Genomic DNA, 57,671 nt, shown 5'->3' with positions numbered 1-57,671 from the left:
TGCCGAGCGTCGGTTGTATGCTGGCGTTGGCGTTGTACGAGCCGCGCCAGATGTAGCTGCTGACGAAATCGGCTCCGACTTTGACCCGTACGCCTTTTTCCTGAGCCATTGCGCAGTCTGCGAGCAGCATTCCGGTCAGTACGGCAAATAAAACGATTGCGGTTTTAAATTTGTTTTTCATGGTCGATTTGTTTTAAAAGTCGGGTTGTTTTTAAATTGTTTTTAATTCGAATGGTTTGCCGGAAGTCTCACAGCGTGCCCGTTTCAGATGCGGCCGCCGGTTTCAGCCGGTCGAGGGCTACGTTCAGTTGCAGTACGTTTACCTTCTCGGTTCCGAAAAGACCCAGCCAGGGTTTTTGGATCGTCTGCCGGATCAGTTCCCTGACGGTCTGCTCGGAAAGTCCGCGGGCTTCGGCCACGCGCCGCGCCTGTACGTAGGCTCCGGCCGGGGAGATGTCCGGATCGAGTCCGCTGCCGCTGGCGGTGACCATCTCGGAAGGCACGTCCTGCCGCAGCAGGTACGGGTGAAAGGTCAGGAAGGTGTCGATGCGGGCTTTTACTTCATCGAGGTATTCGGGGTTGGTCGTAGCCTTGTTGCTGCCGCCCGAACCGCTCCCGTTGTACTCGACCGCCGAAGGACGGCCCCAGAAATAGGTCGCTTTTGTAAACGATTGTCCGACGTTTGCCGCTCCGACGATTCGGCCGTTTTCGGTAACGACGGCCGCCCGGCCGCCGTTCGGCCCGGCTATGCTGCCGACTCCCCACAGGATCAGGACGTAACCCACGCCCAGCAGCGCGCAGAACGCGAGCGTTATTTTGATGGATTTCCAGAATGTTTTCATGATTTTCTTTTTTACGGGTTAGAAAAATACGCTGATCAGCAGGTCGATCAGTTTGATTCCGACGAACGGGACGAGCACGCCGCCCAGGCCGTAGATGAACAGGTTGCGCCGCAGCAGCGCCGATGCGCCGATCGGTTTGTACCGCACGCCGCGCAGGGCCAGCGGAATCAGCAGCGGGATGATGACCGCGTTGAAGATTACGGCCGACAGGATCGCGCTTTGCGGCGAGTGCAGGTGCATGACGTTCAGCGCTTCGAGCGACGGGATCGAGGCGATGAACAGCGCCGGGACGATTGCGAAGTATTTGGCTACGTCGTTGGCGATGCTGAATGTCGTCAGCGTGCCGCGCGTCATCAGCAGTTGTTTGCCGATCTCGACGATCTCGATCAGTTTGGTCGGGTCGTTGTCCAGATCGACCATGTTGCCGGCTTCTTTGGCAGCCTGCGTGCCGCTGTTCATCGCTACGCCCACGTCGGCTTGCGCCAGCGCCGGCGCGTCGTTCGTGCCGTCGCCCATCATGGCGACCAGCTTGCCGCTCTGCTGCTCGCGGCGGATGTACTCCATTTTGTCTTCGGGTTTGGCTTCGGCGATGAAGTCGTCCACGCCGGCCTTTTCGGCGATGTATTTTGCCGTCAGCGGGTTGTCGCCGGTAACCATGACGGTCTTGACGCCCATCTTGCGCAGGCGTTCGAACCGTTCGCGGATGCCCGTCTTGATGATGTCCTGCAGTTCGATGACGCCGATCACCCGTTCGTTTTCCGATACGACCAGCGGCGTTCCGCCGTTTTCTGAGATCAGCGTGACGAGTTTCATGATTTCGTCGTCGAACCGATTTCCGGCCCCCTCGACGATCCGGCGGATCGATTCGAAAGCGCCTTTGCGGATTCGCCGGCCGTCGGCCAGGTCTACGCCGGAGCATTTCGTCTCGGCGGAGAAACGGATCATCCGCGCGCCGATCGTGCTCAGTTCGTGCACGCGGCGGCCCTGTTCGCGCCCCAGTTCGATGATCGATTTCCCCTCGGGCGTTTCGTCGGACAGCGACGAGTACATGCAGGCTTCGACGAACCGACCCATATCCATCTCCGGTGCCGGGTAGAATTTGGTCGCCTTGCGGTTGCCGATGGTGATGGTTCCCGTTTTGTCGAGCAGCAGCGTGTCGATGTCGCCGGCCGTTTCGACGGCCTTGCCCGATTTGGTGATGACGTTCGCACGCAGCGCCCGGTCCATTCCGGCGATCCCGATCGCCGACAGCAGTCCTCCGATCGTGGTCGGGATCAGGCAGACGAACAGCGAAATGAACGCGGCGATCGTGATGTTGGCCCCCACGTAGTCGGCGAAGGGTTTCAGCGTGGCGCAAACGATCACGAATACCAACGTGAACCCGGCCAGCAGGATCGTCAGCGCGATTTCGTTCGGCGTTTTCTGCCGCGAAGCGCCTTCGACGAGCGAAATCATTTTGTCCAGGAAACTTTCGCCCGGCATGGCGGTCACCCGGACGCGGATGCGGTCGGACAGCACTTTCGTACCGCCCGTGACGGAGCTTTTGTCGCCGCCGGCCTCGCGGATCACCGGCGCGCTTTCGCCGGTAATGGCGCTTTCGTCGATCGAGGCGAGCCCCTCGATGATCTCGCCGTCGGCCGGGACGATATCGCCCGCCTCACATTCGAAGATATCGTTTTTTTTCAGCGCGTTGCTGCTGACGATACGAACGGTATTGCCGTTGACCAGTTTGGCCGGGGTCTCCTCGCGCGTTTTGCGCAGCGAATCGGCCTGCGCTTTGCCGCGCGCTTCGGCGATCGCCTCTGCGAAATTGGCGAACAGCAGCGTAATGAACAGCACGACGAAGACGACGAGGTTGTATCCGAACGACCCCTGGGTCGTATCCCCCGAAATGAGGATGTAGAACAGCAGGACGAACATGACGGCCGTGACGATCTCGACGGTGAACATGATCGGGTTTTTAATCATCGTCCTCGGATCGAGTTTGCGTACCGATGCACCGAGACTCTCTTTGATGAGCTGTTTATCGAACAGCGAATTGGACTTATTCATGGTTTTCAATCGTTTATTTGCTTAAATAATCGGCGATCGGACCCAGTGCCTGCGCCGGGAAAAATGCCAGGGCGGCCACGATGACGATCACGGCGAAGGTCATCAGCGCGAAGGTTGCCGTATCGGTTTTCAGTGTTCCGGCGCTTTCGGGTATGTATTTTTTCGAAGCCAGCAGTCCGGCGATCGCCACTTGTCCGACGATCGGGAAGTAGCGGCCGAGGATCAACACGATCCCGCAGGTGATGTTCCAGAACGGCGTGTTGTCGCTGAGTCCCTCGAAACCGGAGCCGTTATTGGCTGCGCAAGAGGTATACTCGTAGAGCATTTCGCTGAATCCGTGAAACGACGGATTGTTGAGCCAAGCGCCGGCCAGTTCCGGATTTTGCGCCGCCAGGTGGGAGGCCAGCGCCGTGCCGACCAGGATAATCAATGGATGCATCAGTACGACCATCGTCGCGATCTTCATCTCCCGCGCTTCGATCTTCTTACCGAGGAATTCCGGCGTGCGGCCGACCATCAGCCCGCTGATAAAGACGGCGATGATGATGAAGGCGTAATAGTTCATAAAGCCGACGCCCACGCCGCCGAACCAGCAGTTGATCTGCATGTTCAGCATTTGCAGCATACCGCTTAGCGGGGTCTGGCTGTCGTGCATGCTGTTGACCGAGCCGTTCGACGTGACCGTCGTGGTCATGCCCCACATCGCCGATGCGGCCGACCCGATCCGGATCTCCTTGCCCTCCATGCTGCCCATATCCTGCCGGATCTCCATAGCTGCGATTTGTTTGCTGCCGCCCATCTCCTGGTCGACCGATACGGCGATCCCGACCACGTAGGCGAACAGCATCACGCCGAAGATGCTCCAGGCCAGCTTACGGCGTTTCAGGTAGAAACCCAGCGCGAAGACCATCGCCATCGGAATGATCAGGATCGACCAACATTCCAGAATATTCGTGAAAGCGTTCGGGTTTTCGAGCGGATGGGCCGAATTGACGCCGAAGTAGCCGCCGCCGTTCGTGCCGAGTTGTTTGATCGGGACGATCGCGGCGGTCGGGCCCTGGGAGATCGTCTGTTCGGTTCCTTCGAGGGTCGTCAGCGTTTGTTTGCCGTCGAAGGTCATCGGCGTGCCGTTCAGGATCAGCAGGATGCCGACCAGCAGCGACAGCGGCATCAGGATACGGGTCGTGCTTTTGACGAGGTAGACCCAGAAGTTTCCGATCGTCCGGGTCGTTTTCGCGGCCATCGCCCGGAAAACGCCGGCCAGCGCCGCCATGCCGCAGGCGGCTGTGATGAACTGGAACAGCATGATGACGAACAGTTGCGTGAAATAGGTCAGTCCGGTTTCGCCGCTGTAATGCTGCAGGTTGCAGTTCACCAGGAAGCTGATGCAGGTATTGAACGCCTGGTCGGGCGTTTGGCCCGGGTTGCCGTCCGGGTTCAGCGGCAGGACGCCTTGGACCACGAGCAGAATCATGCCCCACAGGAACCAGAACAGATTGACGGTCAGCAGGGCCCGGAGGAACTGTTTCCAGTTCATCTCTTCGTGGGGATTGATGCCGGAAAAACGGTAAATCCACCGTTCGACCGGAGCCATGAAGTCGAGCGGCGTTTTTTCTCCCTTATATACTTTTGCGATGTAGCGTCCGAGCGGGTAACTGAGCGCGATCAGCAGCGCCAGTTGCAAGACGACGCCTGAAATTTCCGTATTCATTTACTTTTAAGGATTGGTTTCGTTAAAATTGTTCGGGTCTGACCAAGACATACATCAGGTAGCCGAAGATCAGGATGCTGAGGATAAACAGTACTGTAAACATGGTCGTCGTTTTTAGATTTTGTCGAACAGGCCGATACATTTGAAGAAAAAGCAGAAGCAGAGGCCGCCTGCCGCACACAGTAACAGAAACATCAAAATTTCATTCATACTCGATTGATTTTAGTAATTCGTATTCGTGCCGTTTTAAAGCGAACCGGATGCCGTTTCTTTGAGCGTTGTATGTATTGTTTTGATATGTAGTTGTTTATGGTTAGGAGTCGTCCGGATGCGTATTAGAGAACCCTACCGAAATGAAAGGGTGCGCTTTCCAAAACGGAAGGATTTTCAGGGAAGCTGCGCACGTTCGCCGCCGTTCCCGGATGCGGAAAACGGTGTTTTGGCAGCAGGATTGCACCGTATTTGCAGGTCTTTCCGGAAACGGGCGTTCCGGCGTACCGGACAGGTGCCGGGAAACGATAGTATTTGATTAAATTATAATTATATAAAAATTATTGATTTGATTTATATTTAAATGCATATTATCTTTGTCTCAAGAAAAAAGAAAACGAATAACCATCTAAAAAATAAAAATTATGAAAACGTTGGATTATCTTCATCTCGAAGCCGGGGCTGCCGGTAAAGTAGTTGTATCGCTTCAGCAGTTGCTGGCCGATTTTCAGGTTCATTACATGAATCTCAGGGGTTTTCACTGGAACATCAAAGGACACGGATTTTTCGTGCTGCATACGAAGTTCGAGGAGCTGTACGACGATGCGGCCGAAAAAGTGGACCAGATCGCCGAACGTATCCTTCAGCTCGGCGGAGTGCCTTCGAATAAGTTCAGCGAGTATCTTAAAGTGGCGAAGATCGCCGAAGTGGATCATGTTTCCTGCGGCGGGGAGGCTCTCGAACACATACTCGACACTTACGGGTATCTGATCGGGGAGGAGCGCAAGGCGTTGTCGGTTGCTTCGCAGGCCGGAGACGAAGTGACGGTTTCCATGCTGACCGATTACCTGGCCGAACAGGAGAAAATGGTCTGGATGCTCACCGCATACGCTGCCGGCAAGTCTTCCTGCTCCGGGAAATAGTTTCCGGATCGACGAAATAAACAGCGGGACGGGAAATTCAGATTTCCCGTCCCGCTGTTTTTGGAAAGCCTCCGCCGTTCGATCCGGATCGAACGGCGGAGGATATTTTCAGGTATTTACAATCCGTATTCGTCGATTTTGCGGTAGAGCGTCGTAACGCCGATTCCCAGCAGGCGGGCCGTTTCGGTTTTGTTGCCGCCGGTGTAGCTGAGTATTTTGGCGATGTGCTGTTTTTCGATCGCGTCGAGCGAGGTCGGCGGAGCGTCGTTCCCGTCGGAGCCGTTCTCACGTTGGAATTCGATCGGCAGATCCCCCACGCGCAGCGTCGTGCCTTCGGCCATGATCATGCTGCGCTCGACGACGTTCCGCAGTTCGCGCACGTTACCGCGCCAGGCGTGCCGTTTCAGCAGGTCGAGATAACCGGGATCGACGGCGTCGATCTTTTTTCCCATTTTTCCGGCGAAAATACCGGCAAAATGGCGGACGTACTCGTCGATGTCGGAGGGCCGCTCCTGAAGCGACGGCAGCCGGATCTGGAAAACTGACAGCCGGTAGTAGAGGTCTTCGCGGAAATTGCCCGTCCGGATCTCTTCGGGCAGGTCGCGGTTCGTCGCGGCGATTACGCGCATATCGACCTTTCGCGGTTTGGTCTCCCCGATTTTCAGGAATTCGCCGCTTTCGAGTACTCGTAACAATTTGGCTTGCAGATCTATAGGCATCTCGCCGATTTCGTCGAGGAAGATCGTGCCGCCGTCGGCCTCCTCGAACAGTCCTTTTTTGTCTTTGGCGGCGCCGGTGAAGGCTCCGGCCCGGTGGCCGAACAGTTCGCTTTCGAGCAGATCTTTGGCGAATGCCGAGCAGTTGACCGCCACGAACGCTTTCCCCCTGCGGCCGCCTTCCCGGTGGATGGCCTGTGCGAAAACCTCTTTGCCGGTGCCCGTTTCGCCGGTGAGCAGTACCGAGGTGTCTGTGGCCGCGACCTTGCGGGCCAATTCAACGGCGTCTCGCATCGCTTTCGACGAGCCGATGACCGCCTCGAACGACGGAGCTGTTTCCGGCTGCCGTCCGGCGGCGGATTTCCGTTGCGCTTTGGCTTTTTCCATCGCGCGGCTCAGCAACGGGATGATCTTCGGATTGTCGTCGCCTTTGGTGATGTAGTCGAACGCGCCGTTCTTGATCGCCTGCACGCCGTCCGGAATGTTGCCGTAGGCGGTCAGCAGGATCACTTCGGCATCGGGCGCGATCGCCTTGATCCGGCCGACCAGGTCGACTCCGTTGCCGTCCGGCAGTTTGACGTCGCACAACACGACCTCGGGGCGCGTGCGTTCCAGTTGGCGGAGTCCCGCCGCACAGTTTTCGGCCTGAATCACTTCGTATCCTTCCAGGCCGATGATGCGCGCCAGCAGGCCGCGCAACTGCCGTTCGTCGTCGATGATAAGTACCTTGTCCATATGCCGGATCGGATTTATTTTTTCGCAAAGGTAAAAAAAAGGAGGAACTATTTTCCGGCCGGAATCCGTTGGCGCGCATTTAGAGTCGTTCGTTTTTGTTAATACGTTGATATGTAGTGTTATATGCTGAAATGAAATCCGGCGGGGCGATTCCGGAGGCTCCGGTATGTCCGGCGCTCGGGCTGCGATCCTCCGGATTCCGGTTGCCGGACCGCCGAAAAAAGTGGCCGTCACAGACTTAATAATTCGAAAAAACGCCGTACATTTACGAAATTTTTAGGTCGACTTTAAACATCTTTAACCTATGTCAGTAAACAAAGAAATCAAAAAAGTCATTGTGCTCGGCTCGGGAGCATTGAAAATCGGACAGGCGGGAGAATTCGATTACTCCGGTTCGCAGGCGTTGAAGGCGCTGAAAGCCGAAGGAATTTCAACGGTGTTGATCAACCCGAACATCGCTACGATCCAGACTTCGGACGGAGTCGCCGATCGGGTTTATTTCCTGCCCGTAACTCCTTATTTTGTCGAGGAGATTATCAAAAAAGAGCGTCCCGACGGCATTTTACTGGCATTCGGCGGACAGACGGCGCTGAACTGCGGAACGGAATTATTCCTCAGCGGCACGTTGGAGAAATACGGCGTGCAGGTGCTCGGAACGTCGGTCGAAGCGATCATGACGACCGAAGACCGCGACTTGTTCGTAAAGAAACTGAACCAGATCGAAGTCAAGACCCCGGTCAGCCAGGCTGTCGAAAGCATGGAGGCGGCCATCGAGGCGGCCAACCGGATCGGGTTCCCGGTGATGGTACGTTCGGCCTATGCGCTGGGCGGCCTGGGCAGCGGCATATGCAGCAACCTCGATGAGTTCAGGACGCTGTGCGAAAGCTCGTTCGCCTATTCGAAGCAAATACTGGTCGAGGAGTCGCTGAAGGGATGGAAGGAGATCGAATTCGAAGTGATCCGCGATAAGAACGACCACTGCTTCACGGTGGCCAGTATGGAGAACTTCGATCCGCTGGGAATCCACACCGGCGAGAGCATTGTGGTGGCCCCGACCTGTTCGCTGGACGACCAGGAACTGGCCTTGTTGCAGGAACTTTCCAAAAAGGTGATCCGCCACATCGGGATCGTCGGCGAATGCAATATCCAGTACGCGTTTAACTCCGAGACGGACGACTACCGCGTGATCGAGGTGAACGCCCGGCTGAGCCGTTCGTCGGCGCTGGCGTCGAAGGCTACGGGCTATCCGCTGGCGTTCGTGGCGGCCAAACTGGCCCTGGGCTATACGCTCGACCAGATCGGCGAGATGGGAACGCCGAATTCGGCTTACGTGGCCCCGTCGCTCGACTACCTGATCTGCAAAATCCCGCGTTGGGACCTGAGCAAGTTCGCCGGCGTTTCGCGCCAGATCGGATCGAGCATGAAGTCCGTCGGCGAGATCATGTCGATCGGCCAGTCGTTCGAGGAGATCATCCAGAAAGGACTGCGGATGATCGGGCAGGGGATGCACGGATTCGTCGGCAACCGCGACCTGGAATTCGGTAACCTCGAAGAAGAACTGTCGCATCCGACCGACCTGCGTATCTTCGCGATCGCCAAGGCGTTCGAAGAAGGTTATTCGATCGATCGGATCTACAACCTGACCAAGATCGACCCCTGGTTCCTCGGCAAACTGAAAAATATCCACGACTATTCGCTCGTGCTGAGCAAGTACGATAAGATCGAAGACGTGCCCGCGGCCGTACTGCAAGAAGCCAAGCGGCTCGGTTTTTCGGACTTCCAGATCGCCCGCTTCGTCGAAGACCCGGACGGCAATATCGAGAAGGAGTCGCTGCGCGTCCGCGCCGTCCGCAAGAAGAACAATGTGCTGCCGTCGGTCAAAAGGATCAATACGGTTGCTTCGGAAAATCCCGAGCTGACCAACTACCTCTATGTGACTTACGACGGGACGGAGCACCAGGTTCCTTATTTCAAGAATGAAAAATCGGTCGTCGTGCTCGGTTCGGGCGCTTACCGGATCGGCAGTTCGGTCGAGTTCGACTGGTGCTCGGTGAATGCCGTGCAGACGGCCCGCAAGCTGGGTTACAAGTCGATCATGATCAACTATAACCCCGAGACCGTTTCGACCGACTACGATATGTGCGACCGGCTCTATTTCGACGAACTGTCGTTCGAACGGGTGCTGGACGTACTCGACCTGGAGATGCCTAAAGGCGTGATCGTTTCGGTGGGCGGACAGATCCCGAACAACCTCGCGATCCGGCTGCACCGCCAGGATATTCCGGTGCTCGGCACGTCTCCGCTGTCGATCGACCGCGCTGAAAACCGCCACAAGTTCTCGAGTATGCTCGACCAGTTGGGCATCGACCAGCCGGCCTGGAAAGAGCTTTCGCACATGGATGAAGTGTACGACTTCGTCGGCAAGGTAGGCTATCCGGTGCTGGTGCGTCCGTCGTATGTGCTTTCGGGCGCGGCGATGAACGTATGCTACAACGCCGAGGAACTGGAGACGTTCCTGAAGCTGGCGGCCAAAGTGTCGAAAGAGTATCCGGTGGTCGTGTCGCAGTTCTTGCAGAACGCCAAGGAGATCGAATTCGACGCCGTGGCGCACAACGGCGAAGTGGTCGAATACGCGATTTCGGAACATGTCGAATTCGCCGGCGTCCACTCGGGGGACGCCACGCTGGTATTCCCGGCGCAGAAGATCTACTTCGAAACCGCCCGCCGCATCAAGAAGATCGGTCGCAAGATCGCCAAAGAGCTGAACATCAGCGGCCCGTTCAATATCCAGTTCCTTGCGAAGAACAACGACGTGAAGGTGATCGAATGTAACCTGCGCGCGTCGCGCAGCTTCCCGTTCGTGTCGAAGGTGCTGAAACGCAACTTCATCGAGACCGCGACGCGGATCATGCTCGACACTTCGTATGAAAAACCGGACAACACGAATTTCGATATCGACTGGATCGGCGTGAAGGCGTCGCAGTTCTCGTTCTCGCGGTTGCACAATGCCGACCCGGTGCTCGGCGTGGATATGTCGTCGACCGGCGAAGTGGGTTGCATCGGCGACGATTTCAGCGAAGCGCTGCTGACGTCGATGATTTCGGTCGGGTACAGTATTCCGAAAAAGGCCGTGATGGTCTCCTCGGGCGACACCCGTTCGAAGGTGGACTTGCTGGACGCCTGCAAGATGCTGCAGGACAACGGCTACGAGATCTATGCGACCGGCGGAACGGAGAAATTCCTCGCCGAGCACGGCGTGAAGGCCGCATGTGTGAGCTGGCCGGACGAAGGGAAGGCGGACAACGTGATCCATATGATTTCCGCGCATAAATTCGACCTGGTCATCAACATCCCGAAGAACCACTCGCACCGCGAGCTGACCAACGGCTACAAGATCCGCCGCGGCGCGATCGACCACAACATTCCGTTGATTACCAACGCCCGTCTCGCGAGCGCCTTCATCGAGGCTTTCTGCGAAATGAAGGAGAAGGATATTCAGATCAAGAGCTGGCAGGAATATAAGTTGTAATCCTTCCCCGTTTCCGTACCGAGACGTTTAAACGGGGGAATGCGGGGATTTCCTTTAGAATGGTGCAACAAGTCAATTACCGACTTGTTGCGCTTTTCTTTTTGTGATGAGGTAACGAATAGGCAGTAGTTCTGTTCTAAATTACAGTCGATATGCGGATGCAACGCATGTTCGGTTATCCCGGCGGATCATTCTTCCGAAAGGGAGAAGCGACCGGTCAATGCTCCTGGAAATAAAGGGTGCAGGCTTCCGGACGGTCGGTGTTGATGATGTCGATGCCGAGTTCGCGGAACGTTTCCCAGGCGTTGACGGTGTCCGGAGATCCCCAAAACCGGATAGGTTTCCCCGTTTTGTGGGACTTCGCCACCAGACTTTCGATTACCTGCCGGTCTTCGGCGGAGAGCGTGTCTGCACCCCCTTTCCATTTCGAGTAGCGGAAAAACGGCTCGCTGATGAAAGCCACCCGTTCGAGCTGCTGCGGCGTATAGTCCACGTCGATGAATCCGTCGAAAGAAATAAAGCGGGGATACTCCCCGAAAGCCTCAGGGTCGGGCCGACTGCCCGAGATCACGATCCTCACAGCGTACGGATTTACCGAAGGATCGAACACTTCGGGATGTCTTTTCAACTTGGCGATCAGCCGGTCAATGGTCGGGTGCAGTGGAGTTTTCAGGTCGATCATCAGCGTGAGCACCTGCTCCGAACCTCGCCAGGGGCGTCCTTCGTTTTGCCCGAATAAAAAGATCAGCGGTTCGAGATACATTTCATCGAGCGAAAGCGCCGAATCGAGTTCGTGAGGATCGTGCGCCACCAGCAAGCCATCGGAAGCAGGAGCCGCATAAATATCCGCCTCGATGGTATGCACCTGCTGGGAATAAGCGCGGTAAAAAGGAATATTTTTCTGGTAATCGTTGTGGGAATGGATAAGTACCGTTTGCTTCCCGGAATAAGACGAACATAAGAAGGCCATGAAAAATATCAGTCCTGCTCGACCGAAAAAAACGGAACGGGTATTCGAAAATTTGCGAAGCATAGGAGTCGTTTTGATAATTAATATATGGTTTACAAGAGCAAAGATAGAAATTAATAATATGCAATGCCGTGAAAAACAAGCGCAGGCCGTCTTTTTTCGTTTGCCGGAGAATGAAAATCACCGGTAGCTCCGGGGATCGGGAACGAATCGCTATCTTTGTGCCGAACGGCAGGGATATGGAAGAATTTATCAAAAAAATGCGGGAAGCGTACCCGGTTTCGGACGGTGCGTTGCAGTTGTTTCTGCGGCATACCGAGCGCGTCACGCTGCCGAAGGGACACCTGTTGATCCGGGACGGCGTGGTCGAAAAGTACAGCTATTTCATCGTGCGGGGATTCGCGCGCGGATTCCTGTATCGGGACGGGAAGGATGCGACGATCTGGTTCGCGACCGCCGGCATGTTGCTGTTGTCGATGAACGCCTACCTGTTTCGCTCGTCCGGATACGAGAACGTCGAACTGCTCGAAGAGTGCGACCTGCTGAAAATTTCGAACGAGACGCTCGACGGGCTTTTCGAGAAGGAGGTCGAACTGGCCAACTGGGGCCGGCGGATGTCCGACCGCATCATCCTGCGAATGGAACGGCTGTTCGTCGAGCGTTATTTCCTGACGGCGGCCGAACGTTACCGGCTGCTGGTCGAACGCGAGCCGGAAATTCTGCAAAAAGCTCCGTTGCGGGATATCGCCTCTTACCTCGGCATTTCGCAGGTTTCCCTGAGTCGGATCCGCGCCGGCGTACAATAGATTCCCCCGAAAGTTCGTTTTTAACATTTGTTAACCGGAAACGAAAATTTTTTACGGACTTTTGCGGCCTGTGAGATCAATCGGGTGATTCGTATGAAACAATTCAAAGGCATTCTGCTGGCGATGATCTCGTCGGCGACGTTCGGGATGATTCCGCTGTTCGCACTTCCTGTGATCCGCGGCGGCATGGGGGTCGATTCGGTGATGTTTTACCGCTTTGCGCTGTCGTCCGCGGTGGTCGGAGCCTATCTGCTGCTCCGGCGGGCGGACCTGCGCGTTACGCTCCGGGAATTCGGCGTGCTGTTCGGACTGGGGGCGCTGTACGCTTTCACGTCGCTGCTGCTGACGATCGCTTACCTGTATATTCCGAGCGGGGTCGCCACGACGATCCATTTCCTGTATCCGCTGCTGGTCGCCGCGATCATGGCGTTGTTTTTCAAAGACCGGATTTCGGTGTCCGTGATGGTCGCCGCGCTTGCGGCCGTCGCCGGCGTGTGGCTGCTTTCGGGCGGAACGGATGCCGCGGTCGGGATGAAGGGGCTGACACTGGCGCTCGCGACCGTAGCTACGTACGCCGTTTACATCGTCGGCGTCAACAAATCGTGCGTGCAGCATATGAAGGGACTCAAAATGGTGTTTTTCATCCTGCTTTCGGCAACGATAATTTTCGCCGGGAACCTGTTCGTAAAAGGGGAAATTCCCGAATCCATTCCGGACTGGTCGGCTGCCGTCCACCTGATTTTGTTGGCTCTGATTCCCACTTTGGTATCCGATTTGACGTTGGTGTTGGCCGTACAGCGGATCGGTTCGACGACGACCGCGATTCTCGGTTGTCTCGAACCGTTGACCGCCGTCGCGCTCGGGATTTTTTTCCTCGGCGAACGTTTCGTCGCGGAACAGTTCGCCGGCGTCGCGCTGATCGTGGCAGCGGTCGTGACGGTGATTCTCGGCGGCCGGCCGGGGCGGTTCTCCGTCCGGCGGCTGATTCCGGACTTTTTGTCGAATTTTTATAAAGCGAGGTGATATGATAAAACTGATTCGGATAACCGACGGACAGGACAGCCGTCTGGAACACTTGGTTCCCCTCTACGAAGAGGCGTTCTGCAGCAGCGAGCGGCGTACCGTCGGGCAGCTCCGGCGGATGATCGGCGCGACGCCTGCGATGCATTTCAATATGATCGAGTCGGACGGCGAGCTTTGCGGCCTGTTCGTCTACTGGGATATGGGCGAGTTTTACTACCTCGAACACCTGGCCGTGGCGCCGCATATGCGGAACCGTAAAATTGGACAGCAGGTGCTCGAGCACGTGGAGACCTCGCTGCCCGGAATCCGGCTGCTCGAAGTGGAGCCGGCCGAGGACGAGCTGACCGCCCGGCGCGTCGCTTTTTACCGGCGCAACGGCTACCGGATCGTCGATCGGAGCTACGTGCAGCCGTCCTACGAAAATTTCGGCGATGCCGCTCCGCTGTGGATCATGGGAAACGATACGCCCGAACGGTTGCCCGAATTTATAGAACGGATTAAAAAAGAGGTGTACCGCGACCCGCTGGCGCGCTGATCCTCCGATTCGCCGACCGGGCCAGATATCCCTACGTTATCCGGGCTCGTTTCTTTTTTCGCTGTCCGGGTCGCAGAAAGCCGTTCTTTTCGGTTGCGGGCATAAAAAAACGTCCTCCGGCAGAGGACGTTTTTAGGGTTATCGGCGAATCGCTTAGAATTTCCAGCCTACGGTCAGCGAGAATACGCGGTTGGTCATTTTGTTCAGTTCCTCGTTGCCGCCGCTAAAGTCTTCCTTGAATTCATCCGTCGCGATGTCGGTGACCGGGATATTGTAACGGGCGTCGATGACCAGACCTTGTTCGAACGTGTAGGAGATGCCTACCGGGATCGAGAAGTCGGTCGATTTGAAATAATGCTTCGTGTCTTCGGTATTCCAGGAGCCGCCGTCGACTTTTGCCCTGTATTTGCCGCTGAGCAGGAAGCCCGGCTGGATACCCGCTTTCAGCGCCAGTCCGTTGGTGACGTAGAAGTTGGCCAGGATCGGAATATTCAGGTAGTTCAGCCGGTTGTTGAATTTGAGTTTGTGTTCGGAGCCGAGCGCGCCTTGGGTGATTTCGGCGCTGGAACCCTGGCGCGAATACAAAACATCCAGCGAAACGGCGAACCATTTGGCCGCCCGGTATTCGGCGAAAGCGCCGATCACCAGCGCGGGTTTCGTGCCGGAGAGGTGATTGATGTCGTCGAGACCGTCGGGATGCAGGTCCGTAACGTTTATTCCGACTTTGGGTCCGAACGTGAAAGGTTTCTGAGCCGAAACGGCGCCGGCAGCGATCGCCGCTACGAGCAAAAAGACGATTTTTTTCATAAAGTTGTGTTTGAGTGGTTTGTAAAGTTTGTAAATAGCAGTTTAATAATGTCTGTCAGGGCCGGCGAACTATCGCAGTGCCTTGTGTTTTCTGTCCGGAGAAGTTCATTACGATACAAATTAAAAGGTTATTCGTGGAAATTCCAAAAATAAACCTCGTTGTCCGTGTAAATTAGCGTAACCGGCGGTACGGGTTTTGCGTTCGGTGGGATTCTTTGGATAGGCGTTTTCCCGGGGAGCGACGAGGGTATGCGTCTGAATATTTGGAATGGGAAAATATTTAATTACTTTTGTGGTTTCTTTCGGCGGATTCCGGTTGCCGTTTCCGTAAACGATCCGTATCGCGCCGCCGGACCGGTATTTTTCCCGTGGGAACGTCCGGATAAAAAGAGTGGAGGACGCTTTTAATGAATTACTAAATATTATTTCAAAGATGATGAAAACGAAATTGTTTACGGCCGTATTGGCCTGCCTGAGCGTTGCGATGCTTTTTTCCGGTTGTAAGGACGATAAGAACGATGATGCCGTTCACGCCTATGTCATGCGCGCGGCCATTACCGAAGCCGGCGATCTCGACGCGCTGACCGTCACGCTGATCAACAGCGAATTGGAGAGCATGTGCAATCAGGTCGGAACGAAGATTTTGACCGAATCGGAAGCCCGGGAGATGTTCGATCTGATGGTAAAACAGATCGAAAAATCTATGGAAAGTATTGATTTCGGCGATATTACCAAGCCGGTAGGCTTCACCGTTACGCTGAATTACCAGAACGACGGCAAAGTCGCTTTTTCCAAAACGTTTACGGTCGATCCTAAATAACGGCGGACGAAACGATCCGTGCTTCGGCGCGGCTACGGGGCAGCCTTCTGCCGGTGCGTTTATCGATCGATGCGTGCCGGAGGAAGGCTGTCCTGTCGTATCCGGAGGTGGCGTGTCTGTTTTTTATTCCGGCCGGATTGGTAGATTCCGTTTCAATCGCTATCTTTACAAAATTCGTCCGGGGAGACTGCCGGCGAACGATCCGAATCTGAAAATACGGAAGTTATGAGAATACGAAAAGGTGCTGTCGCGGTCGGGATACTGACGCTGGCCGGGATCACGCTTTGTTTCGGCGGAAGTCCGAAATGCGACGCGGCCGGCCGCGAAAGCCGCAGCGGGAAAAAACAACCGGCCGGGGTGGAAGTTCTCGGCGATCCGAAGTTCGAAAAGGGGCTGGCCGTATCGCCGCTGTGGCCCGAAATCGTGCAGCAGAACGGCGGGTTCGAAAAGACCAATACGGATACGATCCGTTTCGGACGGGGCGACGCCGATCCTGTCTGGCAAATGGCCCAGTGGGCCAGCAAGTACGATTTGGGCGGAACCGTTCCGGTCGAAGGGCGGGACGGCGTTACGTACGCCAATCCCGGCAAGAAGGTCACCCGCTTTGCCGACGGTACGCTGCTGCTCGACATTACGACGAGTACCGAATACGAAGCCCCGCGTACCGGCAGCGACGCGTGGCCGCACCTGCTGATCCAGCAGGATTTCGAGAACCGTCCGAACGTCGGCCGGATCAGCCGTCTCGATTTCACGATGGAGCTGCGGATCGTCCATTGCGACAAAAAGATGACCGATGCCGAATTCAACGAGAGCCTGCATACGGCCCAGTCGCCGTTCTATTTTTTTATGCGCAACGTGAATCCCGATTCGCCGGATTACCAACTCTCGCTGTGGGTCGGCGTCCCGTCGTTCGATTACCGTTACCCGCGGCTCGACTCCACGGAGTACGTGCAGTGGGATATCGGCACGGCGACTTATATTTACGCCATTCCGCCCCGCACGATCTGGGGGGACGTTTCTTTCCACGATTTGAAGTGGCATCGTGCCCGGCTCGACCTGTTGCCGCTGATCCGGCAGGGCGTTGCCGCGATGAAGGACAAAGGACAGTTTCTGCATACCGACCTCGACGATCTGGAACTGATGGGGATGAATTTCGGATGGGAAGTTCCCGGAACTTTCGATGCGGGGCTGATGGTGCGGAACCTGAGCGTCCGGGCCGTCGAATGACCTGATTTTAACGAATACGAGTGAAACGATGAAAAATACTTGTTACGGATTCGTGCTGGCGGCCGTGCTGGCGCTGTGTAGTGCGGCAGCGTACGGCGAGGCTCCCCGTTGGGAGACCCTCTCCGGAAAGTGGCAAACCGGAGCCTCCGGGATCGTTCCGGAAGCGGGGGAACAACCTTGCCTGCTGGTCGACCGCAGCGGCCTCTGGGATTGCGAATGGTTTAACCTGAGCGTGAACTTCAGGTTGTCGGACGTCTGTGCCGGCGCCGGGTTCGGCGTTGCGCTGCACATTGAAAACAAAGATGACTACCATTTACTGCGGATCACTCCCGCGGCGGGTTATACGGCTCTCCAGACGCTTCGCTGGCAGTACGGTAATTTCCGCATGTGGCAGGAGGCTCATTTTCCCGTTTTGCAGCCGGAGCGGGAGTATAATCTTTCCATCGTCCGGGCTCCGGTCGTCGACCGGGAGGACTGGCGGCCGTGGAAGATCGTCGTTACCGACAACGCCGACGGAACGGTGTTGCTCAAAATCGGAATCGAAAACCATATGCCGGCTTTCGGCCTGGGCGTTACCGGGCTCTATGCGGCGTGCGATGCGGTGACGTTCACGGATTACAGCCTGGATCGTCCCGTGCCCGAGAACCTGGCGGGGAACCTGCGGTTGCCGATGGTTTTCAGCGACGGGATGGTGCTGCAACGCGGACGCCGCGTTCCGGTCTGGGGCCGGGCCGCCGCCGGCGCGTCGGTCAGGCTGACTTTCGCGGGAAAAAGTTACAAGACGCGGGCCGACAGCGCAGGCGACTGGAAGATACTGCTCAGGCCGCTCGCGGCCGACACCGGGCTGGTGATGCGGGTCGTTTCGGGAAAGGATACCGCGACGCTCCGCGACGTGGCTGTGGGCGAGGTGTGGTTCGCTTCTGGACAGTCCAACATGGAGATGAAAGTGTGGGAGAGCAATGTGCCGATGGTTAGCGATCCGGATATCCGCCTGTTCGTCCCATTCCAGTGGTCGTCGCAGGAGCCGGTGTTTACGGCCGGAGGACGGTGGCAGAAGGCGGACTCGGAAGGCGTGCCGCGCTGGTCGGCGGTCTCCTACGCATTCGCGCAGGAACTGAAAGAGCGTCTGGGCGTGCCGGTCGGCGTCATCGGCGCTTATTTCGGCGGGACGGCCATCGAGAGTTGGATGCCGCGTTCCGAGTTGGTCGAAGATCCGGTTACCAAACCGATCCACGACCGCTTCGTGCAGTCGATCCATCAGCTCGAAAACGGCCTGCCGGTGGAGGAGCGTTTCCCGTGGTGCTGGGATGTGGCGGGGCAGCGGCATACGCCGGGAGATCTGTTCAACGGCATGGTCGCGCCGCTGATCCCGTACGGAATCAGCGGAATTCTGTGGTATCAGGGCGAATCCAGCGCATCCAAGGCCCGGCAGTACGGACATCTTTTCCCGATGCTGGTCGATTCCTGGCGCGAGCGGTGGGGCGATCCCGACCTGAAATTTTATTTCGTCCAACTGGCCGGCTACGACGGCCGGGAGTCGGGTTCGGAGATCGAATCCGCCTGGCCGCATTTACGGGACGTGCAGCGCCGCCTGCTCGACCGCAGGGAGAATACCGGTATGGTGGTAGCCTTTCATCTGGGCGATTCGCTCAATATTCACCCGCCTTATAAAAAGGAGGTGGGCGCCCGCCTGGCGAATCTGGCCTTGCACGACGTGTACGGCTTTAAAGATATCGTGCGTAGCAGTCCGCTGCTCGACGGGGTGGAATACCGGGACGGTGCGGCCGTGCTGACTTTCCGTGAGACCGCGGACGGACTTTCTTCGGGAGACGGCAAGCCGCTTTCCGGTTTTTCGGTCGCCGGCGAAGACCGGCGTTTCCACCCGGCTACGGCTACGGTCAATCCGGACGGGGTCGGCGTGACCGTCCGTTCGGAGGCGGTGCCGTCTCCGGTCGCCGTGCGTTACGGATGGGCTAACTTTACGCGGGAAGCGAACCTGGTCAACAGCGCGGGGCTACCCGCGGCGCCTTTCCGCACCGACGAATGGCCGCTGCCGACCGACGACGATTTGTAGGAGGCGCACCGACGATTCCGGTTCGTGGGATACGGACCCGGTGAGTCGGGTTTTCAAGCTATATTTCTGTTTCTGGCCGCTTTTATACCTGAGAAATTTTAGGTGTGGCAATTTTTATTACTTTTAACCGTTGGAATTTGGTAAACGGATACCCGGGTCCTTGCGGCCTGCAATTATGAAGAAGCGGCTGTGTATTTTATTTTTTCTCATCGGTTGGTTTCCATCGGTTTATGGACAGCGATCCGATAACGGCAATTACGTTCTGTTGCTGAATTCCGCTTCGTTCGGCGAAGCATGGTCGGATGTCCTGTACCGGTCGTTGGTGGAGGAGGTCAGACAACAAGGGGTGCGCGTCGATACCGAGGAGCTGCTCGTCCCGATGATGAAGACGCCCGAGGACGCCCGAGCCAAACGGGAGATGCTGCTCGCCAAATATCCCGTTCCGCCCCGGGCGGTCATCTATATCGGCGATCCCGGCTGGCTCGTTTGCCGTCCCCTGTTCGACAGGGAGTGGAAGGAGGTGCCGACGGTGATCTGCTATTCGCGCGATTCGATGCCTGCTTCGATCGAGGATTTGCTCGGCGGAAACCTCGACAGCCGTACGGCGGTGCCGGCTTCGGAGATTGCCGAAGGATATAACCTGACCATCCTCAAACAGCCCTCTTTTATCCGGGAAACGATCGAAATGATGCGGCAGTTGCAGCCCGGAATGAATACCGTGGCCCTGATTTCGGATCATCGCTACATCAGCCTCCGCATTCGGGAAGAGGTGCGGCAGACGGTAAAGAAATATTTCCCGGATCTGGCGTTCGAATCGCTCAGCACGCCGGAATTGACGACCGGACAGTTGCTCGATACGCTTTCGGGTTTCGACGATAAAAAAGGGATTATCTACTACTCCTGGTTCGTTACCCAGAACCGGCATGAATACCTGGACGATCACGTGCAGCGGGTGATCTTCGGGCTGGCCCACACGCCGATTTTTACGCTGACCGACCGGGATCACGAGGAGGGTAGCTTCGCGGGCGGATATTATATTCCGGCGATCGAGTTCAGTCGGGTGGCCAGCGCCGTTATCCGGGAAATTCTCGAAGGAAAGCCGGCCCGCGACATCTCCTGGCGAGACGGCGGCGCTCCGGCGGCTTACCTCGACTATCACCACCTCGTACACCAAGGGGTCGATCCGGCCCTGTTTCCGAAAGACGCCGTATATACGCAGGTTCCTCCGGGCTTTTTCCAGAAATACAAATTTCACTTGGTCGTTCTGGGAGCGCTGCTTTTGTTGCTGGTATCGGCGGTCGTGATGAGGTTGCGCTGGTTCATGCAGCGGCAGCGGCAGCAGAACCGCGAGTTCCAACTGCTCTCGCAATACAGGAAGCTGGTCGACAATATGCCGGTGATCTATCTGCGCAAGCGGATCGCCGGCGGATCGTCCGGTTCCGATTTCGAGTTTCTTGATGTGAATCCCGCCTTTGAGCAGGTATTCGGATGTACACGCCGGCAGATCCTGGGCAAACGGCTGAGCGAAGCGTTGTCCTGCCGCGACAAACTCTCCTGTCTGGCGGAGACCGAACAGACGGTTCATTCGTTCGTCGTAGACGGTGCGAAGGGGCTGCGCTATTACGACAAGCTGGTGTTCAGCAGCAGCGAAGCGGGGATTAAGGACGTATTTTGTATCGACCGTACCGAAGAGCACCTGGCCCTGGCGCGGATGGAACGGCACCGCGCCGAGCAGGAGGAGCTGAATGAAAAGTATAAACTGGTGCTGCAGGCGACCGGATTGACTCCCTGGACGTGGGACGTCGGGGGAGGGCTGGTCGACTGCGATCTCTCTTATACGTCCGGGATGGAGGATCATTCCGGCGAGCACTTGATCGTCTCGGACGAACAGTACTATGCGATGATCCATCCCGACGACCGGGAGCGGATGCGCGCCGCTTACGCCGACTTGCTGGCCGGCCGGAACGACATCCTGCAACAGGAGTACCGGGTGATCTACGTGCAGGGCGGCTACCAGTGGGCGAAGAGTTTCGCCGTCATCCGCGAGCGCGACGCTTCGGGGAGCCCGGTGCAACTGGTCGGCGCTTCGCTACAGATCGACGTGCAGAAACGACTCGAACAGGATCTGCGCGAGGCCAAAGAGAAAGCCGAAGAGTCGAATCGCTTGAAATCGGCTTTCCTGGCCAATATGAGCCACGAAATTCGGACGCCGCTGAATGCGATTGTCGGTTTTTCGAGCGTGCTGGCCGATACGGAGAACGAAGAGGAGAAACGGGGGTATATTTCGATCATCGAAAACAACAACGAACTGTTGCTCCAGTTGATCGGCGATATCCTCGACCTGTCTAAGATCGAGGCCGGAACGCTCGAATTCACCGAGTCGGACGTTGATCTGCGGGAAATGTTTTCCGGGATCGAACAGAGCATCCGGCTGCGGATTCCGGACGGTCATCCGGTGGATGTGCGGTTCGAAGAGCCGGAGAGCGATTACCGGATCCGCACCGACCCGAACCGGTTGATGCAGGTCGTGACCAATTTCATGACCAATGCGATCAAATTCACGGCCGAAGGAAACATCCGTTTCGGTTACCGGGATCGGAACGACGGGGAATTGTATTTCTATGTTTCGGATACCGGATGCGGAATTCCGCCGGAGAAGCAGCGGGACGTGTTCGGTCGCTTCGTCAAACTCGACGCGTTTGCCCAGGGGACGGGTCTCGGGCTTTCGATCTGCGAAACGATCGTTTCGAAGTTGGGCGGGCGGATCGGCGTCGAGTCCGTGCCGGACGAAGGTTCCACCTTCTGGTTTACACTGCCTCTCCGTCCCGTCGGCAAAGCGTTTTTATAACGGATTTGCACGGGGAAGCTTTTCGTCCCCCTCGGAAAACGCTACGGTTTTCTGCAAATAAAATCGGAACCGGGGAAAACCCGATTCCGATCCGTATGATCGCCGAAGCCCGGTCGAGGAGTCGTGCGATGCGCGTATGCCTACAGCCGCTTATCGTCTGCCGTATCCGCCTCCGCCGCGGTTGTAACCTCCGCCGCGATTATAGCCGTCGTTGCTTCTTTCGGTTTTCGGCCGGGCGATGTTCACACCGATGACTTTGCCTTCGAACTCCGTGTCGTTCAACGCTTCGATGGCCTTCTGGCCTTCGGCGTCATTGGGCATTTCGACAAAACCGAACCCGCGCGAGCGACCGGTTTCGCGATCCATGATGATGTTGGCGGAAGATACTTCTCCGTATTCCGCGAATAAATTCAGTAAACTGTCGTCTTTCGTAGCGAAGTTCAGGTGTGAAACGTAAATATTCATTTTTTCTGTTTTTGTGAGTGAATCGTATCGTTATTTTGTCAATGTGATGTTTATCGCATTCATGCCCCGTGCGCTCCGCTCCGTCTCGAAAGTAACGGTGTTGCCTTCCGAGATGCCCGCGGGCGCAGACGAAACATGGAAGAAATACTTCTCGCCGGACGTGAGATCCTTGATAAAGCCGTATCCCTTCCCTTCGTTGAAATGCTCGACCCGGCCTCTCTGTATCTCCGGTTCGGAGTCGTCTTTCTTGGGAACGGCAATGACGATGTCTTCCAGCTTGACCGCTTCTTTCTTGCGTTCTTCGGGCGGTACGTCGGTGAAATTGCCGTTCTCGTCCACATAAGCGATCATGTCGTCGAACGAACTGGTGCCGGTCGCCTGGCGTTCTTCCTTGCGTTTCTGCTTTTCGAGGCGTTTGGCCTGCTTTTTCTTTTCGTTTTCTCTTTTCCCAAATGATTGTGATCCTGCCATTAATATATTTTAAAGTTAATAAAACGATTAAGCGGTGTGACGCACTGTCGCCAGTTTTCTGCCGGTCAGTTTCTGAATGTCTTTTACCATTACCTGCTCGTCGCTGGTGCAAAACGTAAGGGCTCTTCCCGTATGTCCTGCGCGGCCGGTGCGCCCGATGCGGTGTACGTAGGTTTCGGCTACGTCGGGCAGATCGTAGTTGATTACCAGGTTGAGTTCATGGATGTCGATGCCCCGCGCAGCGATGTCGGTGGCCACCATGACTTTGATTTTTCCCGATTTGAAGTCGCTCAGGGCCCGTTGTCGCTGTCCTTGGGATTTGTTTCCGTGGATCGCTTCGCTCTGGATGCCGGCTTTCTTCAGGGTGCGCGAGATGTTGTCCGCGCCGTGTTTCGTCCGCGAAAATACCAGTACCGATTGGTCGGACTCTTTTTTCAGCACCGATATCAGCAGGCCTTTTTTCTCGGGTTTCTCGACGAAATAGACGCATTGGTCGACCGTATCGACCGTCGAGGAAACGGGAGTCACTTCCACCCGTACCGGATCGTGCAGGATAGACCCCGACAACGCGACGATATCCTTGGGCATCGTAGCCGAGAAAAAGAGCGTTTGACGTTTCGCCGGCAGCACTTTCAGCAGCCGCCTGATATCGGCGATGAATCCCATGTCGAGCATCCTGTCCGCCTCGTCCAGTACGAAATGCGTCAGGGCGTCTAACTTCACCTCTCCCTGTGCGATCAGGTCGAGCAACCGTCCGGGGGTGGCGATCAGGATATCCACGCCCTGCCGTAGTTTTTCCGTTTGCGGATTCTGCTTCACGCCGCCGAATATCGCCGTGTGTTTCAGACCGGTGTATTTGCCGTAATCGGTGAAGCAATCGCCGATCTGCAGGGCAAGCTCGCGCGTAGGAGTCAGAATCAGCGATCTGATTGCGCGGCACTCTTTTTTCCCGTGCGATCTTCCTCGCCGGTCGCGGCGGCTCGCGCCGGGCTCGATTACCGAAGATCGTTCGTCCCGGGCGCTGTCTTCCGACAGCATTTGCAGGATGGGAATGGCGAATGCCGCCGTTTTTCCCGTACCCGTCTGGGCGATTCCGAAAATATCTTTTCCCCGGAGGACAACCGGGATGGCCTGTTCCTGAATAGGGGTCGGCTCGTTATATCCTTTTTCGCAGACCGCTTTCAAGATCGGTTCTGCAATGTTCAGTTCGTTGAATGTCATACTAAATTCCGCATTCGCGGACGTTTTTAAAAGTTGATGCCGCTCAAAAGGCGGCTTTGGAAAGGAAGAAGTCCGTTTTCAGCTTTTCGACTACTTCCCTGACGCTCCTGATCTTGTCGGAAAGATAAGCGTTGCCGCCGGCAAAGGCATAGCCTTTTTTCATATTGCCTTTGGCTGCATTGTAGAGCGCTTTGATGATACAATACGGACTTTTGGTATAGTCGCACGTTTTGATGCAATGGAACGGGCAGGAGCGGGGTTTCTCCTTCCCTTCGGCCACATTCCGGATGAACTCCCCGTCGAAAGCGCGTCCGGGCATCCCTACCGGGCTCTGAATGATGCGTATGTCTTCGCGATGGGCGTTCAGATACACTTTTTTGAATTCGACCGACGCGTCGCACTCTTCGGTCGGAACGAAGATGGAGCCCATCTGTACCGCCGATGCCCCCAACGCCATAAACCGCGCGATGTCTTCACCGGTCGCTATTCCGCCCGCCGCGATGACCGGAATGTTTTTTCGGCCGGCATAGCTCCGGGCCACTTCGACCACTTCCGGGATCAGATGCTCCAGCGAGTAGTGCTCGTCTTCGATCTGCTCCTTTTTGAAACCCAGGTGCCCTCCGGCTTTCGGCCCTTCCACGACGATCGCGTCCGGGAGATACCCGTAATTGGCCGACCATTTTTCGCAAATCAGCCGCGCCGCCCGGGAAGAAGAGACGATCGGAACGAGTTGCGTCCGGCTCCCCTCGGTCAGATAACCCGGCAGATCGAGCGGAAGACCGGCCCCTGCGAAGATCACGTCCGCATTTTCCGAGACGGCCGTGCGTACCATGTCGGGAAAATTGGAGAGCGCGACCATGATGTTGATCCCGATCACTCCGTAAGTCTTTTCGCGGGCTTTGCGGATCTCCTGCCGCAGCCCGTATATGCACTTCTCGGAATAGCTTCCTTTATAGCCGGGATAGAGCAGCCCCAGCCCGGCTGCCGATATGACTCCGACGCCCCCTTCGTTCGCGACGGCCGAAGCCAATCCGTTGAGCGATACGCCCACGCCCATACCGCCTTGTACGATGGGCAGTTTGATTTCGTACTTGCCGATGAAAAATGATTTCATTTCCGTAATACCGTTGAAATTTGACATATGCCGTCTTCAGTCCTGGTAACAAACCTACTCGGGCAGTTGATTGCCGAAACAAAGAAAGCTTATAAAGGTCGATTTCAACGATGAAAGAAGCCGGACGGAACTGTCCGGGAAAATGCAAAGAAGATAAAGATCAGAATGAACTCGCGTTGTTTACTCGACAAAGGTAATATTATTTTTTCATTTATGCTAATTTCTGCATAGATAACGGGATTTCACGCATTTTATTTCGAATGCGGTCCGTCGCCGGGTATCCGCGGCATTCCGGCGGCGCCGGAAACGGGGCGTCGCGTTCCTCTCCGGCGGCGAGAACGGCTTTGGGCCGCTGCGGCTTTGTGATCCCGTTCGAAAATTTCGTTCTGTTTTGTTTTCGAATGCTTTTATTTGTTATTTTTGGCTGAAATATATCGTCTGAAATTATATAATATACGGATGCAACGAGTCGTCGATACTTTCAAAAAAATAGGATATAGGCAGAATGTATAGCGATATGGATGGGAACGGCTGACAAAGTTATTTTATCGGTTGTCGTAATCGGACGATTCCGCTCGAAACGCCAGCGTAGATTCTCGTCTGATTTTTTTATTTTTTTTGAACGACGTTCGATGCTTTAGCGTATTCAAACAGATCAGGTGGAAAATTGTTAACTTTTAAATTATGCGTTATTTATCTTTATCTCTTCTTTTTTTACTCTTCGTTTGCTCGTGTTCGAAAGACAGACCCACTTTGGAATGGGCTCTCCGATGCGCGGGGCCTAACCGCGGAGAAATGGAAAAGGTGTTGGCTCATTACAGTCGAAAAAGCGAGGACAGTCTGAAGCTCCGTGCGGCCGAGTTTCTGATTAAAAACATGCCGGGGCATTATTCGCTCGATCCGGCGATCGTCAATGCGTTTTGCGATCAGGTCGATTCGATTCTGGCGACTCCTCTGGATACTTCTTTGCTCGAACTCGCAAAAACGAATCTGAAAGAAGCCGATGATCAGGATTGGGCCGGATTCAAAGTGAAGGCTATGGAGGCGGTTTCCAAGCGGTTCCCCGTAAAACCGTCTTCCAGCCAATCGGACATCCGGATACTCAAAGCGGACTATCTGATTCGAAACATCGAAAACGCTTTTGAAACTTGGGCGAATGCGCCCTGGGCCGCTCATCTTACGTTTGACGATTTTTGCGAATATATTCTTCCTTACAAAGCCGCGCCGGCTTTTCAGGCGGATAACTGGAAAGACGAATGCAGTGAATTGGCCGATCGGCTGTACGACCTGACCGATCTGAGAGCCGGAAGATTTACCTGTCATTCTCCGCATTGGGCGGCGCTGAATATAAATCAGGGACTGAACTCCCATTTGAAAACGACGTTGCCCTATGCGTATACGGGACTGCCGATCCTCCGGATGTCTACTTTTCTGAAGATGCATTTGTCCAATTGCACGGATAAAGGGATTGTCGTTAAGGCGGTTTTGCAAAGCAAAGGCATTCCCGTGGCTGTCGATTTTACCCCTCAGTGGCCGACTCAGGCCCAGGGACATTCCTGGAATGTCATTCAGGTCTCCAATAACGGGCGTTTCGAAGAGTTCGTTCCGTTGGACACGGATCCGGGAACGCCTCACCGTCCCGGAGAGATGATGGCTAAAGTCTACCGCCAATGCTATGCGCTCAATCCGGTTTTTATCCGGTTGAACAATAGCGGGGAGGCGGTTCCTTCGTCTCTCAGTACCGTGACGATAAAAGATGTTACCGCCGAATATGTGTCTACGCAAGACGTCCGGATCAGGATCGATCCCGCACTAAAAAAGAGGAATAAGTACGCTTATGTGGCGGTTTTTGACAATCGGAATTGGGTCCCGGTCGGATTCGGAGAAGTCGGCGGATCGGAAGCGGTTTTCGAAGCTATCGGACGCGACATCGCCTATCTTCCGGTGTATTGCTCCGACGGGGAGAAAATCACGCCGCTGTCGTACCCTTTTACGGTTGACGCCTACGGCAAGGTAGACCTGCTGATTCCCGATACCGTAAACCGCGAATCGTTTAAATTGCTGCGGAAATATCCGTATTACCACGCGATGACGACAGTGACCAAAAGGTTGATATCCGGTAAAATACAGGCTGCCAATCGGCCGGATTTCAGCGATGTCGTTACGATTCACGAATTTACGGAGGCTCAGTCGGCCGGCGAGGTGCGGATTCCTGCGGAAACTCCGAAATACCGGTATTGGCGTTATTTTTCTTCTCTTGCCGGATTTAACAACATGGCCGAACTGCTGTTCCACCCCCCCGGTTCGAATCGTTCCCTGAGAGGAACGATTATCGGAACGCCGGGCTCCTACCTCGACGATCCCCGACGAACCAGGGAGGCCGTGTTCGACGGCGATCCTTTCACGTTCTTTGACTCTACCGATCCCAATAACAGTTGGGCCGGGATGGATTTCGGCGAACCGGTTTCGATCGGCAGCGTAGAGTATGCTTTTCGCAGCGACGACAACAACATCCGCATCGGCGATGTTTATGAACTGTTCTATTGGAAAGATGAATCCGGCTGGGAATCGCTCGGTAAAAAAAAGGCGGAGAACATGAATTTGTATTACGACAACATACCGTCCCATGCGCTTTTGCTGTTGAGGGACCATACCCGGGGGAAAGAAGAGCGTATTTTCACCCTTGAAAACGGCGAACAGGTGTGGTGGTGATTCCGTGCTCCTGCGGAAAACGGCCGGAAGCGGTCTCCCGAACCGGTCGTATATCAAAGGCGTGTATAATTTTACACGCCTTGACATTATTTCGATATTTTTTCGTCCCGTACCTGTTTTTCCGTGATGCGCACCGTGTTCCCGTCGATCCGGTAATTGAAGTCCGGTACGGTATTTTGCAACGTAAGCAGCACGTTGTCCAGCGTCGGGCCTTCTTCGAAGGCGGCCGTGAAGTTCCCTTCCAGTTCTAGTTCGGCCGCCAGGTCGATTTTCACGCCGAAAAATCCGGAGATGATATAAAGCACGTGTTCGAGCGGCGTGTCTTCGAATCGCAACTGCGACATCCATTGCGGCAGTTCGCCGTCGACGATCCGGTGCACGGTGACGCGCTGCGACCGGTTGTCCATCCGGATGTGCGTATTGTCTGCCAGGCGATAGGTTTGCCCGCCGCAGAAGGCGTCGAGGGAACCTTCCGCTACGACGATCTCGCAGGCCGCGCTGTCGCAGTAGGCCTTGACGTTGAATTGGGCTTCCGTCGCCACGGCGGTCATGTTTTCCGTTTTCACCGTGAACGGCTGCTGTACGGAGGCCTTCACGATGAAATACGCCTCTCCGTCGAGGTAAACCGTGCGTTTCGATCCAAAATCGTCGCAGTATCCGATGCTGCTGCCGCTGTTTATCCATGCCTGCGAACCGTCGGGCAGAATGATGTGTTTTTGCGTTCCGCGCTCCGTCGATTCGGTCACGTCGGACAGGACGGTCACGTCGAAATGTTCGCTGAGGCGTTGATTCAGCAGGTATAAGATCGTCGCGGCGGCGATCAGTGCCGGAACTACCGCCGCGGCGATGCGCAGGGCCGTTCTTTTTCGCGACCGGGAGCGTTCTACGCCGGCGCCTCGCGCCGCGCCGGTCATTTCCCGGTACGAGTCCAGTATTTTGCGGCTCGGGGCCGGATCGAACCGGACTTCTCTTTCGAACGCTTTTTCCAGGGCCTCGTATTTCTCTTTCCGGTGGCCGTCGCCGGCAAGCCAGGCGCGGAACTGCTCCTGGGTATGTTCGTCGGGATGCTCTTCGCCGAGGTACAGGTCGATGATCTCCTGGATCGTTTTTTGCGGGTCGGTGTTCATAAATACAGTCGTTCGGATATGCTGGAGTATCTATTTGAATTATTTTTTGAAATCGTATTGCGGAACGGGTATGCCGGACGGAGCGTACGACCGTTATGATTATAATACAATCAAAGAGCTGTTTTATACAAAAGTAGAATCGGATTCGTCAGAACGGCGCGTTGTTCTGGTTTTTGCGATGCACGGGGCGATCCCGGCCGGTTGCGGCGGGAATTGACTATTTGAGCGTGCGCTTGATTTTTTTCAGGGCTTGCGACAGGTGGTTCGCGACATTGTGTTTAGACGTGTCGAGGTGCTGCGCGATCTCTTCGTGCGAGAGGTTCTGCTGTCGGCTCATTTCGAATATTTTCCGGCGCATCGGAGGCATGTTCTTGACGGCCAGCTCTATGAGTAGTTCTTTTTCCTGCGCGATCAACAGGTCTTCGCCTGTCAGAAGATCCTGTTCGCCGGAGTCCTGCATTTTCTGGTATTTCTCGAAAACCCGCTGGCGTTTGAACAAATTGACCACCGCATTCCGTGCGATCGTATAGAGTAGGGTACGGATATTTTTGGAAGGGTCCAACTCGGCCCGCCTCTCCCACAGGGTCATAAATACGTGCTGCGCGATTTCCTCGGCTTCTTCGCGGGAGCGTAGCAATTTATATAGAAAGTTCTCGATCGGGCCCCGGTAATGCAGGTATACGGTCTTGTAGGCCTCGTGATCCCCGTCGCGGAGCGCTTCGAGCAGTTCCACCGTAACGGGCCCGTTTTCGCGGGATGTTCGTTCGGTCGATTCCCGATCTTTATTATCAGAGGCGTTCCGGGTTAAATCTTTATTCATTCCTGCGATAGGTGATTTTATATTTATTCCGCAAATATGGTAATAATAATTAACATTTTGAAATTCGTGCGGTCATGCTTCCCCGCGTCCGGCCGTAAAACGGCGGGGTTGCGATCCCGCTGTATTCCGGTTTCTTTTTCTGCGTATCCGAGCCGTTCCCGTCCGACCGTTCTGCCGGACGGGAGTTGCGATATGCGTTTCGGCGGACATGATAAACGGTAGATCGCGGCCTTGTCGTTTTCGCATTTCGAAACGGCGAAAACGGTCTCGGAAAATTGTTTCGGAATCGGAGTTTGAGAATCGGTTTTGTTGCGTAATTGGTTGATAAAAAGGCGTAAACGTATCTATATATTGCCCCCGAATGGTTGTATTATGAGTGTATGAAAAATTGATCGGACATGAAACCGAACTTGAAACATCCGGACATATGTCGGAACTGCCGATTCGACGACCGTGATTGCGATGTTTGATTTTCGACCGAAATAACCGATTGTGTGAAACTCTAATTAATTTACTTTTTATCATGAAAACATTCAATTATTTTTTTGCAGCGTTTTTGAGTTTAGGCATACTTGCCTCGTGTTCCAAAGACACCGACCCGGGCGGCCCGTCCGCTCCCGCCGGAGAGAAGCACGTCGTAATCTCCATGGGCGGCGTCCAGACGAAAGCGGCCGGCCCGGTGGATCCGCTTTTGAAGACGGCCGACGTAGACAACATCGCCATTTTCGTAACGAACTCGGCGGGTACGATTTTGAAAAAAGTAGAGGTCGACAAAGACCTGACAGCCGATTCGGATTGGGACAAGCTGACCGATGTGGGACTCCTCATTCCGAATGTGGGAACCGAAGCCTCCGACCTGGCCGTTTACGGCAATTATAAAAAAGGATTGGAAACTTACGTTACCGGCGGGGTGGGCGACAAAGTGACCGTTGCGGCCGCTTACAGCCAGCAACAAGGTTCCAAGGTGCTTTTTGCCGGGACAGGGGCGCTGTCGGCATTCGACGTGAACGTAGAGAATGTGAACGACGAGAACGTGTATACGTTTACCGGCACCGTTAAGATCGAACCGGTGATGGCCCGTATCCAGGTTAAAAAGGTATCCTTCGTCGAGAGCGGAAGCGAAACGGTGACCAACACTTCCAACGGAAAATCGGCTCTCGTAGAGTGGGAAGGTCTGACCGGCGATCTGCTGGGAGTTTACTTCAACAACTTCTACAAGCAATACAACGGAGCGGCTGTGGCTGCGTCGCTGATGACCAATACGACCGCTTTCGAAAGAGCGACCGAGGGTAAATGGCTTTTCGGCTCGGACGCCGCCCAAACGGACGAAGCGACCTATGCAAGCTATAATCAGTGGAGCTCCGGCGCGTATGCGGCTTACGACCTGGACGAATTCAACGATCCGACCGATCCCGACGCCAAGAAGTGTTTCGCGTTCAACTTCTTCCCCGGACAGACTCCGTATCTGCACTTCAGCCTGGCCAACGTAGCGGCGACCAGTATTACGAGCGCCGACGAAGATGCCTACAATCCGAGATTGCTGCCGCTGTCCAAGTTTGCCAACGTGGTGAATTATACGACCGCCTCGGGGAACGTAACGTTCGAAGCGGGTAAGATCTACAACGTGAACATCGAGATCAAACCTCAGTTCATGCACACCGATCTCAATCCGGTCGCGTATAACATCACCCTTACCATTACTATCGCCGACTGGCAGGAAGAGAACATCGATCCCGAGTTCCAGCAGTTGTAGTAATCCTTTAACTGAATGCGGGGGGAGGACGGGCCTCCCCCCTTTTTACGAAAAAGATACAGCTAATCGACTGAGTGAAATGAAAGGATACAATTACATAATTGTCCTGTTTTGGGTTTTTGCACTATCGGGGTGTATCCGCGACGACGGCTCCGGATTGGACTGCGAGCGTACGCGGATATCGTTTTACTATTACGGCGACGTTCCGGGACAATGCCGCTTCCTCGAAAAATCGGACAACGTGACCCTGTTCGTCTACGACAGCGACGGAAACCTGGTCGCGAGGCGCACCCAAAGCGGCGCCGACTTACAGGCACACAAGGGTGTGAACCTGAATCTGCCCGATGGAAATTACTCCCTGGTGGCATGGACGAACCTGACCGACGGGACGGAAATACACGATGCCGAGCAACTGTCGAAGGCCGTGCTGGGATCGGCCGCGTACTATGCGGGAGATCCCATTATACACCATGAAAACGACCGGGTGTACTTCGCGACCAAAAAGATAACGGTCGTGCAAAGTCAGTTCAGGGACGAAGAATTGCTGTTCGATCAGGCACACATTCCGCTGCACGTGCATGTTACGGGGGCGGCGGCGCCCGCCACCCGCGCAACGGCGCCGATCGAGGTGGATATCGTGAACCTGCATCCGCAGATGGGTTTCGACGGAGCGAGCGCCTCGGCTCTGAAAAGCGTTTACCGCGCTCAGCTCGCATACGATGCGGAAACGGGGGACTACGTTGCACGCGTAAACGCCTTCCGTTTTTTGAACGATAACGACATACGGCTAAAACTGTCGAACAGCGGCGGCGAGATTTGCTATAAAACCGTCGAACTGGCGGATTTTATGAACGAGCACGCTATCTCCGTCGAAGACAAGGACGAGGCGGAAATAGCCATACGCTTCCGGTTTAACAATACTTCGGTAGAAGTCGCTCCCTGGGAGGAAGAGGACATCGATCCGATACAAAAATAGGAATCCATGCAAAAGTATAAGATAGCCAGAATCATTCTGTTGTTCGCCGTCTCCGTGCAGATGCTGTCGTGCAGCAAGACCGCCGGGGACGATCCGGCGGGAATGGACGCCAGCCTGGCATTGTCCCTTCTTACCCGCAACGGAAACGGCGATCTCGCCCTCACCGGCGAAGACGAATTTACCAGTCTGGCCGTGTACATATTCAACCATGACAACGGCGATCTGGAATTTTCCGAGTTGGTAACGGATTTTACGCCGGAATCGGCTGCGAACAGCTATGTCCGGTCGGTCAGGGTGACCAAAGACAAGAAAGCGATCTATGCCGTCGCCAACTATGCCGGAAAAAACTTTACGGCGAACGGACAGGCGGTGACCATCGACGAGAATACGCCCAAATCGACGCTCGATGCGCTGGAAATAGTTTCCTCGTCTTTCTCGGCGGATGACATCGCAATGATCGGCAAAACGGCGACGACGATGTCGGGAACTGCCGTCAACGCTTCGGTCGAAATGGAGAGACTCGTCGGACGCGTCGACATGCATGTTTTCAAGTCGGCGGAATTGACGGACGACCTCGTGGAACTGACCTCGATCGAATTCCGTAACCAGGTCGTTCGCAGCAACGTTCAGTATCAGAGCAAGGCGATGCCGGGAGGCGATATTCGCCGGACGGAAACCTATACGCCCGCTGCGGCGGGATACCTCGACGTGGTTCCGGACGATGCGGACTATGCGGCGCTGAAACCGTCCGACGCCGAAAAGTCGTTTTACAGTTATCAGAATATTTCCGGCGAAGAAGATCCGTCGGGAGCCGCGCCGGACGACGCGTCTACCCCGTACCTGTTGGTGAATGTGAAAGTCAACGGGGCCCCGGTAACCTATCGCGGCGATCTGAAGAATATCGCGGGATTTTACGACTTGGAACGCAACCGGATTTACCGGGTCAAAGCGGTTGTCGGAGCGCCGAACGACCTGTTGTTCCTGCGCGTGGACATCCTGAAATGGGACACGGAGCTTTCTTCGATTACTTACGACGAACTCGCGTTCGCCTTTTCGGGAGTGGATTACGGAGCGAATTACGGACAGGTTTCGCAGTCCGCCCCGGCTACCTACGATTTTAAGCTCACGGCTCCCGACGGAGCGGTATGGGCGGCCAACCTGACCAACGGGCACGATTTCAAGCTGCTGTCCGAAGGCGGCTACGTTTCGCAGGGGATAACCCGGGCCGATTCCTACTCGGTACGGATCGTGCCGGCCAAGAGTTTTACCCCGAACGTCGAACGCGAGACGCAGTTCTATATCTCGATCGACGGTAAAAAAGCGAAGATCAATCCCGATAACGCGGGAGGCAGCTTCGCCGAAGGCCGGAAATACCCGGGAACCGAAACCGACATTCTGATCAAACAAATACAATAATAGAGTCATGATTTCAAAGCATATCATACGATCGATCTTTTCGCTGGCCGTCCTGCTCTTCGCCGCATCGTGCCAGAAAGATCCGGACGGCTCCGCCCCGGACGGCAATAACCTGACGCTTCAGGTCTTGCTGCCGGTAGAGGGGGGGACGAAGGCGACCGAAGACGGAGAGAAGGCGCTGAACGAAAATAAGATTTCGACCCTCGACGTATTTATCTACAAAGAGGGAGAAGACGCCTGCGCCCATTACCAACGCATCGTGCCGGTCGACGGAATGACCCGGTACGGCATTTCGAAGAACCGGAGCGCATTCGCGGAAAATACCGGGTATTCGGTTTATGTCGTGGCGAATGCGGGTACGGCCGCCGCAGGGGCGATGTCCCTCGCGGAGCTGAAAGCGGCGGTCGTTGCCCAGGCTCTGAATCCCGATGCGGTGCAGACCGATCTGCTGATGGACGGTAAGTCGATCGCGACGGTACTCAACGACGGTACGAAAGCCAATAAGAACATCGATGTGTCGCTCAAAAGGGGCGTTGCCAAGATCCGGGTGAACCTCAGTTACGGCGCCGATTACCAGCCGGCGGGACAGGTGACCAAAAAACTGGTCAACTACGCGTCCGACGCCAGGGTGCTGGAAACCGGGGACGTTCATACGCCCGCGCTGGCGACTACCGCATCCTATACGGGCGCCGACCTGGTGTCGGGCGATCCGAACCAGATCATCTTTTATTCGTATGCCAACGACTGGAACGCCGCGGTGGCCGATGAGACTTTCATCTACCTGAACGTGCCTATAAAGAAAGGGGCTGCCACGGTGAACCATTATTACAAGATTCCCGTGAACTACCGCCTTGCGGCCGACGGGAGCGATCCGGCGCACCTTTACAAACTCCGCCGCAACTACATTTACAACATTACGGCGCATATCGACGGCGACGGGGGATCCGACGCACCGGAGGCCGTCTTGCTGGAAAACGTCGACTATCAGGTGGTGGACTGGACGACCAACGACATCGAAGTATGGATCAAAAACATCATGTACCTCTACATCGACGAGCAGGACATCGTGATGAACAACATAGATACCTATGTTACGGGATTCCAGTCCTCTTCGGACAATGTGGAGATCAAGAATCTGAAGGTTTTCGTCGAAGGGGCCGAAGTTTCCGTACCGCAGGTGAACGTTACGCGCGATCCGTTCGTACACAACGGATCGATCACGATCGCCAGTCCCATTCCGGACAATTTCGTTCCGCGGGTGATTACGTTCGACGTGGAGAACGGCGACCATATCGTCCAGAGCGTCCGGGTTACGCAGTGTCCGCCGATCTGGATCGGCCATATCTTGTCGCAGGACGTGGACGGGAACAAAAACCGAAACATGTATACGGTCAATATCAAACAGGCCGACCTGCGAACGATTCCGATGCCCGACGTTCCGACCAGGGGCAGTTGGGGAGACGCCCACATCCGCGGGTATTACCAGGAGCTGACCGGAAAACTGTATACCGGTCCCCATCCTTACAATCCGGTGAACGACGGCCGCCAGGAAATGGCGTACGGTTATTGCCAGGTAGGCTATCCCGCTCTGGATAAGAACGGTTATACCGATCCTTCCGCGAGTAACCGGTGGATGATCTCTCCGAACTTCATGTTCGCGTCGAGAGTGTCGTCTTCGACCGATCGGGTCGATTTCTGGGCCGCCGTGAGCCGGTGCAAGAACTACTCCGAGACCGATACGGACGGAGTGACCTATAAAAACTGGCGCATGCCGACCTATGCCGAGATGCTGTTGCTCGATGTCCTGCAAAATGTGAGCAAATGCGAAATCAAGGACATTACCGACAGACACCGCTACTGGACGGCCGATCCGGCGAGCAATGCGGCGTTCCGTATCCTCAATCCGTCCGGGGGTACCGACGGGGAGAGTGCCAGCAGTGCGGAAGTGCGATGCGTAAGGGATATAGACCGTCCGTTGTAGCCTTTTTAACGACAAATGAAATAATTAAGGTAAAGTGATGAAAACAAGATTTTATAAATTGTCGCTGCCGTTTTTGCTGATCGCGGTTCTCGCTTCCTGCATGAAGTCCGAAACGGAACCGGTTTCCATGCCGGTAAGCGGGGAGGCCGATCTGGAATTTTCTTATTCGGTTCCCGATTATACGGTCGTTCGTACCAAATCGGCCGAGAGTACGGTAAACGATATCAGTCTACTGCAATTCGATGCCGACGGCCGGTTCCTCGGCCGCTCGGTCGCATCCGACCTGCAGGGCGGTACGTTCAAGGCGAAGGTGTCGGGCAGTACGCGTATCGTGCATTTCATAGCCAATTACGACTGGAACGCGTTCGACGAGCGGGGCTCGCTCGGCAAAGACGAGAGAACCCTCGTGCCGGATCTCGAATCGGATACCTGGGTGCTGTGGGACCGCAAGACCGTCGATAATTTCAATGCTCCCCCGCAGGTGAGGCTGCTGCGCAACCAAGCCAAGGTGACCGTAGAGATCGACCAGAATCTGCTGGATCTGATGGCCCAGGGGCAACGCGAGCAGTTTACCGTCGAAGGGTTCGCGCTTTATAACTATGCGACCCGCGGAACGATCGCTCCGTTCAGTCCGGGCATTGCGGAACCGTTCGAGTGGTCGGCCGACCGGGCCACCGTTCCGGCCGATGCGGGCATGTGCGCCGATAAACCGACGACGCTGGATCTCGAGCCTAAATACATGTTCGAGAGCGACAACGGCTACAATGACGAGACTTTCGTGATACTTCACGCCGGCGGCGATTATAAAAAGTATTACAAAATCGAGTTGATCGACAGCGAACTCAATCTTTATCCGATCGTTCGCAATACCCATTTCAGGATAAGGATCATGGACTATATCCCGGGAAATATCGGTTCCGGAAGCGTTGAAAGCGCGATCGACGCGCCGCCGATCAACAACATTTACGCGGAGATCATCAAAGAATCTCCCGAGATATCGGACGGTTCCGACCGGCTGACGGTCAATCCGATCGTCAATATCCTTACCAATCCGGGGGACGGTTCCGCGACGCAGCGGCTCGAACTCGACGTCAAGTATGAGAAGAGCAACGTCGTGACCAACGGCGATATCCGCAACCCGCTGGTGCTGTCCGACGAGGAAGGGATACTGAGCAACCTGTACGTCGACCGGGGTTCGGGTAAGGTGTACGCCGACGTCCGGGTCGTCGACGACGGTTTCAAAAAGGCGGAAATCCGTATTTCCGCCGGCGCCCTGTCGAGGATCGTGACCGTCATTTCATGCGAGAAGTTTACGTTCGACCCGGTGGGGATGCCTTCCGGCGTCAGCAGAGGCGATTCGAAAACGCTTACGTTCGACATTTCCGACGATATTCCGGCCGCCTATTTCCCGCTGCGATGCGTAATTACGGCCCGGAATTTGGAGCCGACCAATGCGAGCCGGAACAGCCTGCAGATCGAATCGAACCCGGACGGCAGCATCAGCTATATTTATATGGCGACCGGAGCGGGACAGCAGACCGTCGATTTCCAGAATTCGAGGGATCATGGCGGCGAATTGGTGACTATCGAGAACCCGATCTTCAAAACCGCGTATGTCGGGCCTGCGCTGACGCTCGTATCGATCAACGGACACCATTCCGCTTATCTGCAAAACTGCGTGGGATACGGCATCGGTCAGGAGGCGCTGATAACCTTCTATATGTCCGAAGACGCGTTCGCGCGGCAGGATCTCGTGTTGTTTTATACGCCGAGCCTGGCTCCGTCGGACATGACCGGGTTCAGCGACGACGGCGGCGGATACTACTATTACACTCCGGCCAAACCGGGATTGCAGACGGTGAGCTTCAAGGTGACCGCGATCGATCTCGAAGAGGCTACGACGACCCGGATGGTACAGTTGTACCATGACGATCCGAATGTGTACACTACGTTGACCTATGAGTATTACCTGGTAAGCACGGAGTTCCTGCGCAGGCAATTCAAGCGGGCGAACCATGCGACGAACCTGGGTAACGGCAAGGAATTGTACGTGGTGAGCGCTTTCGCGCTGAGGCACGACAACCACGATCCGAATAACCAGGGCAAGACGGGTAAGATCGAAGCGGAAGAGATCGGCAGCGGGCTCGCACACGGATGGCGCCAGTGGTATATGATTCCCGGGACGCGTCTCGATCACCTGATGCTGTTCGAGATCCATGAAAGCAGCGACCGCAGGGCTACGCGTACGTTGAAGAGGATCATGCGGGAACCGTCCAGCACGATTACGCTGCGCGCAGAGTAACGACGAACGCAACCTCTGTTTATCAGTATTCACAAAGCCGGCCGTCCGCGGGGCGGCCGGTCCATAAACGAAAGAAAAGTCATGATGAAAAAAGTTATTCTTCTGCTCGCCTTTGCCGCGATGACGGCTTCGACCGGCGCTCAGAAAGTCGCTGTGAAGAACAATGTCGTTTACGACGTACTGGCGACGCCGAACCTCGGCGTCGAGCTGGGGCTGGGACGGGCGACGACCCTCGATATATCGGGTAATTACAATCCGTTCGAGAAGAACGACGGCAAAATGTTCAAGCACTGGCTGGTGCAGCCCGAGTTCCGTTACTGGTTGTGCGAACGTTTCAACGGGCACTTTTTCGGCGTACACCTGCTCGGCGGAGAGTACAATATTTCGAAGGTGAAACTGCCGTTCGGCCTGGCCCGGGACGGTAAGGAACACCGTTACGACGGCTGGTACGTCGGAGGCGGATTCAGTTACGGTTACCAGTGGATGCTCGCGCGGAAGTGGAGCATCGAGGCCACCGTCGGCGTCGGATACGTCCGTTTCGACTACGACAAGTACGGGTGCCGCGACTGTAGTCCCCGGCTCGAATCCGGAACCAAAAACTATTTCGGCCCGACCAAGTTGGGCGTTAACCTGATATTCATAATTAACTGATATAATCCGAACGTCTGATGAAAAGATCGCTAATTATAATCTTGTCCCTGTTTTTCGCAGCCGACCTTTGGGCTGCGGCGCCGGGAACATGGACCGTAGAGAATACAAAGGTGCGTAAGGTAAACGAAGAGGTGGAGGTGTCGTTCGATGTGAATATCGAAAAGTTGCGTCCGAACTATCGGGTCGTGATGACGCCCGTGCTCTACAACGGGGCCGACAGGCTGGCGCTCGAGCAGATCGTCGTAACCGGCAACCGGCGCAGCCTGTACGATACCCGCAATAGAGCGACCGGCGGCAAAGGCTATGTCTTAAAAAGAAAGGATACTCCTGCGAAGGTCGGCTATAAAGCGCTCGTTCCGTATCAATCCTGGATGAATACGGTGTCGCTGTCGCTCGGCGAAACCGTGGTCGGGTGTTGCTCCGAAGATACGAAACCGGCCCGGACGCTCGCCGCGGACAAGCTGCTCTATTACGAGATCGTGCCGGCTTACAACAGCGAGCCGCTCGAATACCGGCTCACCGAACTCGAAAAATATTCCCTGGAGAATCCGTTTCTGCATCCTGTCGAGGATTATCCCAACCGTTACGACATCCTGTTCAACGAACGCGACAAAGGGACGGCCGTAATCCGGTTTACCGTAGGGTCGCACGTAATCGATATGGATATTCCCGGCAACAAGGAGTTGCTCGGCGCAGTGGGGAAAGCGTTCCAGCTTATCCACGAAGATCCGAATGCGTCGCTCAAACGGATCATGATAGCCGGATACGCTTCGCCGGAAGGTACGCTGGCCGGCAACACGGCGCTCGCGCAAAGGCGTGCGGAGTCGTTCCGGGATTACCTGCTGAAGAACCTCGACATGCCGCGCGACGAGAGCCTGTTCGAACTTTACAACGGGCGCGAGGATTGGGACGGTTTGCGTAAAATGGTCGCCGAGTCGGATATGGAGTACCGGCAGGAGGTGCTCGACATCATCGATGCCTACGCCATCGAGCAGGAAGAGCGCAAGACCAAATTGAAACAGCTTGCCGACGGAAAGCCGTATGCCTACATGCTGAAGAATTTTTATCCTGCCCTGCGGAATGCCGGATATTTGCAGGTCTACTACGACATCGACCGGACGGCTTCCGTCGCTACGGCGGTTACGGACGAGCACGGCCGCACCACGTGGATTGACCCGGACAGTCCTGAAAACATCGGGGTTACGCGGATCAACAGGGCTATGCGGCACATGGTCGAAGGAGACTACGAAGCCGCTTTGAAAGAACTGGAAGGTCAGCAGGAGAATCCTGCGGCATTCAACTACATAGGCGTATGCTACATGATGAAAGGGGATTACGACACGGCCGAAAAATTTCTCCGGAAAGCCGAAGCCGCCGGCGATCCGTACGCATCGGTCAATCTCGAACACATCGGGCAGGCCAAAAGAATCGAATTTTAGAGTTTTACCGAAGGAGGTTTCAGGCATTGCCTGAAAACGGGGGATACCCGCTGCATTTGCGGCGGGTATCTTTTTTGTATTGGTCTTCCGTTGGTATAAATTTTTGGAATGACCGATCGGACAACCGGACGTTGAAAAAAATTGCAAATAATTTTCATCCCGATTAACCATGTCGGAATTTTTGTTTACATTTGTGTCTGACATTATAGTCAGACAGTGTTGGTGAAATATTGTTTTGTTATGAAACACAATAGAATAGGTCTTGATGTGGGTTCCACGACGCTCAAGGTCGTCGTATTGGACGACCACGACAACATTTGTTTTTCGACCTATGTTCGTCACAATGCCCGTATTCGGGAAACTCTTTCCGTCGTCTTTTCGGAGCTGGGCGAGCGGTTCGGGGACGAATTGTTCAGTTTGACGATTACCGGTTCGGTCGGGCTGGGCATCGCGGAGCGCACGCAGATCCCTTTCGTTCAGGAGGTCGTGGCTTCGACGGCCTATGTCCGGCGTTACCATCCGCAGGCGACGACCCTCATCGACATCGGCGGCGAGGACGCCAAAGTCGTTTTCCTGAAAGGCGAAACGCCGGACATGCGCATGAACAGCAATTGCGCCGGCGGTACGGGGGCCTTTATCGACCAGATGGCGCTCCTGCTCGACACGACGCCCGCCGGACTCGACCGTCTGGCGCAGCGGGCCGTCCGCATTCATCCGATTGCCTCGCGGTGCGGCGTTTTCGCCAAAACGGACATCCAGAACCTGTTGGCCAAAAACGTGAGCCGGGAGGAGATCGCCGCTTCGATTTTCCACGCCGTGGCGGTGCAGACCGTCGTAACGCTGTCGCATGGCTGCGACATCGAGGCTCCGGTACTTTTTTGCGGCGGGCCGTTGGCATTCCTTCCGTCGTTGCGTAAGGCGTTTGCGGAGTACCTGCATCTGGACGGAACGCAAACGATCTGCCCCGCCGACGCCCAACTGTTGCCGGCATGGGGTACGGCGCTCTCCGGAACCGATGCTTCGCTTCGCGCGGCGGACGAATGGCTCGCTGTCATCGCCGCGAATACGACGCGGGGCGACCGCACGTACAAGGCGCTTCCCGCCATCTTCGAAAATGAAGAAGCGCATACCGCTTGGCGGCGGCAGCGGAACACCGGGACTTTCCGCTCCGTGCCGATTCCGCCGGGCCGGATCGGGATAACGCTCGGCATCGACTCCGGTTCCACGACGACGAAGATCGCGGCGTTCGACGACCGGCAGCAACTGCTTTTCACCCACTATGCGCCCAACAACGGCAACCCGATCGCTGCGGTCGGGCAGGGATTGCGCGAGTTGCTCGCTGCCTGCCGGACGGCGGGCGCCGATCCGGTCGTGGAGGGCAGTTGCGTAACGGGCTACGGCGAGGATCTCATCAAAGCGGCCTTCGGACTCGACGCGGGCGTCATCGAGACCATCGCGCATTACCTTGCCGCCAAAGAGATAACGCCCGACGTGTCGTTTATCCTCGACATCGGCGGACAAGACATGAAGGCCATTTTCGTCGAGCACGGCGCCGTAACGCGCATGGAGATCAACGAAGCTTGTTCGTCGGGCTGCGGTTCGTTCATCGAGACCTTCGCCCGGAGCCTCGGCTCCGGGGTCGGGGAGTTCGCGGCGCAGGCGTGCACCGCCTCCCATCCCTGCGACCTGGGGACGCGCTGCACCGTTTTTATGAACTCCCGCGTGAAGCAGATGCTGCGCGAGGGAGCTTCGATGGCCGATATCGCTGCCGGGCTTTCTTACTCGGTCGTAAAGAACTGCCTTTACAAGGTGCTGAAGCTCCGTTCGGCCGACGAGATGGGCGGCCGGATCGTCGTGCAGGGCGGCACGATGCGCAACGACGCCGTGGTGCGGGCTTTCGAACGGCTGACCGGGCGCGAGGTTTTCCGCAGCGACCGTCCGGAGATGATGGGCGCTTTCGGCTGCGCGCTCTATGCCGGAAGGCTTCGGTCGTCCGGCGTGTCCCTCGAACAACTGCTCGAAACGGCTTCCTGCACTTCGGACATGCTGCAATGCCGTGGCTGCGAGAACCGATGCATGGTGACGCGCTATCGTTTCTCAGGCGGCAACACCTACTATTCGGGAAACAAGTGCGAGCGTCATTTTTCCAATAAAGGTTCCTGCGACGTGCAGGGCGAAAACGCTTATGCCGAGAAATTGCGCCTGCTTTTCGACCGCTCCGGTTTCCGGGAAGGGTGTCCGGTCGTCGGCATTCCCCGTTGCCTGAATACCTACGAGGAGTATCCTTTCTGGCATACGTTGCTCAGCGACTGCGGTATTTCCGTCGTGCTGTCCGACCCTTCGAACATGCGAACCTACGAACATAACGTGCGCCGCGTGATGTCCGACAACATCTGTTTTCCGGCCAAACTCGTCCATGCCCATATCAGCGATCTCGTCGAAAAGGGCGTAGACCGCATTCTGATGCCTTATGTCGTATACGAACAACCGGACGGCAAAGAGATCAACAGTTACAGTTGTCCGATCGTGGCCGGGTATTCGGATGTCGTGCGGAGCGTCGACAATCTTTCGATCCCGCTCGACTCGCCGACCGTTTCGTTCCGTAACGAAAAGCGACTCTACCGCCAGTGCTCCGACTATCTCGTTTCGCTGGGCGTAGCGCGCCGGAAGATCCGGACGGCTTTCCGGCGGGCGCTCGACGAACAGCGCGCTTTTGCTCGGCAGCTTAGGGAGCTTAACGGCGGGATTCTGCGCCGCAGCCGCGATGCGGGCCGGCTGACGCTTCTCGTAGCCGGCCGGCCCTACCATGCCGATCCGCTCATCCAGCATAAAATCGCGGAGATGGTCGCGGGGATGGGCGTCGACGTCATTACGGACGATATCGTGCGCGGCGAAAATATTTCGACCGCCGACACTCATTATGTGGCGCAATGGGCCTACGCCAACCGCATTCTCCGGGCTGCCGCATGGGCGAGCCGGCAGGATCGGAACGTGCAGTTCGTCGAACTGACCTCTTTCGGCTGCGGCCCGGACGCTCTGCTGACCGACGAAGTGCGCGACCTGTTGGGACGGCACGGGAAAAGCCTCACGCTGCTGAAAATCGACGACGTGAGCAATACCGGGTCGCTGAAGTTGCGTATCCGCTCGCTGATCGAGAGCCTGAAACTCGGGCACGCTTCGCAGGCCGCGCCGCGGCCGTTCGTGACGACGCCCGATTTCGGCGAGCGGGACCGCAAGCGGAAAATCCTCGTTCCGTTCTTTACGCCGTTTATTTCGCCGCTTATTCCGGCGCTGCTGAAACGTGCCGGATACGAAGCCGAGAACCTACCCATGAGTACGCAAGCCTCGGTAGAATCGGGATTGCGGTATGCCAACAACGAAATCTGTTATCCGGCGACGCTGATCGTGGGCGACATCGTGAACGCGCTCCAGTCGGGCCGGCACGACCCGACCGAAACGGCCGTGGCCATCACCCAGACCGGCGGACAATGCCGCGCCAGCAACTACATCGCCCTGATCCGCAAAGGGCTCGTCAATGCCGGTTTCGCCGACGTGCCGGTTATATCCGTATCGCCGGGCAGCGGTCTGCAAACGACCCAGCCGGGGTTCCGTATTCCGTGGCTGCGCGTGTTTCGCGGTGCCATCGGAGCCGTTCTGTTCACCGATTGCCTGGCGCGCCTCTATTACGCTACGGCCGTGCGCGAAACCGAGCCCGGCGAAGCGGCCTCGCTGCGCGACTGGTATCTGGAAGACGCGAAAATGATTCTGGAATCCGAATCCGAAAGCAATATTCTGGATGCCTTTGCCGAAACGCTGGGCTTCGCCGTTGAAGCGTTTTCCCGCAAATGCCGTCCCATCGAACGGCCGAAGGTCGGTATCGTGGGTGAGATATTCCTAAAATTCAATCCTTTCGCCCAAAAAGGATTGATCGATTGGCTGACCGATCGTCGGATCGAAGCGGTATCGCCCATATTGACCGATTTTTTCATGCAGGGGTTCGTCAACCGCGAAATCCGAAATCGTTCGGGACTGGATTCCTCGCGGATTCCCGGCTGGCTGCTTCGGCAAGGAGCCGGGCGTATGCAACGGCTCATCGGTCGTTTCAACGGCATCGCTTCGAAATTTCCCTACTTTCAACCGATCGGCAACGTGTATGAGAGTGCCGAAGCGGCTTCCGAGGTCATATCGCTGAACGCGCAGTTCGGCGAGGGGTGGCTGTTGCCCGGCGAGGTGGCGATGTTCGCCCGGCACGGCGTCCGGAACGTCGTCAGCCTGCAACCGTTCGGCTGCATCGCCAATCACATCGTCTCGAAGGGCGTGGAGAAACGCATACGCGGGCTTTACCCGCAGATGAACCTGCTGTCGCTCGACTTCGACGGAAGCGTTAGCGACGTGAATATTATGAACCGGCTTTTACTTTTTGTCAATAACCTTGAAAACTAACTTTGCTATGAAACCTGCGGGAAATATCGAACAGAACGTCATCGCGTGCGCCCATCGGCTTTTCATCGAAAAAGGGTACGTCAATACCAGCATGAGCGACATCGCGGCGGCGGTAGGCATTACGCGTCCGGCGTTGCATTACTACTTCCGGACCAAGGAGCGGCTCTTCCGGGCGATCTACGGCGACATCCTACAGGAAGTGATTCCGCGCATCCATGATATTCTGATACGCGATATTCCTTTTATGGAACGGCTCGACCGAATTATCGACGAATACGTCGCTCTGTTTCTGAACAATCCCGATCTGCCGTATTTCATGATAGGGGAGATTCAACGCGACGTGAATCATCTTATAGAAGCAGCCCGGGAACTGAAGATCGACAAGTATATCCTCGATATCCAGAATGCGCTCAAAACGGCGATGCGGGAAGGAATCCTCCGTCCCGTCCCGTCCCGGATCGTTTTTCTGACGCTCTATTCGCAACTGACCTTCCCGTTCCTGATGAAAAATCTGGTGACGACGCTGCTGCTCGAAGACAAAGAGCAGTTCTCCGTCTTCATACGGGAATGGAAACGCAACGTCCTGTCGCAAATGGCCTGTTTGCTGTGTCCGCAAGACGAAAACGGCGACGTATAGTTCGGACGATGCAGACGGAAACGGATCAATCCGCCCGGCGCGGCAAACGGCGGAGATGCAGACGGATGATTCGTCACCGGTATTCCTGCGAACAGGCGGACCGAGAGTCCGTTCCCTTCGATAGCATGTTCTTTCGAGTTTGCGAAGATACGTCATGTTTGCGGTTCATTTTGCGATTCCTCGATTGAAAACGCTATTGTCTCGACGCAGCGATTCGCGGTCAAGGAATGGGGAGTACGGGGATCAGGTTGACGTACATCCTGCCCAGTACCACGGGAGCGTCCAGCATAACGACGTCGATCCGGGCGATGATGCACCCAACGGGTTTGACGGTCGTCTCACCCCGCGGATCGAACGTAATTTCTGGAAGAGCCCGTTTCCTGTATTTGGTATCGGGATCGGCCGGAAGTTTCGAGCCGGAAAACACCGTATTTCCGATGGGGGATCGGCGCCTATCGAATGAATGCTCGTCACTCTAAACCTATGAAAAAACGATAAACAAAAGCGGAAACAGAATGCCTGCCACCAGCTCGATTCCTCCCCGGCCCCAAAGGCCCTTGCCGCCATGCACCATCACGAGGCCCGTTAGCGTAATCAGTACGAGCGATCCGGCGAACACGTCGGAAAACACGGTCCACCAGCGGCCCGGATTGTAATGCAGACGGTTCATAACGCTCAACAGCGGACGCTTTTTAACCGATTCGTAGACGGCCTCGCCGGTACGCATGTCGACCACCAGCGACGACCCGCCTCGGATAAACGCTTTCATATGGGTTGAATCCGGAAAATAGTGCTTCGTGTATGCTGTGGCCTCGCCCAGCGGCTCGAGCATCGACAACACGTAATTCTTCGTGTAGTCGTGTTCGCTTTTCGGGAACGTTCCTTCGGTACGGAAGCGGTGTTGGCGGATCGCGTATTCGGCGTTGAAGTCGTGTTTATGGTTGAGCGTAAATCCCGATATCGCGTAGATCAGCACGATCCCCCCGAAAAAGAATGACAAGTCGCGGTGCACCGCACGGCTCCAGCGCCGGATGTGGGACATGATTTTGCGTTCGGGCATAATTACTGAATTTCGTACCCATCCGCTTCGATATAATAAACGGAAAGGTAGTTTTTACCCTCTTTCTTGTTACGTTCGGCTATGCGCGCGCGGTATTTGTCGAGCCGCGTTTGTAACCGACCGAAATCGGCCTGGGCTGTTTCTTGCTCGGCGGCAGCGGCGCTCTCGCACCGTTCAGCGGCCTGGTCGGCCCACTGCTGTAGGTAATCCTCGTCGATGCGCTGCTCCATGATGCGGCCTTCGACGCGAACGATCGCATGTACCGCCCCGGCATCGAACATACCGATCGATTCCCCGGACTCGATGCGTAGTGTTTTCGTCGAATCGTCCCCGGTCAGGAACAACTTGCGACCGCATTTTTTACAGATCGTTTTGCAGAATCCTTCGACGACTACGCTATCGCCTATCCTGTCGCCGGCTACGGCAAGCAGGCTGTCTACCGTCATAGGTACGGCTTCGGCTGTTTTCGTATTCGATCCCGAACCGCAACCGGCCATGTACATGGCTGCCAAAAACAGTAAAATTGCGTAACTAAAAAACTTTTTCATGTTCGTGTTTTCAATTTCAATATTCGATTCTAATTTTTATCGGGCCTCCGGATACCGTCCGTATCCCGTCAGAATGCCGAGCGACAGCCCTGCGAAACAACGGTTGCCCGCTCCGCCGGCATGGATGAGTCGGAAAGCCCCGGCCACAAATCCCCTCAATCCGCTCGTCTTCCGCAGTGCGAAATCATAGTCTACCGTTATGCCGCAAATGGTCAGTGCTCGGCCGAAATAGGCATACTCCGGGTCGATAACCCCGGTTTGCAAATCGGACTTCCCTGCGGTGTTGACCGTGAGCGAACGGCTGGGAACTGCGGCATAGGCGGCTGCTATACTTGCTCGGAGCTGGTGCGCCGCGCCGCGAACGAGCGGCATACCGGCCGATAGTTCGGCGCCGGCACGCGACGCGGCCAATGAAGATGCGGGCAGCACGTAACGATTTTCAAAATCGCCGTACCGTAGTTCGGCACCGACATGCCACCGGTAGCCGTTACTGCCGTCCAGCCGGTAATAACGCCACCGGGCGCCCGCTTCGTCGCGCGAAGTCCGGTATTTGACCGCGCTAAAAATCGTTCTCCAGTAGCTCGTAAATGAACCGTTGGGATTTTGTACGGTGACCGATTCTTGTAAGAACTCGTTGGCCCGGCCCGTCTTCGAGACATAGTGCAATTCGAACGCATGAAGCCCCTGCGGGCGTTCCAGCAGGCCTTTGATAGCCCCGCTCCATATCGTTTCGCCGTAATCGCCCGGACTCGCCTGATTCTGTCCTTCGACGCGGTCGCGCCGAACGGTCGCCGACGCCCGCACTATCAGCGAAAATCCGCCGGAACCGTAACGGTACTGCGCTTCGCCTCCGTAATAATTCGCCATAAAGCGGCGGGAAAACGAAAGCAAGTCGGGCTCGTCGTATTCACCCATCCCTTTGAATGCGTAATAGGGATACTTATCGTAATTGTCCGACTCTTTGCAAACGGGCTTGAGCATCTTTTCTTTGGCAAAACGGTACGACCCGTTCACCCCGACCGTACTGCGCGGCGACAGTTCAATGGCTATGCCTGGGCGAACGGCCAAATCGAGCGACTGCGTCCGCGTCCGAGGGTCGGATGAACGGGAAAAGTCGCCGGTGCTGTAATCCAGTGCCGCGCCGACCCACCACCGCCGGCCAATCCGGTGCGATGAGGCCTTCACATGAAAATCGACTGTCTGCTCTTGGTAGCGACTTGCAACGGCACTACCCGCCGAATAGGGATTGCCGTTATACGGATCGCGGATGTCGGCCCAGGCCCGGTTGCGGTGCCATTTCTGTGTGAAATCGAATGCGCCCCACAGGTGTAGTCCTTTCAGCGACAGATAGCTGTCGGAATGAAATCCGGCGGACACCGCCTCTGCGGCCTGTTGCGGACGACGGTACGCACCCGACTCGGAAGTCGCTCCGAGCCGGGTTGTCCCGTAATCGGGCATCGGACGGACGCCCAAAGCCGCCGGATTGGTTGAACCGAGCCAAAGATTACGCTCTTCGAGCAGCATACGCTCGGGAGTCGTTCCCGACGGAACGCACCATGTCCCGTCGGGCCAAAGGGTCTGTCCCCCGAGGCTCAACGAAGCAACCAGCAACCATATGCACATTCCGATCCGTTTCATCCCATTCTTTTCGTTTGGATGCTACTTATTCAGTACGGGTTTGTCGTATTGCCTCGGCACGAGAAAAGCGGGTGTACCGTCTACCGACGTCGAAACGACGAAATCGGCTCCCGAGTTATTCGTATCCTGGAGCACTTTGCGGCCGTCGGTTGCGGTATAAGCCACCTTGCGCTCGGCAATCACCGGCACCTCACGACCGAGGACGGCGGCCGAAGCGTCGAGCTCCGCATGCATGACCGGATTAGCGTCTTCCGCCTTGTATTGCTGTACGGCATCGATGATGATGCCGTTAGGAATCTTTAGGAACACGTTCGACGACGAACTGCCCGGCTCCGGAAGCTTTTCCATAGATGCGATCTCGGCGTCCGTGGCGCGGAATAGGATGACCGACATGGTAGCCATACCGAATACGCGGGCGCCGGCAATTGCCTTGTAGACGATCTCCATGTTTGGAACTGCCGTATTGTCCTGCGACATGTCCGAATCGGCATAATAGGTTTCGAAATCGGCGCCTGTTAGATCGATGTCCATCGGACGCTCTTCGGTAACGAAATTAGCGGCGCTCTGGGCGACGACGACACTCTCACCGGGGGCGAGCGGGTGTTCGGAACCCGAGCCGGGGAAACGGGCTGCCGTATTGACGAACACGGCATCCTTATACTGTTCGTAGAACGGATTGGTTACGGCCGCAGTGTTCGTATTGCCCCACAGGTAGGCCAGGCAAAGGCCGTCGAGGTAAACCGTTTCGGACGAATTGTTGAAAATCTCCCAGTACCGGTCGTTGAGGAACGTTTTGCCGGCTGTCGTTTTCGTACCGTTCGAATAGATCTTGCTGATCACCAGGCTGCCCTTGACTGCCCAATTCAGCGTTACTTCGTGCGTTTTGGCCGCATCCTCGTCGGTGAGCAGGTTGACAGACAGCGACAGGCCGCTCAGCACGACCTCGTTCTTCAGATCGTCACCCAGTCCAGGGGCCAGTTCCTTGAACTGGGCGGCTGTCAGCGTTTTTGACACGGAAAGGTCGTACACGCCCTGCATGATGTAAGTGAACGTCGCTATGCCGTCTTTCGCCTCGGTTGTATAGATCGTACCGGAATTGCGGTCTTTGAGTGTTACCTCTCCCTCGAAACGAGCCGAGGAGGAGAAGCCATCCGGATAGTTTATCCGGAATTCAGTTGACTCGATGCCCTTGAAATCCTCGTCCTTCTTACAGGACGTAAATGCCGCGAAAACCGCGAGCAGCATCAACGTAATTTGGGGTAATCTTTTCATTTTCATTGTTTTTTTATTGTTAATTGTGATTTTCAGAAACTTGCATTTATTTCGAATCCGTATGAGAACAGGTTCGAATTGCGCTCGACGAGCGTCGTCGAGATCGAACTCTTGTGCCACGGTTGCTTGAAGAACACGTTGTTGACATAGAACGAGAAGCCAAGACCGTTGCCGACTTCTTTGGTCACGCGCAGATTGACCGACCACAGCGGCGGCCATGTTTCAGGCAAGTTGCTGATCTGCGATTTGTAGATCTGATCCTTGACCATAAACCCCTCGAAACGAGCCTCGGGATCGGCGAGCTGCGCCGCGGTAAAGGGTACGTAGACCGTCGCCCCGGGATGATTCCGGTCGACCGTCACGTATCCCACCGGAATCTCGGGAATGTTGATCGTCCGGTTGTACTCGTAGAAAATGGCCTGCACGGTAGCCGATACGACGAAACGGATCGACGGAATGTGTTGCACGATCCGTAGTGCCGTGCTGTAACGCCGATCGACCGAGGTCGACGATCCTTCCGGGTAAACAACCATCGTCTTTTGCTCGATCGTCGTGCTACCGACGGGCGTATTGTAGATTTTGTTCGACGAGTTGTTTCGCGTGACGATATAAGAGCCGTTCAGGTAGAAGCTCGTGCCGGTCGCCTCAATCCGTCCCAGTTCGAAATCGTACTCGATCCCCCGGCTGACCGAACGACGGCAGTTGCCCGGACGATCGATACGGTGCAGTACCGTATCGATCGAAGTGGGATTTTGGGGATCGTATGCGAGCTTCCCGTCCTCAACGGACACCGCCGAAGAGGCCCAGCGTGCCACTGTCGGCGCGATCCACTCGTCGGTCAGTGTTCCGAACCCGTCGTTCACGCGTTCGTGGAAAGCCGTCACCGAGAACCGCATCCCGTTGTGCAGCGTTACGTCGGCACCTGCTTCGAACTTGCGGTTTTTCATCGGTTTCAGCTGCTCGTTGGTCAGATCGTAGACCCGGGTCGTATAAACGACATAGGGAGTCCCGTCGATCGTCGCACTGATATTCTGCATGTCAAGATATCCAGGATCGGGATAGAGGTACAGCAAACCCGGCATTTTGGCTGAAATGCCGTAACCGAAACGAAACCGCAGTCCCCTGGTAGGCAGGTAGGCGGCATTGATCCGGGGCATCACACTCGACAAACTTTCCGTTCTACCGGGTTGCGCCAGTGTCCAACGCAGACCCGCCTGTACTTTCAGCTGGGTTTTGCCGATTTTCAGATCGAATTGGTCCTCGCCGTAAAGCGAAAATTGCGTCAGGAACGGGATGTCGCGAAAGGAACGCGAACGCAGCTGTGCAAGGGGCAGATTCGGATTCTCGTTGTAGAATCCGCGTCCGAGATTCCCCTCGCTGCGCAGTTCGGCTCCGATGGCGATTCGATGGAGAAATCCTTCCTGTCCCAGGTAAAAATCGTCGCCGAGCTGAACATAAAAAGAGATCGGGCGTCCGTCGGTACCGCCTCTGCCGACGTACTGGGACGGCAGGATTGCCGCCTGCTGGGTCGAGTTGCCGGTCGCGTTGAACACCGGTGCGTTATGGGCCGCCGGTGCAAGCATCTTGACTTGGTAATCGTCGTCGCGGCTGTACGAAAATCCGATATCGTAATGGAGACTGCGCATCAGCAGCCTGTCCGCGCCGAACCGCCCCGAATGGCTGAACGTAATTCCGTACTGACGGCTCTGCGCGTACATGCCGCGTACCAGTTCCGGCTCGCCGGGGTCGGCTCCGCTCCAGTCGCGGATCAGCTTCAGCCCCAGCCGGGTCGTCACCGCCCAACGGCCGTCGGCGAGATTCTTCGAATGAATCAAGGAGAGCAGCCCCCGGTTATAAGTATCGGTCGCATAGCGCGGGTCGGACTTGCCGTGCGCGTAATCGGCGCTCAAATTCAGCGTTCCGGCGCGGCCCAGATCGAAACCTTTGTCGGCATAAAGTTGCTGGATCCCGGGCATGATCCGCGCGAGCACTCGACCAGGTGCCCGGCCTACTTTGCTTTTGATTAGCATGGTTCCGCTGCTCATATCGCCGTACCGGGCCGATGCGATGCCCCGGATCACCTCGATTGACTCGATGTTATCGGTACCGATACCGCGCAAGTCGATCCCTTTGCCTGCAGTGCTGAACGCCCCTGCCTCGACATTCAGGTTCGCATTGTTGGATAACGGAATGCCGTCGACGACGATTGAACCGCCGAAAGCGTTGTTGTTATCTGCTTCGAGCGTCCGGTTACGGAACTGTCCGGTGCTGATCAGCGACGGATTGCTGCCCAGAAAATTACCAGGGAGCAACTGGAGTACATCCTTGAGGCTGGTCGCCTGTAGGTGATCAAGCGCCTGACGGCCGATCGACGACGAAGTCGAGAGGCCGCTCTTGTTGTTCTCGGCGACGACAACGACCTCTTTCATCGCGAACGAAGAAGGCATCATCGCGATCCGGACGCTGTCTTCGGTTTCCGCTTTCAGCTCGACGGTTAGCGAGACCGTTTCGTAACCAAGCAACGAGACTGACAATTCGGCTTTCCCGGGCGGAACATCGGCAAAAAGGGCTTCGCCGTCCGTCCCAGCCACTGCCCATAAGCCATACGGAGCGAGGGTCGTCACGGCCGCCTGCAACGGTTTGCCGTCCTTCGCCGAAATGACGCGTACGCGAAACGGCGCGCTACGAGGCGAAGCGGCTCCTGTAAAAGCCGCCCCGACCATCGGGGGCAGACACAACGTCCCCAACCATATCACGAACAATCGGAATCCCATAACAGTCCTTCTTTTCACACTTCTTCGCCCTGCTACTGAACGGTCGTTCAGAGGCCTTTCTCCAAAGCCTTCTCGATTTCGTAATTCAGATAGCGGTAATGCTCGGCCAGCTCGTCCGTCGAACTCTGAACCCGGGCGCGCAGCAACTTTCCGAGCTTGCGCAATTGATTATAACACAGAGAAGTCGCATACAACTGCACATCCGTGGCACGGGTCGAACCGGTCATCTGGTCTTCGAAACCGTTCCCGTGCCGGCCGCATTCGATGTGGCGGCAGGGCCAGAATGCGCCTTCGTCTTCCGCAGGATAATCAGTCAAGCCGCGTAACGATGACTCCTTGTCCAGCGCGTCGATCCCGCGCAGCATACTCTGCACGAACGCATATTGCATCATTCGCTCACTGTGCGAAAGCGGCTTGTTTTTTAGCGTCGAAGCCCACACTCGGTTGTAAATGTCATCAACGTACTCCGACGCGGAATAGGCATCTTCAGGCGTCAACTTGGCATTGGTTTCCATGCGCGCGATCCGTCCGGGGAGCAACAGCGTGCGAACGGTGGACATCTGGTAATCGGTCACGTCCTCGTTTTTCGGCCGCGTCAGTTTTTCCAGTTGCGGATTGACGTACCAGTCGGGCAGTTCGTACAACTTATCGAAAATAAAGTTCAGCGCCTCTTTTTGTTTCTGTTTGGAAACCATCTCGAACGCGGGTTGGTCGGAGCCGACCATCGGATAGTAGCGGTACGAACCTCCGAGATAGACCATGACATGCCCCAAATAGCGGCGCGCCTGCTTGAAGACCTCTTCGTAAAGTTTTTCGGTGCGGTTGTAATCTTTACCCGGATAGGCGGTCCACAGGTGCAGGCTGTCGACAACGATCTTCAGGTTCCGAATACCGTATTCGGTAGCCTTCATCGCGTCGTCGCCGAGCGATTCGGTCTGCGAAGCGGGATCCGTCGCACCGAAAATAGCCTGTTCGCCGTAAATATAGATCGGATCGTCGGCCTTTTCATCGATCCAGCGGTTCAGCACGGGCACTTCCTCTTCGGGAGTCTTTGCTTCGAATATCGGTTGATAGGCCCATTTGATCGCGTAATAGTCGTATAGGCCGAGATGGGGTGGCAGCAGTTGCGTCACTCCGTCACCCGGTTGAGCGACGTAATTGTTGCGGGCATAGTCCATAATCGAGGCCGTCGTGCCGTATTTCTCCGTAAATGAAGGCGAGCGCAGGGAGTCGACCGGATAAGCGTACGACCCGCGCATGTTGTGCATCAGGCCGAGCGTGTGCCCCACTTCGTGGGCTATTACATAGCGCAGCATCGGCCCCATCGTTTCGGTGTCATACACCTCAGCGCGGGCTTTCGGATCGACGGCGGCGGTCTGGACGAAACGCCAGTTGTGCACTAGTTCGATCACGTTATGGAAAAAGTAGACGGACGCCTGTAGGATTTCGCCGCTGCGTGGGTCGGTCCACGACGGTCCCATCGCGTTGGCCACGTTGGTCGACGAATAGACAATGCAGGTGTTCCTGATATCGTCCGGATTGAACTGTGGATCGTCTGGATAGTCGCGGGCGACGATGGCATTTTTGAAACCGATCGCCTCAAAGGCTTTCTGCCAGTCTTCAATCCCTGCCTTGATATAGGGACGCCACTTGTCGGGGAAAGCCGGATCGACATAATAGACGATCTGTTTGGCCGGTTCGACCAATTCGCCGCGCTTGTACTTTTCGAGGTCTTCGTCCCGAGGCGCGATGTTCCAACGCTCGAGATAGCGGACGGTTTCCAGGTAATCCTTATCGGTCGAATACTTCACTTTGCGGCTGTTGAACAGACCGATGCGCGGGCTACCGTAGCGCGGGCGCATCGGAGTCTCGGGAAGTCGGATCATCGACACGGTCATCTCGGCCGTGAAAGGATGGTCGTAAACCGTATAAACCATCCGCGTTCGAAAATTGACGTTTTCCGGAAATGCCTGCATGGACACGACGCCGGACATCTCTTTCTGGAATTTGCCCTGCATCGATTCTCTCAACCCGAACAACTTGGCCAATGGGGAAGCGTCCAGAAACGGGCGGAAAGGTTTCTGGTCGGAGGCGAAAAAACTTCCGACCTCGATCACAACGGCCGACGAGTCGGGCGACACGGCGGCGATCGGGAAAGCCTGCATCACAGGATCGATCTTATTCCGTTCGAATCCCGGAGCGATACTCTCGGCCGAATCGCATACGGCCGAACAGTCGACCGTATGCAGATACACCTTGTCATCGTCGGCCGACCAGCGAATCAAAAGCGGATCGTGCGGCATCCGTCCCGCAATGATGTCCCGGTTGTTGCTGATGCCCGATACGCGGGCGGCCAGCAGCATTTGGGCGTCCATGACCGAATAAGGCAATTCCATATAATATTTCGATTTGACCTTATGCAGGATCACCAATCCGCGGACGGTTTCCGCATCTGGAGTAATTACGGATTCGTACGGCTTGCGGCTGTTGTTTCTCAGGGAGTCGACCGTCGTATCTTTCGCCGCCGTCTCAACGACGGCCTTGCGCCTGCCGGATTTTTTGTCTTTGGCAACCGCAGCGGCTGTTACCGTCGTTACGAGCAATAGGCAAGCGAATGTTTTCAGCATTTTCATCGTATGTCGAATTTGGTTTTTTTCGTGCCACAAAAGTATGGGCGACGCTCTCGGCGACCAATACTGAAAAATAGGGATAATCACCCCGGGAATACCTAATGCTTCCATGCGGGGCGCTAGAGTCTTTCCCTGAAAAAGTCGGCGACTTCTGGCATTTCAATCCTCAAATGTTAAATCGACAAGATGAAATAGAGTTAAGATATTAATATCTGATTCAAAAATTGCAGCGTAATTTAAATGGAAGGCATTCATATCAATGAATCTGATTCCTGTGCCTCGAAGGACTGACCATGTGATTGGAGAAACGAAAACGAAGCCGCATTTGCGACCCCGTTTAATACAATTTCAATCAAAATAAATTTTACGTGCTCTAATTGATTTTCATCCAATAATTTTGACAGGAATCTTTACATGTGTAATGACAAGTCTCAGGGCATGTATTTCCTCATGTGTAATTGCAGCTGCCGTCGCATGTGCCATTGCATGAAACGAGACAAGTTTTATTATCTCCACAGGTTACGCCGCAAGTCTGATTGCAAACAGAATCAGAAATTCCTCCACGACCATTGGAATTCTAAATAAGTTTCTGCTCCTCTTCTCAATTGATTCATTTCGTCGTGCTCGATCCTCGCTATGACTTCTTTTTTCAATATAAGTTTTCTTATAAGGCATAAAGATTAGATAGTTTTCCTACTCTTTTACAGATTTTCGGAATCCTCTGATTTATCATTTAAACACCATATGCAGATTGTCCGTGTAGATATGTAAGAATCCATACCTCTTCTTACTGCACACATCGTATTCGATATCCAGCTTCTCCGGAATCTGAAAGTCGAGATTATCGGTGTATTCGATTAGGCCCACGCCCCAGTCCGTTTCGATCACTTTCACGTCGCAGTGCGTGTGTCGCGTGTACTTTACCATCGATTTTCAGACCGTGCCCACCCATGAACCGTCGGGATGATCTTCGTTTTGGGAGGCTTCGCAGTCGGGCAGGCAATCGTGGATCACGACGACTCCGCCTTCGTTCAGGTGCATCAGCGAATTACGGATATCGCGGTCGGCTTGCGCTTCGAGGTAATACGATATCGTACTTTTTATCCGGATAAGCGGCAAAGAAATCGTCCGAAGTCATCCGGTAAGTCAGGTAGGGGAGAAACCGGTTGAGGTCTTCCTGCGTCCATGCCGCACAGAAGTTGCTCGACGGATCGTAAGGATCGACCGATTCTTTGAGTTCGCACCGGATTTTCGTGAAATTCGGTTCCGGATCGTCGAGCCCGATCTCGAGGTACGAGCGGTATCCCTGTTTCCAGATCAGATAATTGATAATGTCGGTTCGCGTAATCATGACTTTATTCGGTTAGTGGAATATATCAACTCATCATTAAGCATTCGTCCCAATCGGGTTCCCGGCCGGATACGGCGGCCATCAGGGCGAGACCGATACCGGCCAGTCCTTCCGACAGTCCCATGTGCAAGCCGTATAATCCGTTGTATGTGCTTATATCCTTGACCTACTGATCGAGCAATACCGTTTTCCCTCCATGAAAGAAGTTCCATCTCCGGAAACGATGTCTCATGAGCAGTACATCTGGGAAAAATTGCTGCCGGATGTTCGTGAAAATGGTACCGGGCCTAAATGTCACGTCGGATTGCGCGATGCCATGTATGCCCGGAGCCGGGATTCGAAAATTGCATACGTGATGAATCAACAACATCCGCAAGTGGACGATCCGTTTGACTATGTTGACTTCGTGAATGAACAAAAGGCATTCCGGCAGGCCTATCGCAACTGTCCGATAACGGAATTGCCGATACATGCCGTACAGACCGGTCGGGAGGTGTTATTTTTCAGCAACAGTCCGCTTGGACTGCAGGGGCTTAAACAATTCTATCAGGAATTGGTTAACGGATATTTCTCGGTGCACAGCGAACGTGACCCCGTCTGCGAATATTCGGTATCCTAATAATTCATGGGATTTAAATGCTTTTACCGATCGGTACTACCAAAAGGGGGGGGGAGACGGTATGTATCGTTTTCATTTTGAAGATGCCCTTTATGATCGCAAGCAGATTCCGGCGCCGGAGACCTGGATAGTCTTATAGATGTGGTGGTTAATTGCTTGTGGATAAGTTAGATGTCTGTTCTGTTCTTTTGGGCGCGGAACACAGGAAAAACAAAATTGTCAATTAAAGCCATTTTCCGATTTTTTATTTTCATTGCGTTTCTTACCTTGCACTTACTTCTACTCTCGACATCCTTCATCCGTTTTCGATACCATTTTTACCCCGCCTGTTTGAACGTCGTATCGTCGAATGATCATTGCAGCCAAAAGAGTAAAGCCAAGCCTTTGTCTTGATTGAAATCAGAGTGGAACACAGAACGTTTC

The 57,671-nt window shown here is 55.4% G+C and carries 43 protein-coding genes (1 of these 43 running past the window's edge); 20 read left to right on the top strand and 23 right to left on the bottom strand.

The genetic code is table 11. The features are described 5' to 3' along the window. The 5 genes from PGR91_RS11385 to PGR91_RS11365 form a co-directional block, all read right to left on the bottom strand. Positions 1-181: the start of a hypothetical protein gene (locus PGR91_RS11385; RefSeq protein WP_118657161.1), read on the bottom strand. 554 nt of this gene lie to the left of the window's left edge; the window shows 181 of its 735 coding nt (coding positions 1-181); the start codon lies at positions 179-181; the stop codon falls past the left edge of the window. Positions 182-248: 67 nt separating this feature from the next. Further along, positions 249-842, bottom strand: a complete 594-nt coding sequence (locus PGR91_RS11380; RefSeq protein ID WP_101573765.1) for a K(+)-transporting ATPase subunit C — start codon at positions 840-842, stop codon at positions 249-251. 18 nt (positions 843-860) lie between these two features. Next, entirely contained in the window at positions 861-2,894 is a 2,034-nt protein-coding gene (gene kdpB / locus PGR91_RS11375; RefSeq protein ID WP_055203323.1) for a potassium-transporting ATPase subunit KdpB, read from the bottom strand. 13 nt (positions 2,895-2,907) lie between these two features. Then, entirely contained in the window at positions 2,908-4,605 is a 1,698-nt protein-coding gene (gene kdpA, locus PGR91_RS11370; protein WP_118657162.1) for a potassium-transporting ATPase subunit KdpA, read from the bottom strand. A gap of 22 nt (positions 4,606-4,627) precedes the next feature. Next, positions 4,628-4,708, bottom strand: coding sequence for a potassium-transporting ATPase subunit F (locus tag PGR91_RS11365; RefSeq protein WP_055203327.1), 81 nt, complete (start codon positions 4,706-4,708; stop codon positions 4,628-4,630). Between the two features lie 532 nt (positions 4,709-5,240). On the opposite strand from PGR91_RS11365, the gene PGR91_RS11360 reads away from it, so the two are divergent. Then, on the top strand, positions 5,241-5,738 hold the full coding sequence (locus PGR91_RS11360; protein WP_118458515.1) for a Dps family protein: 498 nt from the start codon (positions 5,241-5,243) through the stop codon (positions 5,736-5,738). Between the two features lie 116 nt (positions 5,739-5,854). Here the strand turns inward: PGR91_RS11360 and PGR91_RS11355 are convergent, their stop codons facing one another. Continuing rightward, positions 5,855-7,189, bottom strand: coding sequence for a sigma-54-dependent transcriptional regulator (locus tag PGR91_RS11355; RefSeq protein WP_101573769.1), 1,335 nt, complete (start codon positions 7,187-7,189; stop codon positions 5,855-5,857). Between the two features lie 304 nt (positions 7,190-7,493). Between PGR91_RS11355 and carB the strand changes: the two genes are divergently transcribed. Further along, positions 7,494-10,718 carry a carbamoyl-phosphate synthase (glutamine-hydrolyzing) large subunit gene (gene carB / locus PGR91_RS11350; protein WP_101573771.1) on the top strand — a complete coding sequence of 1,075 codons (3,225 nt, stop codon included), beginning with the start codon at positions 7,494-7,496 and terminating at the stop codon, positions 10,716-10,718. Between the two features lie 217 nt (positions 10,719-10,935). Here the strand turns inward: carB and PGR91_RS11345 are convergent, their stop codons facing one another. Beyond that, complete coding sequence (locus PGR91_RS11345; RefSeq protein WP_101573773.1) at positions 10,936-11,751, bottom strand: glycerophosphodiester phosphodiesterase; 816 nt, start codon at positions 11,749-11,751, stop codon at positions 10,936-10,938. A gap of 176 nt (positions 11,752-11,927) precedes the next feature. Here PGR91_RS11345 and PGR91_RS11340 point away from each other — a divergent pair, with 176 nt between their 5' ends. The 3 genes from PGR91_RS11340 to PGR91_RS11330 all read left to right on the top strand — a co-directional run bounded on the left by PGR91_RS11340 (position 11,928) and on the right by PGR91_RS11330 (position 14,052). Further along, positions 11,928-12,494 (top strand): Crp/Fnr family transcriptional regulator, encoded by a 567-nt coding sequence (locus PGR91_RS11340; RefSeq protein ID WP_118657164.1) that lies wholly within the window; start codon positions 11,928-11,930, stop codon positions 12,492-12,494. 93 nt (positions 12,495-12,587) lie between these two features. Beyond that, positions 12,588-13,517, top strand: a complete 930-nt coding sequence (locus PGR91_RS11335) for an EamA family transporter (RefSeq protein WP_101573900.1) — start codon at positions 12,588-12,590, stop codon at positions 13,515-13,517. 1 nt (position 13,518) lies between these two features. Then, positions 13,519-14,052, top strand: coding sequence for a GNAT family N-acetyltransferase (locus PGR91_RS11330; protein WP_118657165.1), 534 nt, complete (start codon positions 13,519-13,521; stop codon positions 14,050-14,052). Between the two features lie 153 nt (positions 14,053-14,205). Here PGR91_RS11330 and PGR91_RS11325 read toward each other — a convergent pair whose 3' ends face one another. Further along, the gene (locus tag PGR91_RS11325) at positions 14,206-14,859 is read right to left on the bottom strand and encodes a porin family protein (RefSeq protein ID WP_055203349.1); all 654 of its coding nucleotides are present in this window, start codon (positions 14,857-14,859) and stop codon (positions 14,206-14,208) included. Between the two features lie 433 nt (positions 14,860-15,292). Between PGR91_RS11325 and PGR91_RS11320 the strand changes: the two genes are divergently transcribed. From PGR91_RS11320 to PGR91_RS11305, 4 genes are all read left to right on the top strand, one after another. Continuing rightward, positions 15,293-15,679, top strand: coding sequence for a hypothetical protein (locus PGR91_RS11320; RefSeq protein ID WP_101573779.1), 387 nt, complete (start codon positions 15,293-15,295; stop codon positions 15,677-15,679). Between the two features lie 225 nt (positions 15,680-15,904). Next, positions 15,905-16,906 (top strand): hypothetical protein, encoded by a 1,002-nt coding sequence (locus PGR91_RS11315; protein ID WP_118458796.1) that lies wholly within the window; start codon positions 15,905-15,907, stop codon positions 16,904-16,906. Positions 16,907-16,934: 28 nt separating this feature from the next. Continuing rightward, on the top strand, positions 16,935-18,980 hold the full coding sequence (locus PGR91_RS11310; protein WP_118657166.1) for a sialate O-acetylesterase: 2,046 nt from the start codon (positions 16,935-16,937) through the stop codon (positions 18,978-18,980). Positions 18,981-19,245: 265 nt separating this feature from the next. After that, complete coding sequence (locus PGR91_RS11305) at positions 19,246-21,828, top strand: ATP-binding protein (protein ID WP_253906342.1); 2,583 nt, start codon at positions 19,246-19,248, stop codon at positions 21,826-21,828. Positions 21,829-21,978: 150 nt separating this feature from the next. On the opposite strand, the gene PGR91_RS11300 is transcribed toward PGR91_RS11305, so the two are convergent. Genes PGR91_RS11300 through PGR91_RS11285 form a run of 4 tightly spaced genes read right to left on the bottom strand, consistent with a single transcriptional unit; the run spans position 21,979 to position 25,099 of the window. After that, entirely contained in the window at positions 21,979-22,293 is a 315-nt protein-coding gene (locus PGR91_RS11300) for an RNA recognition motif domain-containing protein (protein ID WP_118657168.1), read from the bottom strand. A gap of 30 nt (positions 22,294-22,323) precedes the next feature. Next, positions 22,324-22,764, bottom strand: a complete 441-nt coding sequence (locus PGR91_RS11295; RefSeq protein ID WP_055203360.1) for a cold-shock protein — start codon at positions 22,762-22,764, stop codon at positions 22,324-22,326. A 27-nt stretch (positions 22,765-22,791) separates the two neighbouring features. Then, positions 22,792-23,985: a DEAD/DEAH box helicase gene (locus tag PGR91_RS11290; protein ID WP_055203362.1), complete on the bottom strand. Its 1,194-nt coding sequence runs from the start codon at positions 23,983-23,985 to the stop codon at positions 22,792-22,794. Between the two features lie 43 nt (positions 23,986-24,028). Continuing rightward, positions 24,029-25,099: an NAD(P)H-dependent flavin oxidoreductase gene (locus PGR91_RS11285; protein ID WP_118657176.1), complete on the bottom strand. Its 1,071-nt coding sequence runs from the start codon at positions 25,097-25,099 to the stop codon at positions 24,029-24,031. Positions 25,100-25,894: 795 nt separating this feature from the next. Between PGR91_RS11285 and PGR91_RS11280 the strand changes: the two genes are divergently transcribed. Beyond that, positions 25,895-27,811, top strand: a complete 1,917-nt coding sequence (locus tag PGR91_RS11280) for a discoidin domain-containing protein (protein WP_118657169.1) — start codon at positions 25,895-25,897, stop codon at positions 27,809-27,811. 86 nt (positions 27,812-27,897) lie between these two features. Here the strand turns inward: PGR91_RS11280 and PGR91_RS11275 are convergent, their stop codons facing one another. Continuing rightward, on the bottom strand, positions 27,898-28,938 hold the full coding sequence (locus tag PGR91_RS11275; RefSeq protein ID WP_118657170.1) for a FecR family protein: 1,041 nt from the start codon (positions 28,936-28,938) through the stop codon (positions 27,898-27,900). A gap of 217 nt (positions 28,939-29,155) precedes the next feature. After that, positions 29,156-29,758, bottom strand: a complete 603-nt coding sequence (locus PGR91_RS11270) for an RNA polymerase sigma-70 factor (protein ID WP_118458812.1) — start codon at positions 29,756-29,758, stop codon at positions 29,156-29,158. Positions 29,759-30,281: 523 nt separating this feature from the next. On the opposite strand from PGR91_RS11270, the gene PGR91_RS11265 reads away from it, so the two are divergent. The 9 genes from PGR91_RS11265 (at position 30,282) to PGR91_RS11225 (ending at position 45,356) form a co-directional block, all read left to right on the top strand. Continuing rightward, positions 30,282-31,511, top strand: a complete 1,230-nt coding sequence (locus tag PGR91_RS11265; RefSeq protein ID WP_118657171.1) for a hypothetical protein — start codon at positions 30,282-30,284, stop codon at positions 31,509-31,511. Positions 31,512-31,590: 79 nt separating this feature from the next. After that, positions 31,591-32,487, top strand: a complete 897-nt coding sequence (locus PGR91_RS11260) for a FimB/Mfa2 family fimbrial subunit (RefSeq protein ID WP_055203374.1) — start codon at positions 31,591-31,593, stop codon at positions 32,485-32,487. Between the two features lie 6 nt (positions 32,488-32,493). After that, complete coding sequence (locus PGR91_RS11255) at positions 32,494-33,903, top strand: fimbrial protein (RefSeq protein ID WP_118657172.1); 1,410 nt, start codon at positions 32,494-32,496, stop codon at positions 33,901-33,903. 7 nt (positions 33,904-33,910) lie between these two features. After that, positions 33,911-35,884, top strand: a complete 1,974-nt coding sequence (locus PGR91_RS11250) for a fimbrial protein (protein WP_186965863.1) — start codon at positions 33,911-33,913, stop codon at positions 35,882-35,884. A 37-nt stretch (positions 35,885-35,921) separates the two neighbouring features. Next, positions 35,922-38,186, top strand: a complete 2,265-nt coding sequence (locus tag PGR91_RS11245; RefSeq protein WP_118655731.1) for a hypothetical protein — start codon at positions 35,922-35,924, stop codon at positions 38,184-38,186. An 84-nt stretch (positions 38,187-38,270) separates the two neighbouring features. Continuing rightward, a complete protein-coding gene (locus PGR91_RS11240; RefSeq protein ID WP_055203614.1) occupies positions 38,271-38,837 on the top strand; it encodes a DUF3575 domain-containing protein in 567 nt (188 codons plus the stop codon). Positions 38,838-38,854: 17 nt separating this feature from the next. Then, positions 38,855-40,276 (top strand): OmpA family protein, encoded by a 1,422-nt coding sequence (locus PGR91_RS11235; protein WP_101573808.1) that lies wholly within the window; start codon positions 38,855-38,857, stop codon positions 40,274-40,276. Positions 40,277-40,516: 240 nt separating this feature from the next. Next, the gene (locus PGR91_RS11230) at positions 40,517-44,719 is read left to right on the top strand and encodes an acyl-CoA dehydratase activase-related protein (RefSeq protein WP_118655733.1); all 4,203 of its coding nucleotides are present in this window, start codon (positions 40,517-40,519) and stop codon (positions 44,717-44,719) included. 7 nt (positions 44,720-44,726) lie between these two features. After that, complete coding sequence (locus tag PGR91_RS11225) at positions 44,727-45,356, top strand: TetR/AcrR family transcriptional regulator (RefSeq protein WP_101573812.1); 630 nt, start codon at positions 44,727-44,729, stop codon at positions 45,354-45,356. A 220-nt stretch (positions 45,357-45,576) separates the two neighbouring features. Here the strand turns inward: PGR91_RS11225 and PGR91_RS11220 are convergent, their stop codons facing one another. The 9 genes from PGR91_RS11220 to PGR91_RS11180 all read right to left on the bottom strand — a co-directional run bounded on the left by PGR91_RS11220 (position 45,577) and on the right by PGR91_RS11180 (position 56,629). After that, complete coding sequence (locus PGR91_RS11220) at positions 45,577-45,783, bottom strand: hypothetical protein (protein WP_101573814.1); 207 nt, start codon at positions 45,781-45,783, stop codon at positions 45,577-45,579. A 54-nt stretch (positions 45,784-45,837) separates the two neighbouring features. After that, on the bottom strand, positions 45,838-46,416 hold the full coding sequence (locus PGR91_RS11215; RefSeq protein WP_228385804.1) for a PepSY-associated TM helix domain-containing protein: 579 nt from the start codon (positions 46,414-46,416) through the stop codon (positions 45,838-45,840). A gap of 2 nt (positions 46,417-46,418) precedes the next feature. Next, complete coding sequence (locus PGR91_RS11210) at positions 46,419-46,964, bottom strand: hypothetical protein (RefSeq protein ID WP_101573816.1); 546 nt, start codon at positions 46,962-46,964, stop codon at positions 46,419-46,421. Between the two features lie 36 nt (positions 46,965-47,000). Continuing rightward, positions 47,001-48,587 carry a DUF6850 family outer membrane beta-barrel protein gene (locus PGR91_RS11205; RefSeq protein ID WP_182424201.1) on the bottom strand — a complete coding sequence of 529 codons (1,587 nt, stop codon included), beginning with the start codon at positions 48,585-48,587 and terminating at the stop codon, positions 47,001-47,003. Between the two features lie 36 nt (positions 48,588-48,623). After that, a complete protein-coding gene (locus PGR91_RS11200; RefSeq protein ID WP_172970775.1) occupies positions 48,624-49,874 on the bottom strand; it encodes a DUF4876 domain-containing protein in 1,251 nt (416 codons plus the stop codon). 32 nt (positions 49,875-49,906) lie between these two features. Beyond that, entirely contained in the window at positions 49,907-52,648 is a 2,742-nt protein-coding gene (locus PGR91_RS11195) for a TonB-dependent receptor (RefSeq protein WP_118655737.1), read from the bottom strand. Positions 52,649-52,695: 47 nt separating this feature from the next. Further along, positions 52,696-55,281, bottom strand: a complete 2,586-nt coding sequence (locus PGR91_RS11190) for a zinc-dependent metalloprotease (protein ID WP_182424202.1) — start codon at positions 55,279-55,281, stop codon at positions 52,696-52,698. A 726-nt stretch (positions 55,282-56,007) separates the two neighbouring features. Further along, on the bottom strand, positions 56,008-56,205 hold the full coding sequence (locus PGR91_RS11185) for a hypothetical protein (protein ID WP_101573832.1): 198 nt from the start codon (positions 56,203-56,205) through the stop codon (positions 56,008-56,010). 121 nt (positions 56,206-56,326) lie between these two features. Further along, entirely contained in the window at positions 56,327-56,629 is a 303-nt protein-coding gene (locus tag PGR91_RS11180; protein WP_101573834.1) for a hypothetical protein, read from the bottom strand. Positions 56,630-56,825: 196 nt separating this feature from the next. Here PGR91_RS11180 and PGR91_RS11175 point away from each other — a divergent pair, with 196 nt between their 5' ends. Next, entirely contained in the window at positions 56,826-57,248 is a 423-nt protein-coding gene (locus PGR91_RS11175) for a DUF6047 family protein (RefSeq protein ID WP_147387364.1), read from the top strand. The last annotated feature ends 423 nt before the right edge of the window (positions 57,249-57,671 follow it).

The sequence above is a fragment of the Candidatus Alistipes pullistercoris genome, from assembly GCF_027665465.1.
Lineage (GTDB): Bacteria > Bacteroidota > Bacteroidia > Bacteroidales > Rikenellaceae > Alistipes_A > Alistipes_A hominis.
This window is presented reverse-complemented; position numbering and strand designations above follow the sequence as displayed.

Bases quoted from the DNA above. Each gene is read 5' to 3' on its own strand.
- PGR91_RS11380 (WP_101573765.1), bottom strand. From the start codon at position 842: ATGAAAACATTCTGGAAATCCATCAAAATAACGCTCGCGTTCTGCGCG.
- kdpB (WP_055203323.1), bottom strand. From the start codon at position 2,894: ATGAATAAGTCCAATTCGCTGTTCGATAAACAGCTCATCAAAGAGAGT.
- kdpA (WP_118657162.1), bottom strand. From the start codon at position 4,605: ATGAATACGGAAATTTCAGGCGTCGTCTTGCAACTGGCGCTGCTGATC.
- PGR91_RS11365 (WP_055203327.1), bottom strand. From the start codon at position 4,708: ATGTTTACAGTACTGTTTATCCTCAGCATCCTGATCTTCGGCTACCTG.
- PGR91_RS11360 (WP_118458515.1), top strand. From the start codon at position 5,241: ATGAAAACGTTGGATTATCTTCATCTCGAAGCCGGGGCTGCCGGTAAA.
- PGR91_RS11355 (WP_101573769.1), bottom strand. From the start codon at position 7,189: ATGGACAAGGTACTTATCATCGACGACGAACGGCAGTTGCGCGGCCTG.
- carB (WP_101573771.1), top strand. From the start codon at position 7,494: ATGTCAGTAAACAAAGAAATCAAAAAAGTCATTGTGCTCGGCTCGGGA.
- PGR91_RS11345 (WP_101573773.1), bottom strand. From the start codon at position 11,751: ATGCTTCGCAAATTTTCGAATACCCGTTCCGTTTTTTTCGGTCGAGCA.
- PGR91_RS11340 (WP_118657164.1), top strand. From the start codon at position 11,928: ATGGAAGAATTTATCAAAAAAATGCGGGAAGCGTACCCGGTTTCGGAC.
- PGR91_RS11335 (WP_101573900.1), top strand. From the start codon at position 12,588: ATGAAACAATTCAAAGGCATTCTGCTGGCGATGATCTCGTCGGCGACG.
- PGR91_RS11330 (WP_118657165.1), top strand. From the start codon at position 13,519: ATGATAAAACTGATTCGGATAACCGACGGACAGGACAGCCGTCTGGAA.
- PGR91_RS11325 (WP_055203349.1), bottom strand. From the start codon at position 14,859: ATGAAAAAAATCGTCTTTTTGCTCGTAGCGGCGATCGCTGCCGGCGCC.
- PGR91_RS11320 (WP_101573779.1), top strand. From the start codon at position 15,293: ATGATGAAAACGAAATTGTTTACGGCCGTATTGGCCTGCCTGAGCGTT.
- PGR91_RS11315 (WP_118458796.1), top strand. From the start codon at position 15,905: ATGAGAATACGAAAAGGTGCTGTCGCGGTCGGGATACTGACGCTGGCC.
- PGR91_RS11310 (WP_118657166.1), top strand. From the start codon at position 16,935: ATGAAAAATACTTGTTACGGATTCGTGCTGGCGGCCGTGCTGGCGCTG.
- PGR91_RS11300 (WP_118657168.1), bottom strand. From the start codon at position 22,293: ATGAATATTTACGTTTCACACCTGAACTTCGCTACGAAAGACGACAGT.
- PGR91_RS11295 (WP_055203360.1), bottom strand. From the start codon at position 22,764: ATGGCAGGATCACAATCATTTGGGAAAAGAGAAAACGAAAAGAAAAAG.
- PGR91_RS11290 (WP_055203362.1), bottom strand. From the start codon at position 23,985: ATGACATTCAACGAACTGAACATTGCAGAACCGATCTTGAAAGCGGTC.
- PGR91_RS11285 (WP_118657176.1), bottom strand. From the start codon at position 25,099: ATGAAATCATTTTTCATCGGCAAGTACGAAATCAAACTGCCCATCGTA.
- PGR91_RS11280 (WP_118657169.1), top strand. From the start codon at position 25,895: ATGGAAAAGGTGTTGGCTCATTACAGTCGAAAAAGCGAGGACAGTCTG.
- PGR91_RS11275 (WP_118657170.1), bottom strand. From the start codon at position 28,938: ATGAACACCGACCCGCAAAAAACGATCCAGGAGATCATCGACCTGTAC.
- PGR91_RS11270 (WP_118458812.1), bottom strand. From the start codon at position 29,758: ATGAATAAAGATTTAACCCGGAACGCCTCTGATAATAAAGATCGGGAA.
- PGR91_RS11265 (WP_118657171.1), top strand. From the start codon at position 30,282: ATGAAAACATTCAATTATTTTTTTGCAGCGTTTTTGAGTTTAGGCATA.
- PGR91_RS11260 (WP_055203374.1), top strand. From the start codon at position 31,591: ATGAAAGGATACAATTACATAATTGTCCTGTTTTGGGTTTTTGCACTA.
- PGR91_RS11255 (WP_118657172.1), top strand. From the start codon at position 32,494: ATGCAAAAGTATAAGATAGCCAGAATCATTCTGTTGTTCGCCGTCTCC.
- PGR91_RS11250 (WP_186965863.1), top strand. From the start codon at position 33,911: ATGATTTCAAAGCATATCATACGATCGATCTTTTCGCTGGCCGTCCTG.
- PGR91_RS11245 (WP_118655731.1), top strand. From the start codon at position 35,922: ATGAAAACAAGATTTTATAAATTGTCGCTGCCGTTTTTGCTGATCGCG.
- PGR91_RS11240 (WP_055203614.1), top strand. From the start codon at position 38,271: ATGAAAAAAGTTATTCTTCTGCTCGCCTTTGCCGCGATGACGGCTTCG.
- PGR91_RS11235 (WP_101573808.1), top strand. From the start codon at position 38,855: ATGAAAAGATCGCTAATTATAATCTTGTCCCTGTTTTTCGCAGCCGAC.
- PGR91_RS11230 (WP_118655733.1), top strand. From the start codon at position 40,517: ATGAAACACAATAGAATAGGTCTTGATGTGGGTTCCACGACGCTCAAG.
- PGR91_RS11225 (WP_101573812.1), top strand. From the start codon at position 44,727: ATGAAACCTGCGGGAAATATCGAACAGAACGTCATCGCGTGCGCCCAT.
- PGR91_RS11215 (WP_228385804.1), bottom strand. From the start codon at position 46,416: ATGCCCGAACGCAAAATCATGTCCCACATCCGGCGCTGGAGCCGTGCG.
- PGR91_RS11210 (WP_101573816.1), bottom strand. From the start codon at position 46,964: ATGAAAAAGTTTTTTAGTTACGCAATTTTACTGTTTTTGGCAGCCATG.
- PGR91_RS11205 (WP_182424201.1), bottom strand. From the start codon at position 48,587: ATGTGCATATGGTTGCTGGTTGCTTCGTTGAGCCTCGGGGGACAGACC.
- PGR91_RS11200 (WP_172970775.1), bottom strand. From the start codon at position 49,874: ATGAAAAGATTACCCCAAATTACGTTGATGCTGCTCGCGGTTTTCGCG.
- PGR91_RS11195 (WP_118655737.1), bottom strand. From the start codon at position 52,648: ATGGGATTCCGATTGTTCGTGATATGGTTGGGGACGTTGTGTCTGCCC.
- PGR91_RS11190 (WP_182424202.1), bottom strand. From the start codon at position 55,281: ATGAAAATGCTGAAAACATTCGCTTGCCTATTGCTCGTAACGACGGTA.
- PGR91_RS11185 (WP_101573832.1), bottom strand. From the start codon at position 56,205: ATGGTAAAGTACACGCGACACACGCACTGCGACGTGAAAGTGATCGAA.
- PGR91_RS11180 (WP_101573834.1), bottom strand. From the start codon at position 56,629: ATGATTACGCGAACCGACATTATCAATTATCTGATCTGGAAACAGGGA.
- PGR91_RS11175 (WP_147387364.1), top strand. From the start codon at position 56,826: ATGAAAGAAGTTCCATCTCCGGAAACGATGTCTCATGAGCAGTACATC.